Origin of the sequence: Curvibacter sp. PAE-UM (assembly GCF_001432305.1) — a bacterium.
GTDB lineage: Bacteria > Pseudomonadota > Gammaproteobacteria > Burkholderiales > Burkholderiaceae_C > Hylemonella.
The window spans coordinates 749,928-806,324 of sequence record NZ_KQ483358.1; the positions used below are offsets into that span (position 1 = coordinate 749,928).

Sequence of the window (56,397 nt, forward strand, 5' to 3'; positions counted from 1 at the left end):
AGGAGTGGTCATGAAGGTGCGTGTGTTGGGCTGCTCAGGCGCGATCGCCAGGGAATGCCGCACCACGTCCTTTCTTGTCGATGACGACGTTCTTGTAGATGCAGGGACTGGCGTCGGCGACCTGACTCTGGACGAGATGCTGCGTGTCGACCATGTGCTGTTGACGCATGCCCACCTGGACCATGTGGCCGCCTTGCCCCTGATGCTCGACGCGATTGCAACGCGTCGTGGCAGCCCGGTGCTGGTACATGCGCTGGCCGGCACCATTGAGGCACTGAAGGCGCACATTTTCAATGATGTCATCTGGCCGGATTTCACGCGTCTGCCCACGGTGAATACCCCATTCATCCGCTTCGAGGAAATCCGGGTGGGGCAGGTGCTGCGCATAGGGGACAAGCGTATCGAGGTGCTGCCGGCCGTGCACACAGTGCCGGCAGTGGGCTATGCCGTGCTGGCGCAGCAGGCCTGCTGGGTGTTCTCGGGTGACACGGGGCGTAACCCCGCTTTCTGGCGCAGGGTCAACCAGCTGGACGTCAGCATGCTCGTGATTGAAACGGCCTTCAGTAGCCGCGAGAGCCAGCTCGCAGAAACGAGTCAGCATCTGTCACCCGAAGTGCTCGCCCAGGAACTGGACTGCATTGCGGTCGACAAAAAATATCCGATCTACATCACGCATACCAAACCAGCAGAAACCGAGTTGATCATGTCTGAAATCCGCAAACTGGAAGGCCATCGTCCCAGTGCCAGACAGGCAGCGCATGACATCCGCTGGTTGCAGGCCGGGCAGGAGTTTGAACTATGAGTGCAGTCATGAAACCCCCAGGCGGAGGCACCCCCGCCGAGCAGGTCTTCCGCGATTCCCAGCATCCGGCATCGGACAAGCAGGACAAGTCCTTCGAGGCACTGTTTGTACGCCAGCTCAAGCAGGTGGTGTTGCGCATTCACGAAACTGAAAACGTCGAGCAGATCATGCTGGAGGTCAGCCCCGAGATCTGCAAGCTGTTCAACGCCGACCGGCTGACCCTGTATGCGATCGGCGATGACGAAACATCCATTGTTTCCAAGATCAAGACCGGCCTGACCAGCAGCCGCGAACTCAAGCTGCCCATCAGCCCGCAAAGCATTGCCGGTTACGTGGCGTTCAGCCGCAAGCTGCTGAACCTGGCGGATGTCTACGACGAGGAGGCGCTCAAGCAGATTCATCCCCAGCTGGCGTTCCTGAAAGAGGTCGACAAGCGTTCCGGCTACCGGACCAAGCAGATGCTGGTGTCGCCCATCATCGAGGGCGGCAACCTCTACGGCGTGCTGCAGGTCATCAACAACAAGAGCGACCAACCCTTCAGCGAACTGGATATCAAGGGCGTCATCCAGCTCTGCAAGACACTGGCGACGGCCATCCGCCAGCGCCTGCAGAAGGTGGATGAGCCTCAGCGCATCCGGGCGACAAAGTATGACGGCCTGGTCGCAGATGGCCTGCTGAGCGGTACCCAGCTGCAGGACTGCGTACAGGAGGCGCGCAACGAAGGCCAGCCGGTCGAGCATCTGCTGCTGAACAAGCACCAGATCACGTCGGCCCAGGTCGGCCCGTCGCTGGCAAGGTTTTTCGGCGTGCCTTACGAGCCCTTCAATGCGGGGCGGATCCGTTCCGAAATACTGCATGGTTCGCTCAAGCGTGAATTCGCCGAAGGCCAGGGCTGGATCCCGCTGGAAGAGTCGCCCGAAGGGCTGGTCATCATGTGCCTGGACCCCGAGGCCACACGCGGTGCCCGCGTCGTGCCGCAGGTGTTCTCGCGCATCAACAAGTTCTCCTACCGCGTCACCACGCAGACCGAATTCGAGCAGACGCTGGCGCAGCTGTTCGGCGCGATAGTTGATGGCACCACGATCGACCAGTTGCTGGCCGACATGGGCGGCCCGCTCGATGACGAGGGCGGCAACGACGATTCGCTGGAGTCGGCCGCAGCCGACAACGAACTGGTCAAGTTCGTCAACAAGATCATCATCGAGGCGTATCAGCAGAAGGCTTCGGACATCCACATCGAGCCCATGCCGGGCAAGCTCAAGACCGGCATCCGTTTCCGTATCGACGGCACCTTGGCGCCCTATATTGAGGTGCCGGCGCATTTCCGCCAGGCCATGGTCACGCGTCTGAAGATCATGTGCGACCTCGATATTTCAGAGCGTCGCAAGCCGCAGGACGGCAAGATCAAGTTCAAGAAATACGGTCCGCTGGATATCGAGTTGCGGGTGGCGACTATCCCCTCGGCCGGTGGTGTCGAAGACGTGGTGATGCGTATCCTCGCAGCTGGCGAACCCATTCCGCTGGAGAAGCTTGGGTTGACAACGCACAACCGTGAGCGGCTGGAGTCCACGGTCAGCAAGCCCTACGGCCTGTTCTACGTCTGCGGCCCGACCGGTTCCGGCAAGACCACCACGTTGCACTCCATCCTGAAGTTCCTCAACACGCCCGACACCAAGATCTGGACGGCCGAGGATCCGGTGGAAATCACGCAAAAGGGCCTGCGCCAGGTACAGATCAACAAGAAGGCCGGCATTGACTTCGCCCTGATCATGCGCGCCTTCCTGCGCGCCGACCCGGACATCATCATGGTCGGCGAGTCGCGCGACAAGGAAACCGTGTCCATGGGTGTGGAAGCCTCGCTGACCGGTCACCTCGTGTTCTCCACCCTGCATACCAACTCCGCGCCCGAGTCCATCACCCGACTGCTGGACATGGGCATGGACCCGTTCAATTTTGCCGATGCGCTGCTGGGCATTCTGGCCCAGCGCCTGGCCAAGAAGCTGTGCGACTGCAAGGAGCCCTATAACCCGGGCACATCGGAGGTCAACAGCTTCATCTCCGAGTACGCCCAGGAACTGCGCAACACCAAGGCCTGGAAGGCGGACTTCAGCGGTGAAGCCCAGAAACTCTATGAGGAATGGGTGGTCAACTACGGTGAAGACGGCAAGCTGCGCTTCTACAAGCCGGTGGGCTGCGACAAATGCAACAAGACCGGCTACAAAGGCCGGCTGGGTCTGCACGAATTGCTGATCGCTGATGACCATATCAAAAAGCTGGTGCAGGAACGTGCCCGCGTGGCTGAAATCTTCGCCGCCGCCGTGGAAAGCGGCATGCGGACCCTGAAAATGGACGGCATGGAGAAGATCATGCTGGGCGTGACTGACCTGAAGCAGGTGCGGCAGGTTTGCATCAAGTGACAAAGCTGGCCGTACAAAAATGTCAGACCAGGGCCGAGATGGGACAGAAATGAACCTCGAATTGGCGGTAATTCGGGGATTTCACCGTAAAGCAACAACTTATTTCACGGTTCTAGATTGGCACAGAAAGTGCTGAACTAGACCATACAGCCCAGCTGTATCCATTTCTTTAACCAAGGAGCTATACATGAAGCGTTCTCTGCAAAAGGGTTTCACCCTGATCGAACTGATGATCGTGGTTGCGATCATCGGCATTCTGGCCGCCGTCGCCCTGCCGGCCTATCAGGACTACACCAAGCGTGCCAAGATGTCGGAAGTGATTTTGGCGGCTTCCGCTTGCCGTACCACCATCACCGAGATGTACCAATCCGCCACCATGTCCACCGCTCCCAATAACTGGGGTTGCGAGGCCGGTCCGCTCGTCTCGACCAACACCGCCCAGCCCAGCAAGTACGTGGCTTCCATTTACACCGACGTCGATGGCAAGATCACCGTCGCCTCCCTGGTGGAAGGTGCGCAGGGTGATGTGACCCTGGTCCCGATGAGAACCGCCACTGTGCAGTTGAGGGCTGCCGACCTGGGCACGCCGGTATTCGGCTGGCGCTGTGGCTCCACGGCTGATGGCACGAACGTCAAGCCCAACTTCCTGCCCGGCTCCTGCCGCGGTTGATCTTGCCTAGCGCAAGCATCGCAAATAAAACGCCCCGCGAGGGGCGTTTTTCATGGCTCACGCTGATTCTGGCGTTGGGCCTTTTGGCGTATCTGGGCGCCTGGCTGACACCCAATCATTACCCGCCATGGCTAAGCTTTCATGGTGAGAGCCTGACCTTCGTGGCGCTGGTGGTGGTGGGTCTGGCGTGGGTGTCCAGAGCGCGGAAGTGGGTGCTGGATCGGGCCGCCTTGCTGCCTATGGTCTTGATCGGGCTGATCTGGCTGCAATGGGGGGCGGGGCAAATCGCCTACTCAGGTGAAGCCGTCATGAGCAGCCTCTATCTCGGGGGCTTTGCCTTGGCCTGGTTGCTGGGCAGTAACCTTGCCGATAAATCCGCCGCCGGTGACAAGATACTGAGCTGGCTGGCCGGGTTGTTGGTAGTCGCCGCTGCTATTTCAGTCTACGTGGCTGCTCTGCAGTGGCTTGATCTGGAGGCGAGTTACGCAAATCTGATCGTGGAGCGACCTCAGGGCGGGCGCCCCAACGGTAATCTGGCGCAGTCGAACCACTTGGCTACCCTGCTCCTGATGGGGCTGGTGATGAGTGTCTGGCTCTACCACCAGCACTACCTGAGGCGTTGGCAAGCATGGGCTTTGGTCACCTGGTTGTCCTTTGGCCTGGCGATGGCGCAATCCCGTGCCGGCTGGTTGTCTGCTGCTTTGCTGGGCCTGTTCCTGCTGTGGCGCGGCCAGACCACCTGGAGGATAGGGGGCCTGCGAGCCGTGCTGGGCTGGTGGTCCATGCTGCTGGCCATGTGGCTCGCCTGGAAGCCTGCCAACGTAACGTTGTTGGCAACGGGGGAGTCGCGCGCGCTTGCCAGTTTGACGCAGGATAACGCCCGCGTGGTCTTGTGGCGCCAGATACTGGCCGGAATTGAGCAGTCACCTTGGTGGGGTTATGGCTGGGGGCAGACGGTGGCGGGCCACAAAGCAGGTACCGCCCACATCAGCAACGGATTACTCACAGACTATGCGCATAGTCTGGTGCTGGATCTCACGTTGTGGCTGGGCATACCATTAGCGATTCTGTTGATGGCAACCATGGCCTGGTGGCTGTTGCGCGCCGTGTACCGCATCAATGATCCGCGTCAACTGCTGCTGATGGCAGCGGCACTGCCGGTTCTGGTCCACAGCCTGGTTGAGTTTCCATTCGCGTATGCTTATTTTCTCTTCACGGTGGCATTCCTGTTCGGTTCATTGAGCACCAGGCAAAGTGCTGAGAAATCAAGTGCGTGGATCATCGATCGCTTACCAGGAAGGTGGATAGGGATCAGTCTGGTGGTGGTCTTTGCCGTTTTGTCTGCACGGGTTGGATACGAGTATGTTCAGGTGGAGGAAGACTACCGGGTCATGCGCTTTGAGATGCGAAGCGTCGGTCGTACGCCGGAAAACTATGAAGCACCAGATCTGTGGATACTCAACCAGCTGGGTGCCGTTCTGAAACTGGGGCGGGTCCAGCCCCGTCCGGGGATGTCCAGCGCAGAGCTGGAGAGCATGAAAGTGCTCAATAAAAACTATAACTGGGCGACCCTGCAAATGCGCTATGCGGTGGCACTTGCATTGAATGGGCAAGTTGAGCAGGCATTGATCGAGATGAAATCCCTCAGAGCCCACTACGGTGAGATCAGCTACAGACAAGCCAAGCAGCTGATCCTGGAACAGCAAAACAATCAGTACCCACAGCTGAGAGAGCTGAAGCTGCCAGAGTAAGCATGGGATACCGAGACAGTGCGCTAGTCTTGCTGCTGGCGTTTCCGTGGCTTAACCCATGGGCATTCGGCCCCTCGCCCAGCGTGTTGTCGTGGCAAGTGAGCTTAGGCTGCGGCGTTCTGCTGTGGCTGTGCAGACATCAGCTTTCAGCGAACATCATCTTCATGGGCTGGGTGCTGGCTGCTGTTGTCAGTGCCGTCATTGGCTTGCTTCAGTATGCGGGGTGGGCACACGGCCTGGATCCGTGGTTCATCTACGCACCTGCAGGAGAGGCGTATGGCAATTTGCGCCAGAAAAACCAGTTCGCCACGCTGACCAACATTGGACTGGCCGCGGTGATCGGGCTGTCGATGAAGGTGACTACAGCCAACAAGATGCTGAAGACGGGGCTCATCCTCGCCACTCTTGTTCTGGCCGCAGCCAATGCAGCATCAGCATCGCGCACCGGTTTGCTGCAGTTGATCATGCTGGCCGGGATGGTCGCTGTCTGGGGACAGTGGCGCCAGGCAGAGCAAGGTCGGCTGCTGATCGGCGGATTGCTCGCGTATGTGGCCACAAGCATGCTACTGCCACTATTTGCAGGCAATGAGGCATCCACCCTGGGTGTGTGGTCGCGTTTGCGGACGGCAGAAGATGCATGCACCAGCCGACTCGCTCTCTGGAGCAACGTGATGCACCTGATTCCTGCCAGACCCTGGACCGGATGGGGCTGGGGTGAACTGGACTATGCGCATTTCATCACGCTCTATCCAGGCGTTCGGTTCTGCGAAATTCTGGATAACGCGCACAACCTGCCGATGCATCTCAGTGCGGAACTGGGGGTGCCGGTCGCATTGCTGCTCTGCGGGCTGGGCCTGTGGCTAGTCTGGCGCGCGCGTCCTTGGCGGGAAATGAATGCCGACCGACAGGTGGCCTGGTCCGTGCTCGGTCTGATCCTCCTGCACAGCATGTTGGAGTATCCACTGTGGTTTGGCCCCTTTCAGCTGGCGGCACTTCTCAGCGTCTGGGTGCTGGTCAGGAAGGCTGAGCTGTCATCAAATACGGCGGCCCGGCTTTCCTGGAAGATGCGGGATCTGGTCCTGGCGGCTGGTGCGCTGACGGGGCTTGGCTACTCGGCCTGGGACTACCACCGCGTCAGCCAGATTTTCTACCCTCCGGATTTCAGAGCGGCAGCTTACCGGGACAACACGTTAGAGAAGATACGTGGAACCTGGCTGTTTCAGGATCAGGTCCAGTTTGCAGAATTCACCCTGACACCGCTGACGCCAGGGAATGCAGAGCACCTGTATGAAATGGGGCAGCGGGTGCTGCACTATTCACCCGAAGCACGGGTGGTTGAAAAGCTGATCGAGTGCGCGGTCCTTTTGGGACGAGACGAGGCGGCGCATTTCTATCTGGCGCGCTATAAAGCTGCCTTTCCGAAAGAACATGCGCGTTGGGCGGCGAGACAGCTAGAGCCGGTAAAGCCTCATTAGCAAATCTTCAGGGAGCCAGATAACTGCCCGACTTGCCGCCATGCTTCTCCAGCAGATGGACGCCGGTCATGGTCATGCCGCGGTCCACCGCCTTGCACATGTCATAGATGGTCAGCAGGGCAACCTGCACGGCCGTCAGGGCTTCCATTTCAACCCCAGTCGGGCCGACGGTCTCCACTGTGGCCGTACAGACCACGTGGGCTGGTGTGGCAGTCGCGGCGGGATGCAGCGAGAAATCAAGGGCGACCCGCGTGAGCGCCAGCGGGTGGCATAAAGGGATCAGATCGCTGGTTTTTTTGGCAGCCTGGATGCCCGCGATGCGGGCGATCCCCAGGACATCCCCTTTTTTGGCCGTACCGGACTCGATAATCGCCAAGGTGGCCGGTAGCATCTCAATATGGCCGGCGGCCACGGCAATGCGGTGGGTGCTGGCCTTGGCGGCCACGTCCACCATATGGGCCTGGCCCTGGGCATCAAAGTGGGTCAGAGAACTCATGGAAAATCCCGGGTTTACGAAACCTCTACATAACTCAAGCATCATACGTCCATGACGCAGACGAGAGCATTCCACTGGCAAGACCGACTCAAAGCCAGCGCCATCCACCTGGGCCTCAGCCTGGTCATTGCCGCCCTGGCGGCACTGCTGGTGTTCGGGCTCTGGTATCCCTACCCCTACCGCGATACCTCGGGAGGGCGTGAGCTGTTCCTGATCGTGATCATGGTCGATGTGATTCTGGGGCCACTGATCACTCTGACCGTCTTCAATCGCAGCAAGCCACGCAGCGAACTGGTGCGGGATCTGACGGTCGTGGGCCTGATCCAGCTGGCTGCCCTGGGCTATGGGCTGTGGACAGTTTTCGTAGCCCGGCCAGTCCATCTGGTGTTCGAATACGACCGTTTTCGCGTGGTGCATGCCATCGAGGTGCCCGAGGAACTCCTGGGCCAGGCGCCGGGAGATGTGCGGAAGATGCCACTGACCGGGCCCACAATTCTGGCGCTGCGGCCCTTCCGCGATGTCAACGAAGAGAGTACGGCCACCCTGATGGCGTTGCAGGGGCTCCCCCTGAGTGCACGCCCCGATCTCTGGCAGGCCTATCCACAGGCACGGGTGCGCATCTTGGCGGCTGCCAGGCCGTTGGCTGAATTGAGCGCGCGTTTTCCGCAGCAGGCGGCGGCGATCAACGAGGGCGTGGCGCAAACGGGCAAGAGTGCGGGGGAACTGGTGTATCTACCCATGGTGGCTCGCAAGTCCTTCTGGACCGTGCTGCTCGATGCACAGAGCGCCGAGCTGCGCGGTTTTGTGCCGCTGGATTCATTTTGAAAAGAGCCCCGACTGATCGCGCTCGTGTAGTGCGGCAATTTCTGGCAGGACTGCTGGCGTTCTCGCAGATCCTGGCGCCTGTGGTCGCGCAGACCTCGCTGCCAGCATTGGGCGATGGCGTGGAGATGAGCAGCAGCGCCGAGCGCCGGCTGGGCGACCGGATCGCGCGCGAACTCTACCGCGATCCCGACTATCTCGACGATGCCATTCTGGGCGAATACGTCCAGGGCATCTGGCAGCGCCTGATGGATGGGGCACGCCAGCGCGGCGAGTTGCCGCCGGAACTGGAGGAGCGTTTTGCCTGGGATGTCGTTCTGGGACGGGACCGCAGCGTCAACGCCTTTGCGTTGCCTGGGGGCTATATGGGGGTGCACCTGGGCCTGATCGCCGTGGTGAGCAGCGAAGATGAGCTGGCCTCAGTGTTGGCGCACGAGCTCAGCCACGTGACGCAACGTCACATCGTGCGCATCATCAGCCGCCAGAGCAATCAGGCCCCCTGGTTGATCGGCGCGATGATCCTGGGGGCGCTGGCGGCTTCCAGCAATCCGGGGGCTGCAGGGGCGATGATCGTGGGCGGGCAGGCAGCAGCAGTGCAGGGGCAGCTCAACTTTTCGCGCGACATGGAGCGTGAAGCCGATCGGGTGGGTTATGGCGTGATGACGCAGGCCGGCTTCGACGCCCGGGGTTTCGTCGGTATGTTCGAAAAGCTGCAGCAAGCCAACCGATTCAACGACACGGGCGCCTTTCCTTACTTGCGCAGCCACCCGTTGACCACCGAGCGTATTGCCGACATGCAGGCACGCCAGCAGCTGCAAACGCACACCGCCGTACCCCAACTCACGGTGACGCATGCCATGCTGGCGGCGCGAGCGCGCATGCTGGCGAACCCGGAAGTTGACAGTCTGCGCGCGGCCCTGCTGCGGGCGCAGGGCGAAATGGCGGCGATATCACCTGCGGAGCAGGCCGGCGTGCTCTATGCGGCGGCTCTGGGCGCGGTGGGCCTGCGTGAATTCGAGCAGGCGCAGCGCTGGCAGGAGCGCTTGCAGGCCATGGTGCTCGATGATCCGCGGGCGGCCTACCAGGCACGCTTGCTGGGTGCCGAACTCGCTCTCGCAACCGGGGATCCGCGTCGCGCCAGCATGTTCCTGGAAGGAGCGACTCCCGGCGCAGGCAGTGCCGTGACCCGCCCCCTGCTGTTCCTGCGCGCCCGCGCCCAGACGCAGAGCGGGCAGCCGCGCAAGGCTGCCGAGCAACTGCAGGTCTGGCTGGCCAGCCGGCCACGGGATGCACAGGCTTGGCAGCTGTTGTCGGCGGCTTATGCTGCCCAGGGCCTGACCTTGCAGGCTGTGCGGGCCGAGGCCGAGGTGCATGCCGCCCGCCTGGACTATGCCGCAGCCCGCGACCGCCTGCGCGCGGCGCAGGAACTGGCGCGACAGGGGCCCGGCGTGGACCACGTCGAGGCGTCGATCATCGACACGCGTAGCCGACAGATCGATTTATTGTTGCGGGAACAGGCGCTCGAGCGCTGAGTCGATCACGAGGCTGAACATCGAATACAGCAGCGAACCGAGCAGGGCTGCAGCGAAGTCGCGCACCTGAAAATCGTCCAGCACACTCGCCGCAGCCCAGAACAGCAGGGCATTGATGACAAAGAGAAACAGGCCGAGCGTGAGCAGCGTGACAGGCAGTGTCAGCAGGACGAGGATGGGTCTCAGGAAGATGTTGAACAACCCGATGACGAAGGCCGCCAGCAGCGCGGCGGTGAAGCTTTGGAGTTCGACGCCACTGTAAAGATGCGCGACCGCCAGCAAGGCGGTCGCGCTCAGTAGCCACTTGATCAGGAGTTTCATGGCGGGCAAGCATAGCACCCGCGCATGAAGTCCTCCGCTGGTGCTATTCGCTGGCCAGAACCAGGAAGGCGCCCATGCCGGCGACCGCTCCGGGGACGGCCCAACGCGCCTCCTGGGTGGCGGGCTGGTCCGGCGTGACCGGGGCCAGATCCTGACCAAACTTCGGGCGGCGTGCGTCGAGGACGCGAGCGGTGCCATGCTTTTCCAGCAGCTCGCGGGTCATTTCGACCAGCGGACCGCGCGACAGAACCGGTGTGACCTTGTGGCCCTGGGCCTGCAGGTCCGGCGTGATCTGGGAGAACAGCTTTTCCGCCCATTTGTTGCGCCAGTTTTCGCGCGCCGTGTGATTGACCCATTTGCTGATATGGCGGGTCATCCGCGGCGGGCAGGCGACCACGATCCAGTGGGTTGCCTGCTGTTTGCCGGGCAACTTGCCTTCCATCGGCACCAGCTGATGCTGTGCGTACTCGACATCGTCCACATACACAATGATTTTGTCCATGATCTACTCCTTGTTGATTAAGGGACGGGGGGAACAGGGTTGTCGGACTCAGGCCGCCTGGCCGGAGTGATGACTTTGGTTTTGGCGGCGCGCATGCCACCAGCCGGCAGCCAGTACGCCAACGACAGCGACTGCGTAGGCGGCCCAGCGCGCGGCCGTGTGCGGGTCAAACACCTCATCCAGCAGCGGCTCGTTGACAATCATCTTGGCGGCTGTGAAGGCCAGCACGGCGGCGCCGAGCTGGATGATGATGGGGAAGCGCTGCACGAGCTTGAGCACCACCGAGCTGCCGAACACGACGATCGGCACGCTGATGAGCAGGCCCAGCACCACGAGGTCGAAGGCGCCGTGGGCGGCACCGGCGACGCCCAGCACGTTGTCCACGCCCATCAGTGCATCAGCGACGACGATGGTCTTCATGGCGCCCCAGAAGGTCTGGGCGCCCGCGCCATGCTGCTCGCCGCCTTCCTGGTCGGCCAGCAGCTTGTAGGCGATCCAGACCAGGCCGAGTCCACCGACGAGCATCAGCCCCGGGACCTTGAGCAGCCAGACCACTCCGATGGTCATGACGGAGCGCACGACGATGGCACCGACGGTGCCCCAGACGATGGCTTTTCTTTGCAAATGGGGTGGCAGGCTGCGGGCGGCCAGCGCGATCACGATGGCGTTGTCGCCGGCGAGCACGAGGTCGATGAGGATGATGGCCAGCAACGCCGACCACCAGGCGGCGGATAAAAACTCCATGACTAAGCTCCGAGTTGTTTCGATCAACAACCTGGAACAGGCAACGTCAATGGAGTCTTGGGGCCGAGATGGACCAAGACGTGCTTCGACGAAACCTGAAACAGGCTCCAATCGAAGGTCTTGCTCGGCATGGTGTCATGCAGATTTTTGCCCAACAAGCCGGAAGTGATACTTCGTAATGACGACTTGCTGATACCTGCTGCAACGATGGTCTTTTCGACCACCTCCCTGTGTCACAGCAAATGGGAGCTACTCCCCTTCGTGAGAGAGATTGAAGCACGGATGGCATCAACCATGCAAACGGTATGGTTTTGAGGCAGGTCAGTAAAACAACGAACCCGAGGATGCGACAGGGCCAGGCGCTATGATCCGGCTCCCCCTAGAAGCAACCATGGCAGGCATCCACATCACCGATATCGAAGCGGCCATCAACTACTGGCGCGATCGCGAACCCTCGCCCGATGGCATCACGCTGGCCAGGCCAGTGCGAGCCCTGGCCGAGGTCTACGCCCTGATGGTTTTTTACCGGGAGCAGGAGGCCGACGAGTTCAGCATGCCGGCGCCGGCGCTGCAGGCCTGGATGGGCTGGTATGAGAGTACGCCCGATACGCCCTGCATTGCGATTTGTTCCACCAGCCAGGGCGATCCCGAATGCAAGGGCTGCGGACGGACCTTCGATGAGGTGCAGCTGTGGACCGAGATGCGACCGGCACAAAAGCGGCAGACCTGGCGCCGCATCACGCTGCATGGCGGGGCCTGGCGTTTCAACCGGTATGCCGAGCGGGCGGCCGAGGGCCAGCTGATGATGCCAGTGGAAGCCTAGGGCCGTTTCGACTCACTTCCAGCGTTGCGCTTCGATGGTCACCTGATGCCGGCTGTTGCCCAGCATCAGCGCACCCTCCTGGATCGTGGCCTGCAGTTGCATGCTGCGCTCGGCCATCGCCGCCAGGGCCTGGGAGGCATCGGTCGGTACGCGCCAGACCTGCAGCTTGTCCAGCCGGGTGAGCTTGTTTTCGATGCCGCGCCACCAGACTTCCGCAGCGTGGGAAAAACAATAGACCACCACGGCATCCGATTTGCTGCAGGCCTTGGCCAGGGGTTTGTCCTCGGGCTGGCCGACCTCGATCCACAGGCGCGTCTGGCCGGTGTAGTCGCGCAGCCAGACATCGGGTTCGTCGGGGTCGGACAGGCCGGCGCCAAAGGCCAGCGTGCCGTCGCCACCGCACATCGTTTGCAACTGGTGAGCCTGCAGGGCCAGCGCGACCAGTCGCACCATCATGCGTTCGTCGGTCTCGCTCGGGTGGCGTGCCAGCGTCAGCGCATGATCGGCGTAATAGCCGTGATCGATGTCGGCAATCTGCAGATTGGCCTTGAAGACCGTGGATTTGATGGCCATCAGACCCGGCGCGCCAGTTCGGCGGCCTTGCCGGTGTAGCTGCCCGGGGTCATGGCCAGCAGGCGCTGCTTGTCGGCTTCGGGTATCTCCAGGCTGCGGATCAGCTTGTGCAGATCTTCGGGCGTGACCGTCTGTCCACGCGTGACTTCCTTGAGTTTCTCGTAGGCGCCCTGCACGCCGTAGCGGCGCATCACGGTCTGGATCGGCTCAGCCAACACTTCCCAGGAGGCGTCGAGGTCGGCGGCGAGCGCCTCGCTGTTGAGTTCGAGTTTGCCCAGGCCGATCGACAGGGACTGGTAGGCCAGCACGGCATAGCCGACGGCCACGCCCATATTGCGCAGCACGGTGGAGTCGGTCAGGTCGCGCTGCCAGCGGCTGACCGGCAGTTTTTCGCTCAGATGGCGCAGCAGGGCATTGGCCAGGCCCAGATTGCCCTCGGCGTTCTCGAAATCGATGGGGTTGACCTTGTGCGGCATGGTCGAGGACCCGATCTCGCCGGCCTTGAGTCGCTGCTTGAAGTAGCCCAGCGAGACATAACCCCAGACGTCGCGTGAGAAATCGATGAGGATGGTGTTGGTCCGCGCGATGGCATCGAACAACTCGGCCATGTAGTCGTGGGGTTCGATCTGGATGCTGTAAGGCTGGAAGTTCAGGCCCAGGCCCAGGGGTTCGGGTGTTTCCACCACGCGGCGGGCGAAAGCCTCCCAGTCAAAATCGGGCCAGGCGGCCAGGTGCGCGTTGTAATTGCCCACGGCGCCGTTCATCTTGCCGAGGATCTTGACGGCGGCAATGCGCTCGCAGGCGGTCTGCAGGCGCACCACCACGTTGGCGATTTCCTTGCCTACGGTGGTGGGGCTGGCGGTCTGGCCGTGGGTGCGACTGAGCATGGGCACTTCGGCATAGGCCTGGGCCATGTCGCGCAGCTTGAGCAGCAACTTGTCCAGCGCTGGCAGCACCACGGTGTCGCGTGCGCTGCGCAACTGCAGGGCGTGGCTGGTGTTGTTGATGTCCTCGCTGGTGCAGGCGAAGTGCACGAATTCACTGGATTTTTCCAGCTCGGGACGGGCTTCAAAGCGTGACTTGATCCAGTATTCGACCGCCTTGACGTCGTGGTTGGTGGTCTTCTCAATGTCCTTGATGGCATGGCCATCGGCCTCGGAGAAATTCTTCACCAGGTTGAGCAGGTAGGTGCGCGCGCCGGGCGACAGCGGCGGGAATTCCTTGAAACCGGCGTCGCTCAGGGCGACGAACCAGGCCACTTCGACCTGGACGCGCCGGTGCATATAGCCCTGTTCGCTCATCAGCGGGCGCAAGGCGGCGAGCTTGGCGGCATAGCGCCCGTCCAGCGGGGACAGCGCTGAAATGGTGGAGAAAGTCATGCCCGGATTGTAGTTTGACGGCCGCGCGGGGCGCCGGAAAAGCGCAGGGCCGGGCCTGAATCGATAGAATCCGCCCCCTGGACTACGAAAAGACCCATGAAACTGATCGGTTCCCATACCAGCCCCTACGTGCGCAAGGTGCGCGTCGTGATGGCCGAGAAAAAACTGGAATTTGCCTTCGTACTGGAGGATGTGTGGTCGGAGCAGACCCGCATCGTCGACGCCAATCCGCTGGGCAAGATTCCCTGCCTGATCATGGAAGGCGGCGAAGCCCTGTTTGATTCGCGGGTGATCGTCGAGTACCTGGACACCCTGTCGCCGGTGGGCAAGCTGATCCCGCCGGTCGGCCGCGAACGCGCCGAAGTCAAGACCTGGGAGGCCCTGGCCGACGGCGTCATGGACGCCGCCCTGCTGGCCCGCATGGAGGCCGTGTGGCCCCAGCGGACCGAGGCCCAGCGCAGCCCGGCCTGGATCGACCGCCAGCTCGGCAAGATCAATGCGAGCCTGGAGGCCATGAGCCGTGGCCTGGGCGACAAACCCTTCTGCGCAGGCACCCATTTCAGCCTGGCTGACGTGGCCGTGGGATCGGCCCTGGGCTACCTGGATTTCCGTTTCCCCCAGATCGGCTGGCGCGAAGCGCACCCCAGTCTGGTGCGTCTGCAGGACAAGCTCATGCAGCGCCACAGTTTTGCCGACACCGTGCCGCACTGAGGTCGTTAGCGCGGTATCCATTCCCCCGGGCGGTGTGCGGAAACGCCGGCCTGTCAGGCATTTGTCACCGTGCCGGCCTAGAATCCTTGCACCGTGAAGGAACGCCATGCTTTACCCTGAACTGTTCAAGCAGCTTGAGGCCGTGCGCTGGGACATGGAAAAGGACATCCCCTGGGACACGTTCGATGCCTCCCGACTCAGTGATGAGCAGGCCCAGACCATCAAGATGAACGCCATCACCGAGTGGGCGGCCCTGCCGGCCACCGAGATGTTCTTGCGCGACAACCGCGACGACAGCGATTTTTCCGCCTTCATGTCGATCTGGTTCTTCGAGGAGCAGAAGCACTCGCTGGTGCTGATGGAATACCTGCGCCGTTTCCGCCCCGAGCTGGTACCCACCGAGCAGGAGTTGCACGACATCCGTTTCGAGTTCGATCCGGCCCCGGCGCTGGAGACACTCATGCTGCATTTCTGCGGTGAGATTCGCCTCAACCACTGGTACCGCCGCGCGGCCGAGTGGCACACCGAGCCGGTGATCAAGCATATCTACACCACGCTCAGCCAGGACGAGGCCCGCCATGGGGGCGCCTATCTCCGGTACATGAAACGCGCCATCGGGCGCTTTGGCGCCGAGGCCAAGACCGCTTTTGCGAAGGTCGGCGTGCTCATGGCCAGTGCACGGCGCACCGCGCAGGCCCTGCACCCGACCAACCTGCACGTGAGCAAGGCCCTGTTCCCGAACGACACCATCCAGAGCCGCCTGCCCGATCCTGAATGGCTGGAACATTGGCTGGACAAGCAGATCAATTTCGACGCGACCTGGGAGAGCAAGGTGGTCGAACGCATCCTGCACAACCTCAGCCTGCTGTTCGGGCGCAGCTTCCAGTCGGTGCAGGAACTCAACCGCTTCCGCAAGGAGCAGATGGCGTCGCTGGCACCGCTGCCGGTTTCAGGCGCGGTCTGAGCCGCTCGCGGTGGTCAGGGCCAGCATACGCTGCAGGTTGAGCTGGACCTTGACCTCGCGGTGCGGCACGCTGGCCACGATGCGGTAGTCCCGCAGGGACGTGTCGCGTATCACCGGCTCGGCCACCGGCATGCCTTCGCGGTTGATCAGCACGGCCACCCGGGGTGTGGTGGTGTTGGCGCCACGCCGGATCACGGCAGCCACCTCATCGGTGTTGAGCCGCACGAAGGAGCCCGGCGAATAGATGCCTACCGCCTTGATCAGGGCGGCGCCGGCTTCGTCCACCTGCCGGTTTTCGTCGAAATAGCTGGCTTGCATGGCCGCAGCCGGTGCGGTGGGGGTGCGCGAAGCGCGTGGCGCCAGCCGTGCGCCAAACATGTCGGCGCGCTGGATCAGGCGGGCCATGCGCTGGCCCTCGGTCTTGGCGGACAGCGGCCCGGGGGGCACGCTGTGGTGGTGGCGCACGGCTTCCAGCCAGACCGCATCGTCGACCCCGATCTTCTGCAGCAGTGCCACCGAGCGCAGGGCGTGCTGGTCGATCTGCTGGCGCTGCTCCACGGTGGGCGGCGTCAGCTGCTGGGCCAGCTTGTCCTGCAGGTCGGTCATGCCGATGTTCATGGTCAGCGCCGCCAGGCACATGACCTGCTCTTTCTCCGCCGGCCAGTTGAGCACCTCGCGCGCCGCCAGGCCGCACATCACACTGACCAGCATGGCATGGGTGGCGCTGTACATCCTGATCTCGCTGGCCGAGAGGTGGAACAACGCGAACAAGGCGCCGTCCGGATTGCCGATTGAATGTTGGCGCAGTTGTTTTTGCAGGCGCACCAGGCGCTGCAGAAATTGCGGCGAGCCGCAGTCGCGCAGGATGCTGTTGGCCTGCACCTGGTAGTCCAGCCAGTCCGGCGGGCCGTCGGCCAGGTCCGGCTCATTGCGGCTGGCATCGACATCGGCACGCGATACCTGGACGCCGGCAATCTGCCCCAGGGTTTTTTCCTTGCGCACCAGGTCGTGCAGCATGCCCACGTAGGCACGGTGGTGGGCCTCGGAGTCAGCGACATCGATGTAGAGCGTGACGCCGCGGCCCACGAGCGATTGCAACTCGCTGCGCGACGCGATCACATAGCCCTTGTTGGCCAGCAGCGTCCCTTCGGCATCCATCAGCGGAAAAGGCAGAGGCTCACCGATCCGAAGCGAATCCAGGCTGACAGAGACGAGTTTGTTGGACATGAACTGAACAATTATGCCCGTGCAGGTCTGGTGGAGGGGCTGGATTGAGGGGTAATTTGCCACCGTTTTCCCGGATTGCAGCAGGTCGCCGCACCCGCCGGGGCCTGGCTGCTAGGATGCGGGCCATGACGCAAGCCTCCGTCCCGTTTCCGCTGCCGGCTTTTCTCGGCAAGCTCTGTGCGCGTGCCGAACTCGGCATGCGGCTGGCGGCCCTGCCCCGGCCGCTGGTCTTCACCAACGGCGTATTCGACGTCATGCATCGGGGGCACGCCATCTATCTGGCGCAGGCCCGGGCCCTGGGGGCCAGCCTGGTCGTGGCGCTCAACACCGACGCGTCCGCGCGCCGCCTGGGCAAGGGGCCGGAGCGGCCCCTGAACAACGAGCAGGACCGCGCAGCGATGATGGCGGCCCTGGGTGCGGTCGATCTGGTGACCTGGTTCGACGAGGATACGCCGCAGGCGCTGATCGCAGAAATTCGTCCCGACATCCTGGTCAAGGGCGGCGATTACGACATGTGCAAGCTGCCCGAGACGGTCCTGGTCGAATCCTGGGGTGGCCGGGCCCTGGCCCTGCCTTTTGTCGACGGCTATTCCACCACCGCACTGGTGCGCAAGATCCGCGGCACGCCCTGAGCCCGGGGGCGCTCAGGAGGCGTCGAACACGGCCTTCCACAGCGCCAGCACCGCGGCGCGTTCGCCGGCCATGGCCTCGGTCGGGACCTGGGTGGGCTCTTCGTTGAGGCGCGCGCGGTGCTGCACGCGCCGTAGTTCGCGATAGGCGTCGGCGGCTGCGCTGCCGACCCCGGTGGGCAGCAGGCCAGCCGCTTCGGCGGCGCGCAGCAGGGCGATGTTGCCGACATTGGCAACCAGCTCGGGGTGGCCCGCCGACTGTGACAGCACCAGGTACTGCACAGCGAACTCGGCATCGACCATGCCCCCGGGGCTGTGCTTGACGTCAAACTGCTCCCCGTGCACCGGGTGCGCCTGGCGCACCTTCTCGCGCATGGCGACGATTTCCAGGCGCAAGGCCTGTGCGTCACGCGGCGCGGAGATCACGGCCTGGCGCACGGTGTCGAAACGCTGCTGCAGGGCGGCACTGCCCAGCACGAAGCGCGCGCGCGTCATGGCCTGATGCTCCCAGGTCCAGGCGGTATTGCTGCCGCGCTGCTGCTGGTAATTGGCATAGGCATCGAAAGTGGTGATCAGCAGGCCCGAGTTGCCGTTGGGACGCAGCGCGGTATCGATCTCGTAGAGGTCGCCCTCACCGGTCTTGACGGTCAGCCAGTTGATCAGCTTGCGCACCAGCAGGGCGTAGACCTCGGGGGCATCCTCGTGCTCGTCCTCGTAGACAAAGACGATGTCCAGGTCGCTGCCGTAGCCGAGCTCCTTTCCGCCCAGCTTGCCGTAGCCGATGATGGCGAACTGGGGTTCCTCGCGGTGTTTCTTCTTCAGGCGCGCCCAGCACCAGCGCGTGGTGATGCGCAGCATGGCGTCGGCCAAGGCGGAGAGGTCGTCAGCCACCTGCTCCACCGTCAGCACGCTCTCGACGTCGCGCGCCAGGGTGCGAAACACCTCGGCGTGGTGGGCACGGCGCAGCAGGTTGAGCAGCGACTCCTCGTCGTCGTCGCCAGAAGCCTGCAAGGCCTTCTGGCGGGCATCGAGTTCGGCCTCGAAGGCGCTCGGGTCGAAGCGCTCGTCCATCATGGTGCGGCTGGCCAGCTCGTCGATCACGCCAGGATGCTGGAGCAGGTAACGCGCCGGCCAGCGTGCTGCACCGAGCAGACGCAGCAGGCGCTCATGCACCGCAGGACGCTCCAGCAGCATGGCCAGGTAACTTTCGCGGCGCAGCAGCGGCTCCATCCAGTCCACCAGCCGGCTGGCGGCCGCGTCGCTGGCGCGGCCCTCACGCAGCCAGTCGGCCGTGCGTGCCACCAGCCGGATGAGACGAGCGCGGGATTCCTCGCGCAAGGCCAGCACGCGCGGATGCGTGCGCCAGGCGCTGACCCGCTCGCGGAACAGCGGCGGCAACTGCTCGATCAGGCTGTCGAAGTCCGGCGTGACGGGGCCGGTGGATCCGCTCTTGCCATTGCCGTTGTTGCAGCCCTTGCATTCCTTCTGGCCGGACCCGCCAAGCAGGATGTCGAATTCCTGGGCGACGACCTCGCGGTGGGCGTCGAGCTGGGTCAGGAAGCGGCAGGCATCGGGGTAACCCATGCTGCGCGCGATCCAGTCCAGATCTTCATCGCGGGTGGGCAGCACATGGGTCTGCTGGTCGTCCAGGTACTGGATGCGGTGCTCGACCCGGCGCAGGAACTCGTAGGCCTGGGCCAGCGCCTCGGCCGTGGCCGCCGGCATGAGCCCGGCCTTGACCAGGCGTTGCAGGGCGTCGAGCGTGGGGCGCGTACGCAGTTCGGGGAACTGGCCGCCGCGCACCACCTGCAGCAGCTGCACGGTGAACTCGATCTCGCGTATGCCGCCGCGCGAGAGCTTGACGTCGTTGCTGCGCTCCGGGTGGCCGGCACTGCGCTTGGCCGCGTGCTCGCGGATCTGCCGGTGCAGTACGCGCAGCGAGTCGAAGACGTTGTAGTCCAGATAACGACGGAAGACAAAGGGGACGACGAGGTTGCGCAGCTGCATGACCGAGCCGTCCTGCAGCTGGCGTCGGGGCGCCACCGTGCGGCTCTTGAGCCAGGCAAAACGCTCCCACTCGCGGCCCTGCACCTGGAAATATTCTTCCAATGCGCCCAGCGAGACGGCCGGCGGACCCGAGTTCCCGTTGGGCCGCAGCGCCAGGTCGACACGGAACACAAAGCCGTGTTCCGTGGTGTCGCCCAGCAGGTTGTAGATGGCGCGCACCACCTTGGCGAAGTATTCGTGGTTGGAGATGCGGTTGCGCCCTTCGGCGTTGCCGGCGGTCTCGCCGTCCTGGTCGTAGATATAGATCAGGTCGATGTCGCTGGAGACATTGAGTTCGCGCGCGCCGAGCTTGCCCATGCCCAGCACCCAGAACAGGGCGCGCTTGCCCGAAGGCGTCAGCGGCATGCCATGGTTCTCGTCCAGGGTCTGCATGACCTCGGTGCAGGCGATGTCGAGCGCGAACTCGGCGAGTTCGGTCATGCTGGCGGTGATGTCGCGCAGCGGGGCCTGTTGTTCGCAGTCGAGCACGGCCAGGCGTTCCATGACCAGTTGGCGCAGCACGCGCAAGGCGGCGGCGCTATCGTGTCCGTTGTCGCGCAGGTGGGCGTAGAACTGCTGCAGGGCCTGCGGGTCGGGGCGGCCCGGGGGCAGTTGCGCCAGCAGCGTGGCATGACGGCGCCGTATGCGTTGGACAAAACGGGAGTGGTCGGCACAGACCGGGGACACCGCCGGCACGGTGGTCGCGCCCGGCATCGGGCCGCATGCATCGTTGCGGGTCATAATTCCTGTCGAGTTCTCGATCTGCAAAATGGTTACCCTGCCGCACCGCCCATCCCTGTCGCTCAAAGTCCTGACGATTTCGACGCGTGCTCTGCTGTGGCTGGTTCTCTTGGCCTGGCTGGTCTTCGGCGCCGCCTGGGCGGCGCTGCATCTGGTCATTGTGCCGCGAATCGGCGAGCTGCGCCCGGAGCTGGAAACCCGGGCCAGCCAGGCCCTGGGCGTGCCGGTGCGCATCGGCGCCATCGTGGCGCATGCGGACAGCCTGTTTCCCTCCTTCGAGCTGAGCAACGTGCAGTTGCTCGACCGCGAGGGGCGCGTGGCATTGCAACTGCCGCGCGTGACGGCCACGCTCTCGCCGCGTTCACTCTGGAACCTCGGGTTCGAGCAGCTGGCGATCGAGGGGCCCGAGCTGGACGTACGGCGCGCCACCGACGGGCGCATCTTCGTCGCCGGTATCGAGGTCCCGCAGCAGCAGGACGGCGACGGCCGTGCGGCCGACTGGGTGTTCTCGCAGACGGAATGGCTCATCCGCGGCGGCCGTGTGCAGTGGCGCGACGAACTGCGCGGTGCGCCGCTGTTGCAGCTGCAGGAGGTCGATCTGCGCATGCACAACGGCGCGCGCCTGCATGAACTGCGGCTGGATGCCACCCCACCGCCCGAACTGGGGGGGCGCTTCAGCTTGCGCGGACGCTTCCGTCAGCCGCTGCTTTTCACCCGGGCTGGCGAGTGGCAGCGCTGGCAGGGCCAGTTTTATGCCGTGTTCGAGCGCGTCGACATCGATCAGTTGCGCCGCCATGTGCCGCTGCAACTGGACGTAGCCGGCGGCAGTGGTGCCCTGCGCACCTGGATCGACGTGGACGCAGGCCGCGTCAGCGGGGTCACGGCGGATGTGGCGCTGTCGCAGATCGGCCTCAAGCTGGGTCCGGAACTGCCGGCGCTTGACCTGGCACGGCTCACCGGCCGGCTGGGCGGCCGTCGGCTGGGCGACGGTTTCGAGGCCTACACCCAGGGCCTGAAGTTCGACACGGTCGACGGCCTGCACTGGCCGGGGGGTGATGTGCGCGTCAGCCACCACGCCGGCGACACGCCGGCTGCGGCCGGCGGTGAAATCCGGGCCACCCGGCTGGACCTGGCCACGCTGGCCCAGCTGGCCCAGCGCCTGCCGCTGGAGCGGCGCATGCACGAGGCGCTGCTCCTCTATGGCCCCAGGGGCCTGATCGAGCAGCTGCAGGCCCGTTGGCAGGGGCCGTGGGAGGCGCCTACGCGCTTCGATGCGCGCGGCCGCCTGCAGCAACTCGAGGTGGCGGCGCGGCCACACCTGGACCCGCGGCTGCCCGACACGGAACCGGCCTCCCCCATCGGTTCGCCCGGCGTGCGCGGCCTGAACGTCGACTTCGAACTGACGCAGGATGGCGGGCGCGCCAGTGTGGTGGTGCAGCAGGGGCATCTGGAATTGCCGGGGGTGTTCGAGCAGCCGCGCATCGCGCTGGACCAGCTGGCCGCCGAACTGCAGTGGAAATTGCAGGGGGGGCAGACCAGCCTGCAGATCAGCAATGCGCGTTTTGCCAATGCAGATGCCCAGGGCGAATTCCAGCTCAAATGGCATACCGGCGCCGCAGCCGGTGCCCGCCTGCCCGGGGTGCTGGAACTGCAGGGCAGCATGAGCCGGGCCGAACTCGCGTCCCTGCACCGGTATCTGCCGCAGGCCATCAACGCCGGCGTGCGGGACTACCTGCGTCAGGCCCTGCCGCAGGGCCGGGCCGGCGGGGCGCGTTTCCAAGTCAAGGGGGATCTGCGCGATTTTCCCTTCAGCCAGCCCGGGCAGGGGGAGTTCCGTATCACGGCCAGCGTGTTCGACACACGCTTCGTCTATGTGCCGACCAGCCTGCAGCCTGCGCAGCAGTTGCCCTGGCCCGCCCTGACGGATCTGCGCGGTGAGTTGCTGATCGACCACGCCAGCCTGCAACTGCGCAACATCAACGCCAGGGTCCAGGGGGCGCCACAGCTGCGCATCAGCCAGGGCGAAGCCCGCATTCCGGACATGGGGCACGAGGCCCGCGTCCTCACCAGTCTGCAGCTGGGCGGGCCGCTGGACGATTTGCTGCGGGGCCTGATCAGCAGTTCCCCGCTCGATGCGATGCTGGGCGGGCTGCTGGGGCAGGCGCGGGCCGCCGGGAATGCCGACGTGCAACTCAAGCTGGATCTGCCGCTGCTGCACCTGGAGCGTTCCGCCGTGCTGGGGCAGATCAAGCTGGCCGGCAACGAACTGCAGCTCGCGCCCGAGCTGCCGCGCCTGACACGGACGCGCGGCCTGCTGCATTTCAGCGAGCGCGGTTTTGCCCTGGCCGGCGTGCAGGCGCGGCTGCTGGGTGGTGATGTGCGCGCCGAGGGGGGCACCATTGCGCTGCCGGGGACCACCGCCGATGCCCCGGCCCGCCTGCGTGTGCAGGGCACGCTCACGGCCCAGGGCTTGCGTCAGGAAACGCAGCTCGGTGTCGTGGCCCGCCTGGCGCAGCAGATGAGCGGCAGCACCGCTTACACGGCCGAATTCAATCTGCGCCAGGGCGTGCCTGAGTTCCAGCTCAATTCCACTTTGCAGGGCCTGGCCTTGAACTTGCCGGCGCCGCTGGCCAAGCCGGCCGAGGTGGCCCTGCCCCTGCGCCTGCAGGCCGCCCTGATGGGAGCCGAGGCCGGAGATGCCGCGCAAGGCGCACGCCGGGATCTGTTGCGCCTCGATCTCGGGCGCCTGGTCGCGCTGCGGTATGAACGCGAACACGCCCGGGGCACGACGCAGGTGCTGCGCGGCACCCTGGGTGTCGGCCTGCCGCCGGGTGAGAGCCTGCCCATGCCGGAGGCTGGGGTGGTGGCCAGCATCCAGTTCGATGAACTGGACCTTGATGCCTGGCGCAAGGTGGCCGCGGCACCCGTCACCGCTGGCGCCGTGCCGGCTGCCCCTGCCGGTGGTCCGCCGGTGCCGGCCGCGCTGCGGGACTATTTGCCCACCAGCCTCATGGTGCAGGGCGCAACCCTGCGGGTGGGCAGCCAGAAGTTCGGCCAGCTGGTGGCGGGTGGCACGCGCGAAGGCCAGGTCTGGCGCGTCAACCTGGACGCGCGCGAGCTCAGCGGTTATCTCGAATACCGCATGCCCACCGATGTCGGGGCTGGCAGCGTCTATGCGCGGCTGGCGCGCCTGGTGCTGGCGCAGGAGAATGCCAGCGGTGTGGAGCACCTGCTGGACGAGCAGCCGGTGAGCATTCCCGCGCTCGATGTGGTGATCAACAGCCTGGAGCTGCGCGGCAAGAACCTGGGCCGGGTGGAGGTCGAGGCCGTCAACCGCGGCCTGGCGCGGCGCGATGCGGGCGCGCGCGAATGGCGCTTGAGCAAGCTCAATATCAGCATGCCGGAGGCCGAGTTCACGGCCAGTGGCAACTGGGCCGTCTACCAGGAGGCCGGCGAGCCCCTGGGCCGGGTGACCGTGCCGCGTACGGGGGCCGGCGCCGCGCGTAACGAGCGGCGGCGAACCACCATGAATTTCCGGCTCGAGATCAGCGATGCCGGCGGATTGCTCAGCCGCCTGGGCATGCCCGGCCTGATCCGCGCGGGCAAGGGCCGCATGGAGGGCCAGGCCAGCTGGATCGGTTCGCCCATGGGCCTGGACTACCCGAGCCTGGGCGGCAGCTTCAATGTCAATGTCGAGACCGGCCAGTTTCTCAAGGCCGAACCCGGCATTGCCAAGCTCATGGGCGTGCTCAGCCTGCAGTCCCTGCCGCGGCGCCTGACGCTCGATTTCCGCGACGTGTTCACCGAAGGGTTTGCTTTTGACTTCGTGCGCGGCGACGTCCAGGTCGAGCAGGGCATTGCCAGGACCAACAACCTGCAGATGAAGGGCGTCAATGCTGCGGTGCTCATGGACGGCCAGGCCGACCTGGCGCGCGAGACGCAGGATCTGCGTGTCGTGGTGGTGCCCGAGATCAACGCCGGCACCGCTTCGCTGATCGCCACCTGGATCAACCCTGCGGTTGGCCTGGGCACCTTCCTCGCCCAGGTCTTGCTGCGCGGGCCGATGATCGCCGCGACCACGCAGGAGTTCCGCATCACCGGCAGCTGGAGCGACCCGCAGATGAGCAAGGTCGACACCCCGGCACCGGCGGCCAGCAACCCGACGGGCAACACGCCATGAAGATCGCGGCCATCCAGATGGTTTCCGGTGTCGACTGCGACGCCAACCTGTTGCGCGCACGCGTCCTGCTTGAAGACGCGGCGCGCCAGGGCGCCGAGCTGGCCGTGCTGCCCGAATACTTCTGTCTGCTGGGACGCCAGGACAGCGACAAGCTGGCCTTGCGCGAAACCCTGGGCCAGGGCCCGATCCAGGACTTTCTGGCGCGAGCTGCGCGCGAGCTGGGTCTGTGGGTCGTCGGGGGCACCCTGCCGCTGGACGGGGGGGCGCCGGCGGGCGACGGGTCCGCGCGCGCCTACAACAGCACGCTGGTCTATGCGCCTGGTGGAGAACGGGTGGCGCATTACGACAAGATCCACCTGTTCCGTTTCGACGACGGGCGCGAACGCTACGACGAGGCGCGCACCCTGCACCCCGGGCGCGCGCCAGTTACCTTCGAGCTGCCCTCGCGCGACGGCCACCGCTGGCGGGTGGGCCTGAGTATCTGCTACGACCTGCGCTTCCCCGAGCTCTACCGGGCGCATGCCCAGGCCGGCGCCGAACTGCTGCTGGTGCCCAGCGCGTTCACGCACACCACCGGCCAGGCGCACTGGGAGCTGTTGCTGCGCGCACGCGCCATTGAAAACCTGGCCTTCGTCGCGGCCGCAGCGCAAGGCGGGCTGCATGAGAACGGGCGACGCACCTGGGGGCACACCATGCTGGTTGATCCCTGGGGACGGGTGCTGGGTGTACAGCCGCAGGGTGAGGGTGTGGTGCTGGCCGAGTTCGATGCGGCGCAGCAGCAGCAGCGCCGTCAGCAGCTGCCGGCGTTGGAGCACCGCGTCCTGTGACCATGGCCCCGGTCGAATCCCGCAGGGAGCGCTGGCGCGCCCACGGGCGCCGCCGTGTGCTGTGGTCGGCGCTGGCGGCGCTGGTGGTGGCCCTGCTGGTCACGCTGGTGTGGCTGGCCGGACGCTACGAGGCCAGCCAGGTGCAGAGCCGGCTGGAGCGCGACGCCGCCGACGCGGTGGGTGATATCCGCTCGCGCCTGACGCGCAATCTGCAGAGCTTGCAGGCCCTGCAGTTCGGCGATCCCAAGCCGGTGGCCTGGACCGGCGAGGCCACGGCCTTGCTGCGCGAGCGACGCGAGTTGCTGCGCATCGAATGGCGCGACAGCCAGTTCGGGATCCTGGCCCAGGCCGGCACGCCCTACCGTCCGCCGGTGTTCGAACGACTGGGGCGCGACAGCGTGCAGTCCGAGGTGACGCAGGTCTGCAATGCCGCGCGCCGCATCAGCGGACCGGCCTATTCCACAAGCTATTTCGTGCCCCTGACCGACGGCCTGGGCATCGAGGTCATGGAGATGTGTCTGCCGCTGGCCAGTGCCGGTGTGGTCATGGGCTATCTGGTGGCCACCTATTCGCTGCAGGACCTGCTGGACGATCTGGCGCGCCAGCTCACCCGCAGCCAGGAGGTCGCCTTCACCGAAGGCGACGGCACCCGCCTGGCCATGCGCGGCACGGCACGCCGCACCAGCCGGGTGTTTTCGGCCCAGCATCTGCTGGACCTGCCCGGCACGACCCTGGTGCTGCGCATGGACAGCTGGCGTGGCGCGCCCGACCTCTTCCCCAATGTGCTGACGGCCCTGGTCACGGCGATGTCGATCGCGCTGGTCTCCATCCTGCTGCTGCTGGGCAAGGACATGCGCCGCCGTCTCAAGGCCGAGAGCGACCTGGCCGACGCGCTGGCCTTTCGCAAGGCCATGGAGGACTCGCTGGTGACCGGGCTGCGCGCCCGCGATCTGGAAGGCCGCATCACCTACGTCAACCCGGCCTTCTGCCAGATGGTGGGCTTCAGCGCCGAGGAGTTGATGGGACAGAGTGCCAATGCCCCCTATTGGCCCCCCGAACTGGCTGACGAGTACAAGAAACGCCAGGATATCCGGCTGGCCGGCAATGTGCCGCCGCGCGAAGGCTTCGAGTCGGTCTTCATGCACAAGGACGGCACGCGTTTTCCCGTGCTCATCATCGAGGCGCCGCTGATCAACGCCCATGGCGTGCAGACCGGCTGGATGAGTGCCTTCCTCGACATCCGCGAGCAGCGCCGCATCGAGGAGCTGTCGCGCGCCAGCCAGGACCGCCTGCAGGCCACCGCCCGCCTGGCCATGGTGGGCGAGATGGCGTCGCTGCTCAGCCACGAGCTCAACCAGCCGCTGGCGGCCATCGCGAGTTACGCCACGGGCACGCGCAACCTGCTTCAGCAGGGGGCGCATACCCTGGCCGACGTCGATCTGGCCATGCACCGTATTGCCGAGCAGGCCGAGCGTGCCGGCAAGGTCATCAAGAGCGTTCACGATTTCGTGCGCCGGCGCGACCAGGCGCGTGAGGTCGTCGCGCCCCAGGCCCTGTTCGACGCCATCCTGCCGCTGGTCAACCTGCAGGCGCGCAAGCTGGGCGTTCAGGTGCAGCTGCGCCTGGATCCCGGTCTGCCGCAGGTGCTGTGCGACCGCACCATGGTCGAGCAGGTGCTGCTCAACCTGGCGCGTAACGGCATGCAGGCCATGGACCGGCCCGAGATCCGCCGGCGTGTGCTGCAGCTCGGTGTGCAACGCGTGACGGCCGATCCGCGCTGGATCGAATTCTCGGTGACCGATGTCGGGCCGGGTATCGCGCCCGAAGTGGCGCAGCAGCTGTTCACACCCTTTTTCACCACCAAGGCCGAGGGCATGGGGCTGGGCCTGAGCCTGTGCCGCACCGTGATCGAGCAGCACGGCGGCACGCTCGCCTTCGGGCCGAACGCGCCGCAGGGCACGGTGTTCACTTTCACCCTGCCGGCGGGTCAGTCGCAGGCGCAACTACCGTAACATCACGCCATGCAACCTGTAATCGACGCCGCCGTATACATCGTGGACGATGACGCCAGCGTGCGCGAGGCGCTGGCCTGGCTGCTGCGCTCGCGGCGCCTGGGCAGCCAGGCCTTTGACAGTGCCGAGGCCTTTCTCGAGATCATCGAGGGCGCGCACCTGCCGCCGCGCCCGGCCTGCCTGCTGCTGGATGTGCGCATGCCCGGCATGAGCGGGCTGGCCCTGTTCGAGCGTCTGGTGGAGCGTGGCTTGCACCAGGCCCTGCCGGTGATCTTTCTCACCGGGCACGCCGACGTGCCCACGGCGGTGAGCGCCGTCAAGCGCGGTGCCTTCGACTTCTGTGAGAAGCCGTTTTCCGACAATGCGCTGGTGGACCGCGTCGAGCAGGCGCTGGCCCAGTCGGCCACCATCGTGCAGGCCCAGCAGGTGCGTGCGCGCCTGCGCCAGCGCCTGGGCGAGCTGACCGACCGCGAACGTGCCGTGATGCAGCTGGTGATCGAGGGCCTGCCCAACAAGCGCATCGCCGACCAGCTCGATATCAGCGTGCGCACGGTGGAAGTGCATCGCGCGCGCGTGTTCGACAAGATGGAAGTCAAGTCGGCCGTCGAACTGGCCAATCTGCTGCGCGAGTTCTGAACCCCCTTTTCAGGGGGGGCTTCAGTCCGGCCGTTCCGGCTCACGTGCCGGGGGCCGGGTGGGGTCTTCGCCGCCCTGTTCGGGCTGGGAGAGTTCGCCTTTTTTACGGCCCGAGAACATGGTCCACCACACGATCAGCACCAGCAAAAGCAGGGCCGCCAGGGCTTCGAGGAAAATCAGCAGCATGAAACGACTCCAACGACTTTATTTTGTCTTCAATTTTCTCATTGTAGGAACGCTGGCCGGCTGCGGCGGCGTTCCGGTTGGCGAGATGGCCCCGGAGTCGGGGAGCCCGCAGATCGCGGTGGAGCAGCCCACTACCCCAGCGTCGAAATTGTCCTTCCCCAGCCAGCCCGCCAGCAACGCCGTGCTGCAGCAGGCGCGCAGCCGCTGGATACCGGTGGGCTGGGCCGAGTTGCCCGGCCTGGGTGAGGATCCCCTGGGGGAAGCCTGGTCCGCCTGGGCGCGTAGCTGCGAGCGGCCTGGCCCTGCCTTCGCATCCCTGTGCGCCGATGTGCGGCGCCTGGGCCAGGGCAGTGACGAGGAGCGGCGCAGCTGGATGCTGGAGCGTCTGCAGCCCTACCGTGTCGAGACTTTCCAGAGCGAGCCGGTGGGTTTGCTGACCGGGTATTACGAGCCGGTGGTGGAGGCCTCGCGTCTGCCCACGGCCAGCCATACCGTGCCCCTTTACGGGACGCCGGCCCAGCTGCACCTGCGTAAGCCCTGGTACAGCCGCCAGGAGATCGACACCCTGCCCGAAGCCCAGGCCGCGCTCAAGGGCCGCGAGATCGCCTGGCTGGCCGACCCGGTCGCCGCGCTCAATCTCCAGATCCAGGGCTCCGGCCGTCTGCTGGTGACCGAACCAGACGGCCGCCAGCGCATGGTGCGTCTGGGTTATGCCGGCACCAATGATCAGCCATACCGCAGCGTGGGGGGCTGGCTGCTCTCGCGCCGCGAGGTGCGGGACGCTTCCTGGCCGTCCATCCGCAACTGGGTGGCGCAGAACCCGGGGCGTGTGCAGGAGATGCTGTGGAGCAACCCGCGTGTGACCTTCTTCCGCGAGCAGCCCCTGCCCGAGAGCGAGACCGCCGTGGGCCCGCGCGGCGCGCAGGGCGTGCCGCTGACAGCCGGCCGCTCCATCGCGGTGGATCCCGGCAGCATTCCCTATGGCACACCGGTCTGGCTGGCCTCGGCCGGTCCGCAGCTGCAGTTGCAGCGCCTGGTGCTGGCGCAGGACACGGGCAGCGCCATCACGGGCGCGGTGCGCGCCGACTACTTCGTGGGCACGGGCCCCGAGGCTTCCTTGATTGCCGGGCGGCTCAAGCAGCCCTTGCGTCTGTGGGTGCTCTGGCCGCGTTGAACGGCTTCAGCGCACGCTGACGCGCACCAGCACCCGCAGGGACTGGCGGCTGCTGCGGGTGTCGCGTCCGCCGCCGCCCAGGCCCGCGGCGCCTTGCCGGTTGTCCTGCACGTCCTCGCTGTCGGCCACCGTCATCCATTCATCGAGGGGCAGCAGCAGCGTGGTGGAGGTGCTGGCGCCCTGGGCAAAGGGCTGGCGGCCCTGGGTGGCGGCCAGCTCCAGATAGACCGAGTCGCCGCCTTCCCAGACCGGGGTGGCCGTGAAGCCGGTGCCCGCCTGCAGCCACACGGTACCGGGCACGCTCCTGCGCACGCCCCCCTGCGTGACGAGCTGGCGCAGGCGCAGCGGCACGTTCAGGCCCAGCACGATGGCCGCGGGCCGGCCGTTGAGCACCAGCACCTGCTGCTGCGCGCTGCCGCGTCGATCCTGCTGGCGACTCTGCGCATCAATGGACACCCGGGCCTCGGTGCTGCCGGGCTGGACGCGCGCAGCCACTTCGCCGGCCACGCGCTCGCGCGAGCTGCTTTCCCCATCGTCCTGGCGCACCTCGATCAGCAGATTGCGCAGCGGTAGCGGGGCGACCACCCCGGTGGTCTGGGCCTGCAGCAGGGCCGGCAGGCCCAGCAGGGCGAGGATCAAAAGGCGGCGGTGTTTCATCGGGATCTCCGGCGGGTCTTGACGGCAGGGGCTTGCGGTTTCGGTGGGGGTGCCTGCAGATGGCCCAGGGGCAGTGTAGGGCTGGCCTTGACTTCGCCCAGCGAGAAGCTGGTGTGCAGGTCTTTCACGTTGGGCAGGTTGATCAGGCGCTGCAAGGCGAAGCGCGAGAAGCTGTCCAGGTCCTGCGCCACCACCTGCAGCTCAAAGGTGCCGGTGCCGCTGATGTAGTGGCAGGCCACCACCTCGGGCAGGGCGCGCACCGCTTCTTCCAGCACGCGCGTGGCGTCGCCGGTGTTGCGCTCGGCGTCCAGGCGCACAAAGGCCAGCACGCCCAGGCCGATCTTGTGGCGGTCGATCTCGGCGTGGTAGCCCTTGATGTAACCCTGCTGCTCCAGCGTGCGCACGCGGCGCCAGCAGGGCGCCGGCGACAGGCCCACGCGGCTGGCCAGCTCGGCGTTGGTGAGACGGGCGTTGGCTTGCAATTCGCTCAGGATGGCCAGGTCAAACTTGTCGAGTGTTTCCATTTATGGGATTCTTGCGCAACATCCTTTCAAAAACCAGCATTTCAGTGGCAAAGAAAGCAAAGACCTATCCGGGCGACCGTCATACACTGACCCGCATACAAAAACAGGCCCAGCGCCCGGAGACAAGCCGCCCATGAATGCCCCCCTGCCCGAATCCATCCGCCAGGCGCTGGAGACCGTCACCCTGGACGACAAGTACACGCTGGACCACGGCCGCGCCTTCATGAGCGGGGTCCAGGCCCTGGTCAAGCTGCCCATGCTGCAGCGCCTGCGCGACCAGCAGGCCGGCAAGAACACGGCGGGTTTCATCAGCGGTTACCGCGGCTCGCCCCTGGGCAGCTACGACCAGGCCCTGTGGAAGGCCGCGCCGCACCTGAAGGCGCAGAACATCGTGTTCCAGCCCGGTGTCAACGAGGAACTGGCCGCCACGGCGCTGTGGGGCACACAGCAGCTGGGCTTTGCGCCGCCGGGCACCAACAAATTCGACGGCGTGTTCGGCATCTGGTACGGCAAGGGCCCGGGGGTGGACCGGACCTCCGACGTTTTCAAGCACGCCAACAACGCCGGCACCACGCCCTGGGGCGGTGTGATTGCGGTGGCCGGGGACGACCACGTGGCCAAGAGCTCCACGGCCGCGCACCAGAGCGACCACATCTTCAAGGCCTGCGGCCTGCCGGTGTTCTTCCCGGCCTCGGTGCAGGAGATCCTGGACCTCGGCATCCATGCCTTTGCCATGAGCCGTTACGCTGGCGTCTGGGCCGGCATGAAGACCATCCAGGAGATCGTCGAGTCCAGCGCCTCGGCCATGATCGACCCGGAGCGCGTGCAGATCCGGCTGCCCACCGATTTCCAGATGCCGCCCGGTGGCCTGCACATCCGCTGGCCCGACCACGCGCTGGAGCAGGAAGACCGGCTGTTCCACCACAAGTGGTACGCGGCCCTGGCCTATATTCGCGCCAACCGCCTGAACCACAACGTCATCGAAGGCCCGAACGACCGTTTCGGCCTGATCGCCAGCGGCAAGGCCTACAACGACACACGCCAGGCCCTGCTGGACCTGGGCCTGGACGACACCACCTGCCGCCAGCTGGGCATCCGCCTGCACAAGGTGGCCGTGGTCTGGCCACTGGAGGCGCAAAGCGCGCGCGACTTCGCCACCGGCCTGCAGGAAATCCTGGTGGTGGAAGAAAAGCGCCAGCTCATCGAGTACCAGCTCAAGGAAGAGCTTTACAACTGGCGCGACGATGTGCGCCCCAACATCCTGGGCAAGTTCAACGAGGGCGACCGCGCCGGGGGCGAATGGTCGCAGGCCAACCCGTCCAGCAACGAGCTGCTGCGTGCCAATGCCGACCTGACGCCGGCCATGATCGCGCGTGCCATCGCCGGGCGCTTGAAGAAGCAGGGCATCCTGCCTGCCAGCAGTGACATCGCAGCACGCGTCGACGCGCAACTCGCCGTGCTGGATGCCAAGGAGCGCGCCATGCAGGCCCTGGTGCTGGGGGGGCCGGCCGCCGAGCGCCAGCCCTGGTTCTGCTCGGGCTGCCCGCACAACACCAGCACACGCGTGCCCGAGGGTTCGCGGGCCCTGGCCGGCATCGGCTGCCATTTCATGGCCACCTGGATGGACCGCAACACCATCGGTTTCACGCAGATGGGCGGCGAGGGTGTGCCCTGGGTGGGTCAGCAGCCTTTCAGCACGGAAGGCCACGTGTTCGCCAACCTCGGCGACGGCACCTACTTTCACAGCGGCATCCTGGCCATCCGCCAGAGCATCGCGGCCGGCGTCAACATCACCTACAAGATCCTCTACAACGATGCCGTGGCCATGACGGGTGGTCAGCAGGTCGGTGAACGGCCCGAAGGCCATAGCGTGATCCAGATCGCGCAGAGCATGCGGGCCGAGGGCGCGCGCAAGATCACCATCGTCACCGATGAGCCGGAGAAATATGAAGGGGTGCAGGGCCGGCCGGCCGGCATCGCCATTGAGCACCGCGACGAGCTGGACCGCATCCAGCGCGAGTTCCGCGAGCTTCAGGGTTGCACGGTCATCATCTACGACCAGACCTGCGCCACCGAGAAGCGCCGCCGCCGCAAGCGCGGCACCCTGGTGACACCCGCCAAACGGGTCGTCATCAACGAACTGGTCTGCGAGGGTTGCGGCGACTGTGGCCAGCAGAGCAACTGCCTCTCGGTGGAGCCGCTGGAGACCGAGTTCGGCCGCAAGCGCACCATCAACCAGAGCACGTGCAACCAGGATTTTTCCTGTCTCAAGGGCTTTTGTCCCAGCTTCGTGACGGTCGAGGGTGGGCAGCTCAAGAAGAAGGCCAAGGGCCAGGCGAACTCCCCCTATGCTCTGGGCGCCCTGCCCGAGCCGGTGTTGCCTGTGGCTGCCACGGCCTATGGCATCGTGGTGGCGGGTGTGGGCGGCACGGGCGTCATCACCATCGGCCAGTTGCTGGGCATGGCTGCGCATATCGAAGGAAAAGGCATCGTGACGCAGGACGCGGCGGGCCTGGCGCAAAAGGGCGGTGCCACCTGGAGCCATGTGCTGATGGCCGACACGCCCGAGGAGATCCGCACCACCCGCGTGGGCATGGCGGCGGCCGACCTGATCCTGGGCTGCGACCCCATCGTGACGGCCAGCAAGGAGACCACCCTGCGCATGCGCGAGGGGCGCACGCGCGTGGCGCTCAATGGCCACAGCGCGCCGACTGCAGCTTTCGTGAAAAACGCCAACTGGCAGAACCCGGCCGAGCGCTGCGTGGCTGGCATCACCGCGGCCGTGGGCGTGGGCGGCCTGGGACTGTTCGACGCCGACGCCGTGGCCACCCGGCTCATGGGCGACTCGATTTTTGTGAACCCCATGCTGCTGGGATACGCCTGGCAGAAGGGCTGGATCCCGCTGGGGCATGAATCGCTGCTGCGTGCCATCGAACTCAATGCGGTGGCGGTGGAAGCGAACAAGGCGGCTTTTGCCTGGGGCCGCCAGGCGGCGCACGACTGGGCGCGCGTGCAAGCGCTGCTGACACCAGCGCAAACCCTGCAGTTCCAGCCGCGCGAGACGGTGGACGGCCTGGTGGCGCGGCGGGTCGAGTTCCTGCGTGCTTATCAAAACGAGGCCTACGCGCAAACCTACCGGGCCTTTGTGTCCCGGGTGCAGGCCGTCGAAAATCGGCTGGGCAAGACCGGGCTGAGCGAGGCTGTGGCCCGTTATCTGTTCAAACTCATGGCCTACAAGGACGAGTACGAGGTGGCGCGCCTGCACAGCGATACCGCTTTCCTCGCACGGGTCAATGGCATGTTCGAAGGTGAGTACAAGCTCCACTACCACCTGGCGCCACCGCTGCTGGCCAGGAAGAATGCCAGGGGCGAGCTGCTCAAACGGCCCTATGGGCCCGCGATGGGGATGGCTTTCCGCCTGCTGGCGCGCCTGAAGGGTTTGCGGGGCACGGCCCTCGATCCTTTTGGCCGGACCGAGGAGCGCCGCACCGAGCGGGCCCTGATCGTCGAATACCGTGCCTGCATCGAGGAACTGCTGGCCGGCCTGGGCGTGGCGAACCATGCGGCGGCCGTCGAGATCGCGCGTCTGCCCGAGCAGATCCGCGGCTACGGGCACGTCAAGGCGCTGCATCTGGCGGCCATCCGTCCCCTGTGGGATGAACGCATGGCAGCCTGGCGGGCCGCCTAATCCGGACAGCGTTGCGGGGCTTGAAATCCGCATACCCCGGCCCCGTACAATGGGCGGCCGCCTGTTCCGGGGTGCCTGCCGTGCACTCCTGGATGTCGGCGTGTCCCGATTTTTGAACCCCTGATGTGGAGTAAGCCGTGTTTATTTCTTCCGCTTTTGCCCAGACCGCCCCCGCAGCCGCTGCCGGTGGTGACATCCAGTCCTCGCTGATGAGCATGCTGCCCATCGTGCTGATGTTCGTGGTGCTGTACTTCATCATGATCCGTCCGCAGATGAAGAAGCAGAAAGAGCACCGTGCCATGGTCGAAGCCCTGGCCAAGGGTGACGAGGTGGTGACTGCCGGCGGCCTGCTGGGCCGGGTGAACAGCCTGAACGAGAACTTCGTCGGCGTGGAAATTGCTAACGGTGTGGAAGTGCAGCTGCAGCGCCAGGCCATCGTGCAGGTGCTGCCCAAGGGCACGATGAAGTAAGAGACTCTCCAGCCACGCAGACGCGAGCGAACAATGAACCGTTATCCGGTATGGAAGTACGCGATCATCGTGATCGCGCTGCTGGTGGGGGCGATCTACACCGCCCCGAATTTCTTTGGCGAGGCGCCCGCCGTCCAGATCTCGGCGGCCAAGACGGCTCTCAAGGTCGATCCCGCCACGCAGTCGCGGGTGGAAGCGGCGTTGCAGGAAGCCGGTATCCGCCCCGAGGCCATCAGCCTGGAGGTCGGGTCCCTGCGCGTGCGGCTGGATTCCACCGATACGCAGCTCAAGGCCAAGGACGCGATCCAGCGCGCGCTGGTCAGGGATGCAGCCGATCCCGACTACATCGTGGCGCTCAATCTGCTGCCGCGTACGCCGGGCTGGCTGTCCGCGCTGCATGCGGCACCCATGTACTTGGGCCTGGACCTGCGCGGCGGCGTGCATTTCATGTTGCAGGTCGACATGCAGGCCGCACTGAGCAAGAAGGCTGAATCACTGGCGGGCGACCTGCGCACCGTCTTGCGTGAGAAGAATGTGCGCCACGGCGGCATCAGCCGCAACGGCCAGGCCATCGAGTTGCGCCTGCGGGACGCGGCCACGCTGGCCGCCGCCAAGCGTGTGCTGCTGGAGCAGTTCGCCGACCTGCAGACCACGGAAACACAGGAAGGCAGCGACTTCAAACTGAGCGCCACCATCAAGCCCCAGGCCGCGCGCCTGGTGCAGGAGCAGGCCCTCAAGCAGAACATCACCACGCTGCACAACCGGATCAACGAACTCGGCGTGGCCGAGCCGGTGATCCAGCAGCAGGGCCTGGACCGCATCGTCGTGCAGCTGCCCGGCGTGCAGGACACGGCCAAGGCCAAGGACATCCTGGGCCGCACCGCCACGCTGGAAGTGCGCATGGTGGACGAAAGTGTCGAAGGTCGCTCTGCCGAGGCCGGCTCCGGCCCGGTGCCGTTTGGCACCGAGCGCTATCCGGACCGCAGCGGCCAGGCCGTGATCGTCAAGAAACAGGTGGTGCTGACCGGCGACAACCTGACCGACGCCCAGCCCGGCTTCGACAGCCAGACCCAGGAACCCACCGTCAACCTGTCGCTGGACGCCAAGGGCTCGCGCATCTTCAAGGATGTGACGCGCGAGAACGTCGGCAAACGCATGGCCATCATCCTGTTCGAAAAGGGCAAGGGCGAAGTGGTCACGGCGCCGGTGATCCGCACCGAAATCGGCGGTGGCCGGGTGCAGATCTCCGGCCGCATGACTTCCACGGAGGCGGCCGACACCGCCTTGCTGCTGCGCGCCGGCGCGCTCGCCGCACCCATGGAGATCATCGAGGAACGCACCATCGGCCCGAGCCTGGGGGCCGAGAACATCGACAAGGGTTTTGCCAGCGTGACCTGGGGCTTCCTGGCGGTGGCGACCTTCATGTGCGTCTATTACATGCTGTTCGGCGTGATCTCCAGCGTGGCGTTGGGCATCAACCTGCTGCTGCTGGTGGCCGTGCTGTCCATGCTACAGGCCACCCTGACGCTGCCGGGCATGGCGGCCATGGCCCTGGTGCTGGGCATGGCCATCGACGCCAACGTGCTGATCAACGAGCGGGTGCGCGAAGAGCTCAGAGGCGGCGCCTCGCCGCAGGCCGCCATCCATACCGGCTACGACCGTGCCTGGGCCACCATCCTGGACTCCAACGTCACCACCCTGATCGCCGGCCTGGCCCTGCTGGCTTTCGGCTCAGGGCCGGTGCGGGGGTTTGCCGTGGTGCACTGCCTGGGCATCCTGACCAGCATGTTCTCGGCGGTTTTCTTCTCCCGCGGCTTGGTGAATTTGTGGTACGGTAGCCGTAAAAAGCTCAGGACCGTTTCGATCGGGACGGTCTGGCGGCCCGACGGGCAAGTCCCGGCCAAAGTGGATTGAGGGAAGAAGAATATGGAGTTTTTTAAGATCCGGCGCGACATTCCGTTCATGCGGCACGCGCTGGTGCTCAACATCATCTCGCTGCTGACATTCCTGGCAGCCGTCTTCTTTCTCTTTTCGCGAGGCCTGCACCTGTCGGTGGAATTCACCGGGGGCACGCTGATGGAAGTCAGCTATTCCCAGCCGGCTGATCTGGAGGCCGTGCGCGGGGCCATTGCCAAGCTGGGTTACAGCGACGTGCAGGTGCAGAACTTCGGCACCGCCCGCGATGTGCTGATCCGCATGCCTGCGGCCAAGGGCGTGAGTTCGGGTCAGCAAAGCGAGCAGGTGCTGGCCACCCTCAAGACGCTGGACGCCAGTGCGACCTTGCGCCGCAGCGAGTTCGTCGGCCCGCAGGTGGGCGACGAACTCGCCGTGGACGGGTTGATGGCCCTGGCCTTCGTCGTGGGCGGCATCATGATCTATCTGGCGCTGCGCTTCGAGTGGAAGTTCGCGGTGGCGGCCATCATTGCCAATCTGCACGACGTCATCATCATCCTGGGCTTCTTCGCCTTCTTCCAGTGGGAGTTTTCGCTGCCCGTGCTGGCGGCCGTGCTGGCCGTGCTGGGGTATTCGGTCAACGAGTCGGTGGTGATCTTCGACCGCATCCGCGAAAACTTCCGCCGCCTGCGCAAGCTGGACACCGAGGCGATTATCGACAACGCCATCACCTCCACCATCAGCCGCACCATCATCACGCACGGCAGCACGCAATTGATGGTGCTGTCCATGCTGCTGTTCGGCGGCCCGACGTTGCACTACTTTGCGCTCGCGCTGACCATCGGCATCCTGTTCGGCATCTATTCCTCGGTCTTCGTGGCTGCCGCCATCGCCATGTGGTTGGGCGTGAAACGTGAAGACCTGATCAAGGGCGGCGGCGGCAAGCGCGGCGAGACCGATCCCAACGACCCCAACGCGGGCGCTGTCGTCTGAGCCAGAGGGAACAGCAAGATGGCGACCCAGCTCTCCTACATGCAGCGTATGCAGTTGGCGGAGAAGACGCGCCAGCGCTTTCTTGGCGACGTGGAGAAGATTCTGGTCGATTTGTCGGGGCTGGTCCAGGATCGGCTGACCACGCTGCTCAACGAAAAGGGCACGACCCGGGACATGCAGAACCGGCGTGACGCCTGGATGCTGTACCAGAAGCAGCGCGGGCCCTGGATCGACAGCACCATGAAGGTCTGGCAGGCGTCGCTCAAGTCCCCGGCCGGCAAGAAAACCGAGAAGAAAGAGGAACTCGGTCTGCCGGGTGACGGCGGACTGTCCCTGATGGGCACCGATGCGGTCGAGGACAAGATCATCTCCTCGCGCCTGGTGCTGGCGGTAGTGGAAAAGATGAGCGGCGAGCTCGATGATCTGCGCGTGCGCATCAAGACGCTGGAAAGCCGCGACGACCTCGAAGGCCACGACATTCTGCGTCCCGAAGTCCTGATCCTGCTGATGATCGAACAGTGGACCACCTGCGGCATGCCGCGCGAGTCCTGGGTCATGGTCAACGATGTGGTGCAGAAGCAGCTCATTGAAAAGCTCAAGGCTGCGTACGCCAATGGCAACGAATTCCTGATCCAGCAGGGCGTGATGCCCACGATCGATCTCAAGGACCGCGTCAAGCGCGCCGCGGTCGGACGGCGGCCACCATCGGCTGGCGGTGGCGGACCCGATTCGGTTCTGCCCGACTCGCAGTTCCATGGCGATGCGGGCGGTGGTGACGCGGCCTGGGGCGGTTCGACCGGGGCTTATGGACCGGCGTCCGGATATCCTGGACAGCCGGTGTCGGCGCCGACACCTTTGGGCGGCATGCCGATGGCGCGCGCACCTGGGGCGCCAGCGCCAGGGCCAGGGCCAGCAGCTTATCCCGGGCATCCCGGTCGCGTGGGGGGCATGCCCCCCGGCGCTCCGCAGGCAGGCTATCCGGGTCAGCCTGCGATGCCGCCGGGTAATGGGCCTGCCGGGCGCAGTGCGGGCAATCTTTTTGGCGGCCGTCTGGGTTGGGACGATGCACAGGGCCCGCTGACGCCGGGCCGGTTGGCACCCGTTCTGCCCGCCGGCGCTGCTGTTCCTCCGGGAATGGGGCAGACCCCGGCACAGATGCAGCATGCGCTGGCAGCGCAGGGCACACCCTCCAATTTCGGCGGCGCTCATGAAGAAACGCGTCTGATGACGCAGACCACCCCGCTGGCGCGCACGCGTAGCCGCGCCCAGGGTATGTTTGGTCAGCTCAAGCGCCTGCTCGTCGGGCAGGGCGGCGGTGATTTCACGGCGACTTCGGCACAGCCCCCTTCGCCGGCCCTGGCCGCAGCCATGGCCGAACGTCCGCAGTATTACGGCGGTGGCGGTGGTGGTGGCGGCACGGTCTACGAGGATTACAGCCCGGCCGGCGTGGTCAAGGTGGCCGACAAGCTGCGCGAAAAGACCGACGAGCTCAAGAAAAAAGCCGAGACCAAGAGCGAAAAGGCCATCATCGAAATGGTGGCGCTGATGTTCCAGGCGATCCTGGCCGAAGAGCGGATCCCTACAACGATCCGGGTCTGGTTCGCCCGGCTGCAGATGCCGGTGCTGCGTGTGGCGCTGGCCGAGCCCGAGTTCTTCGGCACGCTGAACCATCCGGCGCGCCAGCTGATCGACCGCATGGGATCCTGCGTCATGGGTTTCGAAGCGAGCAGCATCACAGGTGGCGCACTCGAAGCCGAGATCAAGCGCATCGTGCAGGTCATCGAGCAGTATCCCGAAACCGGCAAGCGTGTCTTCCAGATCGTCTATGACGAATTCCAGAAGTTCCTGGCCAAGTTCCTGACGGGCAAGGAAAAAACGCAGAAGGTCGTGAGCGTTGCGCAGCAGGTCGAGCAGAAGGAGACGCTGGCGATCCAGTACACCATCGAGCTGCGCAACATGCTCAAGGACATCCCGGTGCGCGACGAAATCCGCACTTTCCTGTACAAGGTCTGGGCCGAGGTGCTGGCGGTGTCCGCCGTGCGCAAGGGCCCCAAGGACACCGAGACCGTGGCCATGAAGAAGGCCGCCGCCGATCTGGTCTGGTCAGCCAGTGCCAAACCCAACCGCAATGACCGCGCGCGTGTCATCCAGGACCTGCCGCAGCTGCTGCAGCGCCTGCGCGCTGGCATGAGCCTGCTGGGCATGTCGCAGACCGACCAGGATGCGCACATCAAGATCGTCAGCGATACCATGGCCGACGCCTTCATGTCCAAGACCCAGGCCATCCCGCAGGCGCAGATCGATGCCATGACGCAGCGCCTGGCCAACCTGGAAGACTTCGTCAGCGAGGACGGGCTGGGCGACCTGCCGCTGGATGCCGAGAGCATCGAGATGATGCTGGGCATCGACGCCTCCACCATCGACGTGGTGACCAACGGCGGCTCCAAGCCGACCCCGGCCATGGTGGCCTGGGCGCAGGAGCTGCAACTGGGCGCGTGGTTCACACTGGACCACAACGGCAAGGTCAACCAGGTGCAGTTCGTCTGGCGCAGCGACCGCAAGCATCTGAACCTGTTTGCCTCCAGCGATGGCCACAGCTACCTGATCCAGGCCGGCCGCCTGGCGGCCTATCTGCAGGCCGGCCTGCTGCTGCCGCAGGAAGAGGAGACGCTGACCGTGCGTGCCACGCGCGAAGCGTTAACCCGGTTGGAAGCCCATCCGGAGCGACTGCTCACCTAAAACAAAAGGCCCCGCGCGGGGCCTTTTGTTTTGGCGATGACTGAGCCGGCGCTTGCCAGCGTCAGTGTGCGATGCGTTCGGCGCTGTCGTCGTAGAGCTCGTCGAGCACCAGCGTGTCGGGCTCCTCGCCGAAACTCCAGTAAACCATCAGGATGATGATCTTCAGATCGTCCAGGGCCATCGGCTCGCCCGACACCGCCATGGCGCGGTCAAGGATGACCTCGCGCATGGGCGGGGGCAGCACGCCGGCCGATTCGAGGAAGGTGATGAAGCCCAGGCATTCGGCGCCCAGATGGTTCTGCTCGGCGACCGAATACACGCGCATGCTGTCCGTTGCAGGGAAACTGGGCAGCGTGGTGTCGGGGCGGGTGGTCGGGGCCGCATCCAGCCAGAGGGTGCTCTGGGCGGCCAGGTTCAGGCCGTCGAGCCAGAGCAGCGCATCGCGGATCTCGTCGGCGTCGAAGCCGATGGCGTTGAGCTTGCGTTCGAGCTGGGGCAGTTCGGGACAGGCATCGCCGCGCCAGTAGTTTTCGTACACATACACAAGCACTTCGAACATGGCTTCAATATAGCGCAGAAAGCGCCGGGGCAAGCCTCGAATTTACGGGTGTTGCCGGTGCTGTTGCGTCTAAGAGTCTGTTCACGATCTGGAAGGGGCCGCGCAGGTGTCTTTTCGGGATGGGATGCAAGGCGCGGTGCGCAGCACATAGTCCACTATGGGCAAGCATCGCAACGCCGCAGACCGCCCGAAAAGACGCCTGCCCTGCGGGGTGGGGCGAAATCGGGCGATTTGCCCACCCAACCCCTTGCATGGGCCACCAGCCCATGCCGCGGGTCTGGTCGAGCAACTCATCCCGATTGCGTCCCAACGCGACCCCTTCCAGATCGTGAACAGACTCTCAGGCACGCACCAGGCGCTGCAGCAGGCCGCCGGGCAGGCGAGCCACCTGACCATCGAGTTCCAGCGCCATCAGGCGGGCTTGCAGGGGCGCAATGTCGAGGCCCGTGCGGGCCTGCAACGCATCCAGGCTGACCGGGTCCAGCCCCATGGCCTGCAAGACGCCATCCTCAGTCGCATCATGGTGGTGGGCTGCAAGTTCGGGCAGGGCAGACCCGCCAGGAAACTCCTCCAGGATGTCCTGCGCCGATTCGACCAGCTTGGCGCCCTGGCGGATCAGGGCATGGCAACCGTGCGATTGCGTGGCATGGATGGAGCCAGGTATGGCGAAGACGTCCTTGCCCTGCTCGGCGGCGAGCCGGGCTGTGATCAGCGAACCGGACTGCAGGGCCGCCTCCACCACCAGGGTGGCGCTGGAGAGGCCGGCGATCAGGCGGTTGCGGCGTGGGAAATTGGCCGCCAGCGGCGGTGTGCCCAGCGGATATTCACTGATCAGCAGGCCGTGTTCGCAGATGCGGTGTGCCAGGTCACGGTGGCCCTTGGGATAGACCCGGTCCAGGCCGGTGCCGACCACGGCCACGGTGGCTAGCCGATCCGGCGCCTGGGCATGGCCGGCCAACGCCCCTTCATGCGCCGCGCCATCGACGCCCAGCGCCAGCCCGGAGACGATGGTCAGGCCCGCCTGGCCCAGGGCCTGCGCGAACTGGCGGGCATTCAGGGCGCCCTGCGGCGTCGGGTTGCGGCTACCGACCATGGCCAGGCTGCGGCTGGTGTCCAAGGGCAGGTCCAGCCGGCCCATCAGGTAGAGCAGCAGGGGCGGGTCTTCGATGTTCAGCAGGGAGACCGGATACCGCGCATCACCCAGCGCTACGAGCGCGCGTGTCTGCGGCGCCTCCTGCAGCCAGGCCCAGGTGCTGTCGAGCAAGGCCGGCAGATCTTCGGGTGTTTCCTGCAGGGCCTGGGCCTGAGAGGGCCTGAGCAATTGCTGCAGCGCGGCCGGGTCTTGCTCGAAGATGAGGGCGGGCAGGCCCAAGGCTGCGAGCAAGCGGCGTGCGCTGTCGTTGCCGATGCCTGGCGTGAGGATCAGGCGCAGCCAGGCGCCCAGTTCATCACGCTCCATGGCTACACACGCCGCCGGTGTTCGTCGTCCTTATTGCGGCGAAGCCAGGCGGTCGCCGACCCGCACGCTGTCGGTGACGTCCAGGATCAGGGCGTAGGACAGCTTCTCGTAGGTGCGGAACACCATCATCAGGCCGTTGCGCTCGTTGGGCAGCTTGATCAGCGTACGGGCCGGGTCGGTCTTGTCGACCAACTGCTGGCCGTCCTTGAGGATGGCCAGCACATGGCCGCTTTCCATGCCGTCGCGCTTGCCGCGGTTGATGACCACCACCTGGTTCTGCGAGGCGTTGGCCACGGCGCTGCTGCCGTAGATCGAGACGATGCGGCCGCTGACAGCCGCCGCCGGGGCCCGCGGCGTGAAGCTGAGGAACTCGCGCTCGGGTTCGGGCGCCATGCGGTCGCCGACCAGCATCTCGCTTTTCGCCGACAGGATGTCGATGGTGGCCGGCACCAGGGCGGTGCTGGTCTTGCCGGTGGTCGAGGAGATCTCGGTGCTGCCTTCGCCGCGTGCCAGCGCCGCCTTGCCCAGGAACTCGGCCTCGTAGCCCAGGATTTCGCCGGTGTCCGGGTCCTTGAGCGGTTTGGCATTGCGGAAGATCCGGTACTGCTTGAGCTTCTGCTGGTCGTCCACCAGGGGCGCACTGGCGGGCCCGCGCGCGTAGACGCGGTCGCCGCGACCCATGATGACGCGATTCTCGCCGGCGGCCACGATGCGCGGCGCGGTCTGCAACTCGGATTCCTCGACGATCAAGGGCTCGGCCAGGAAGGCTTCGATATCACGCGTTTGCAGCGTGGTCAGGGGACTGCGCGCCTCTTCGGAGCGGATGCGCGGCGACAGGCGTACGGTCTCGATACCGCTGGCGCCATCGCGGCCAGTGCTCACGGCCACAGAACCACTGTCGCTGCCGGCGACGGCGACGCTGCCTTCGGTGCCAGGCGCGGTACCCGTCAGGCGGGCGCGGCCGTCGCGTTTGTCCAGGTAGAGGGTCTGTCCCGGATAGATCAGGTGCGGGTTGAGGATTTCCTCCAGGTTCATGCCCCAGAGTTCGGGCCAGCGCCAGGGACTGCGCAGGAACAGCTTGGAGATGGCCCACAGCGTGTCGCCGGACTTGATGACGTAGCTGTCAGGCGCGTCGGGCACCAGTTCGGACAGCGGTACGCCGGCCTCCGCCACTTTTTTCGCGGTCGCGGATTGCTCGGACGTGACCGGGTAGTTGGGGAATTTCTGGCTCCAGGCGGGCTGGGCCAGCAGGCCACACAGGCCCAGGGCCGTGATTGTGGAAATTCGGGCGCTGACCCCCATCCTGCTATGCGTCATGTCTTGCTGTTTCACGTTGCCCCCGGCTAGCTCCGGACGCGGGCTAACCGCCCGCTGCCCCCGGAAAACTTAATAAATCACGCACGATTCTGCGCCCAAGCCCTTGATTGGGCAATGTTTTCTGAACTTTGTTGCAAACTCGCCGGCCAAAAGTGGCGAAAATAGCGACATCGACGAGCTTTTTTATGGCACTGCTACCCATCCTTACTTTTCCCGATCCACGCCTGCACAAGGTGGCCAAGCCCGTACAGGTCGTGGACGCGCGCATCAGGCAATTGATCGCTGACATGTTCGAAACCATGCACGAAGCCAGCGGCATTGGCCTGGCCGCGACCCAGGTCGACGTGCATGAGCGGCTGATCGTGATCGACGCCTCCGAGGGGCGCGACCAGCCCCTTGTGCTGATCAATCCCGAGATCGTCTGGGCCAGTCCGGAAAAGAAGGTCAATGACGAGGGTTGCCTGTCCGTGCCTGGCATCTACGACGGCGTCGAGCGCCATGAGCGCGTGCACGTGCGCGCGCTCGACGGCGAAGGCAAGGAGCGCGTGATCGAGGCCGATGGCCTGCTGGCGGTGTGCATCCAGCACGAGATGGATCATTTGCTGGGCAAGGTCTTCGTGGAGTACCTGTCGCCGCTCAAGCGCAACCGCATCAAGACCAAGATGCTCAAGGCCCAGCGCGAGGAGCGGCATTGAGGCTGGTTTATGCGGGCACGCCCGAGTTCGCGCGGGTGGCGCTGGAGCGGCTGCACGCCGCCGGTTTCGAGATCCCGCTCGTCCTGACCCAGCCCGACCGGCCCGCTGGTCGCGGCATGAAACTGCAGGCCTCGCCGGTCAAGCAGTTCGCGTTGGCACATGGCATGGCCGTGGCCCAGCCGCACGGCTTGCGTCTGGAGGGCAAGTACCCCGAGGAAGCGGCTGCGGCGCGCGCGGCGATCGAGGCCGCCCGGGCGGACGTGATGGTCGTCGCGGCCTATGGCCTGATCCTGCCGCAGTGGCTGCTCGATGCCTTCCCGCACGGTTGTCTCAACATCCACGCCTCCCTGCTGCCGCGCTGGCGCGGCGCCGCGCCCATCCACCGCGCGATCGAGGCCGGAGACTCCGAGACCGGCGTCACCATCATGCAGATGGACGCGGGGCTGGACACGGGCGACATGCTGCTGGTGGAGAGTCTGCCCATCACGGCGAACGACACCACGGCCAGCCTGCATGACAAGCTGGCGGTTCTGGGCGGCCGTCTGATCGTCGAGACGCTGGAGCAGGCCGCCTGTGGCGGCCTGCATCCCGTGCCGCAGCCGGCCGAGGGCGTGACGTACGCGCACAAGATCGAGAAGCAGGAAGCCGCCGTCGACTGGCGCCTGCCCGCGACGGTCATCGAGCGCCGCATCCGCGCTTTCAATCCTTTCCCCGGTGCGGCAACGCTCTGGCACGGGGAGCCGATCAAGCTCTGGCAGGGCCATGTCGAGGAAGATCGAAGCAGTGATCAGACGCCGGGCTCGGTGCTGGCGGCCGGCCCAGACGGCATCACCGTGTTATGTGGCCAGGGCGTGCTGCGCCTGACGGAGTTGCAGCGCGCTGGCGGCAAGCGCCTGCCGGCGGCGGATTTCCTGCGTGGGTTTGATGTGCCTGTGGGCGCAGCGCTGGGCACCTGAGTCATGAGCAGCCTGCGCCAGGTCGTGCGCCATCCCGAATTCCGTCTGGGCATGCGCGACATGCTCTCGGTCGCGCCCGGCCTGGCGGCCTGGGGCATGATGACCGGCGTGGCGATGGTCAAGTCCGGCATGAGCCTGTTCGAGTCCATTGCCATGACCCTGCTGGTGTATGCCGGCAGTTCGCAGCTGGCGGCCATCCCGCTGATCGCAGCCGGCGCGCCCGTGCTCGTGATCTGGGCCACGGGCTTCTGCGTGAACCTGCGTTTCGTGGTGTTCAGTGCGCACATGCGGCCCTACCTCATGCACCTGCCGCGCCGCTGGCGCCTGCTGGCCGGTTACGTCACGGCCGACATCAGCTATGTGATGTTCACCAGGCGCTTCCACCAGCCGCCGCAGACCGCCGCGGAGCGCCAGACCCAGCTGGCCTACCTGATGGGCGGCTGCGCGACCAACTGGAGCAGCTGGCAGGTCGCCAGCCTGCTGGGCATCTTTCTGGCGCACTCCGTGCCCGCACACTGGGGCCTGGGTTTCGCCGGCATCCTGGCGCTGCTGGGCGTGGGCTGTTCGCTGGCCAGCAGCCGGCTGCGCATCGTTTCTGCCGGCGTGGCGGGTGCGGCGGCCGTGGCGGCTTTTGCCATGCCCTTCAAGCTCAACATCGTGGTGGCCATTGCCGCCGCCGTGGCCCTGTGTCTGCTGCTGGAGAAGACCTCGCCGTTCCGACGGGAGGCGACCCGATGAAGGAGACCGATCTCTGGACCCTGGGTGTCATCGTCGGTCTGGCTGCGGTGACGGTCCTCACGCGTTCCTTCTTTTTCATCTCCAGCAAGCCCTGGAGCCTGCCGCACTGGGCCCAGCGCGGCCTGCAGTACGCGCCCATCGCGGCGCTTTCGGCCGTGATCGTGCCCGAGATCGTGATGACACAGGGCCATCTGGTCCAGACTTGGCAGGATGCGCGCCTGTTTGCCGTGGCGGCCGGCGCCGCCTGGTATTTCTGGCGCAAGAAGAGCGCCTGGGCCATGCTGGGCACCATCGTGGTGGGCATGGCCGTCTATCTGCCGCTGCACCTGGGCCTGGGCTGGTAAGCCGGCTGACAGGCGCAGCCGCCTAAAATTGCGGGTTACATGCCGGTTTCATGATCGGCGCTCCGTTTTTTACTTCAGCCTCGATCCTCATGAACTTCCTCCGATTCCAGACCCTGTGCGAGCAGGGCAAAGCCAAGGGCCAGCGCGTCTTCATCCGCGCCGACCTCAACGTCCCGCAGGACGACCGTGGCGCCATCACCGAAGACACCCGCATCCGCGCCAGCCTGCCCTGCATCCGCATGGCCCTGGACGCCGGTGCTGCCGTTTTGGTCACCTCCCACCTAGGCCGCCCGGTGGAGGGCGAATTCAAACCCGAAGACAGCCTGGCCCCCGTGGCCCGGCGCATGGCCGAACTGCTGGGTCGCGAGGTGCCCCTGGTGGCCAACTGGGTCGACGGCGTCAGCGTGGCCCCCGGCCAGCTCGTCCTGCTGGAGAACTGCCGCCTGAACAAGGGCGAGAAAAAGAACAGCGAAGAACTGAGCAAAAAGATGGCCGCCCTGTGCGACATCTTCGTGCACGACGCCTTTGGCACCGCCCACCGCGCCGAAGCCAGTACTTACGGCATCGCCCAGTACGCCAAGACCGCCTGCGCCGGCCCCCTGTTGGCGGCCGAGATGGACGCCATCGGCAAGGCCCTGAGCGCCCCCAAACGCCCCCTGGTGGCGATTGTTGCCGGCTCCAAGGTCAGCACCAAACTCACCATCCTGAAGTCCCTGGCTGACAAGGTCGACCAGCTCATCGTGGGCGGCGGCATTGCCAACACCTTCATGCTGGCCGCCGGCCTGAAGATCGGCAAGAGCCTGGCCGAGCCCGACCTGCTGGCGGAAGCCCGGGCCGTGATCGAAGCCATGAAAGCCCGGGGCGCCGAAGTGCCGATCCCCGTGGACGTCGTCACGGCCAAGGAATTCAAGGCCGATGCCAAAGCCACCATCAAGAAAGCCACTGAAGTCGAAGCCGATGACCTGATCCTGGACATCGGGCCCGAGACCGCGAAGAAATTGGCCGAACAACTCAAAGCCGCCGGCACCATCGTCTGGAACGGCCCGGTGGGCGTGTTCGAGTTCGCGGCCTTCGAGAACGGCACGAAAGAGATCGCCAAGGCGATTGCCCAGTCCAGCGCCTTCAGCATCGCCGGCGGTGGCGACACCCTGGCGGCGATTGCCAAGTACGGCATCGAGAAGAACGTGGGCTACATCTCCACGGGCGGGGGCGCCTTCCTGGAGGTGCTGGAGGGCAAGACCCTGCCGGCTTTTGAGATCCTGGAGCGCCGGGCACAGGCTTGAACAGCTCGACCGCATGCACAACGGCCCCGACGGGGCCGTTTCATCTTGTTGTTCCGCTGTAACTAATTTCATGCCAAAATAGAAACTAAGTTACAAAGGAGACTGATACATGACGCGTCGTGAGACCAAGATTGTGGCCACCCTCGGCCCCGCTTCCAGCGATCCGGCCCTGCTCGAACAGATGATCCGTGCCGGGGTCAACATGGTCCGGCTCAATTTCAGCCACGGCAAGGCCCAGGACCACATCGACCGCGCCCGACTGGTGCGCGAGGCCGCCAAGCGCGCCGGCCGCGAGGTGGGCATCATGGCCGACCTGCAGGGTCCCAAGATCCGGGTCGGCAAGTTTGCCGATGGCAAGGCGCAGCTCAAGACCGGCCAGAAATTCGTGCTCGACGCCACCCGCACCGAACTGGGTGACGTCAACGCTGTCGGCCTGGATTACAAGGAACTGCCGCGCGACGTCAAGGCCGGCGACGTTCTCCTGCTCAACGACGGCCTGATCACCATGAAGGTCGATGCCGTCAAGGGCGAGGCCGTGCATTGCACGGTGACCATGGGCGGCGAGCTGTCCAACAACAAGGGCATCAACAAAAAGGGCGGCGGCCTGACGGCCCCGGCCCTGACCGCCAAGGACATGGAGGACATCAAGACCGCCATGAGCTTCCAGGCCGATTACGTCGCCGTGAGCTTTCCCCAGAACGCCACCGACATGGAAATGGCGCGCCAGCTCTGCAACGTGGCCGCCGCCGAGTACAACCACAAGCCCTTTCTGATCGCCAAGATCGAGCGCGCCGAGGCGATTCCGAAGCTCGAGGAAATCCTGCGCGCCAGCGACAGCATCATGGTGGCGCGCGGCGACCTGGCCATCGAGGTGGGCAATGCCGCCGTGCCGGCGCTGCAGAAGCGCATGATCAAGATGGCGCACGAGATGGACAAGACGGTGATCACCGCGACCCACATGATGGAGTCCATGATCAACAACCCCATGCCCACCCGTGCCGAGGTGAGCGACGTGGCCAACGCCGTGCTCGACGGTAGTGATGCCGTGATGACCTCGGCCGAGACCGCGGCCGGCAAGTTCCCGCTGGAGACGGTGGTCGAAATGGCCGCCATCTGCGTGGCCGCCGAAGCCGCCGAAGAGGTGAAGCTGGACGCCGACTTCAGCGGCAAGCGTTTTACGCGGATCGACCAGTCCATCGCCATGGGCGCGCTGTTCACCGCCTACCACCTGGGCGCCAAGGCCATCGTGGCGCTGACGGATTCCGGCTCGACCGCCCTGTGGATGAGCCGCCACCGCATCCACATCCCCATCTACGCCCTGACGCCCAAGGTGTCGAGCCAGCGCAAGATGACGCTGTACCGCAACGTCAGCCCCTTGCTGATGGACACCAGCGCCGACCGCGACACCGCGCTGGCCCAGGCCGAAAAGCACCTGAAGGACCGGGGCATCGTGAAAAGCGGCGACATCTACGTGATCACCTGCGGCGAACCCATGGGCTCCCCGGGCGGCACCAATATGCTGCAGATCTGCAAGGTCAGTTAAGGACCCTCGCGCCTTGGGGCGGCGCCGGCGGTGTTCACTCCAGCGGGGGAGCGGGTAAAATTGGCGGCAGTTACCGACCAGTTACCAACTTCCCTGGGGATATCACATGGCACTCGTCTCGATGCGCGAGCTGCTGGACCATGCAGCAGCCAATGGCTACGGCATTCCGGCTTTCAACGTCAACAACCTGGAGCAGGTCCAGGCCGTGATGGCCGCCGCCGACGAAGTCGGCGCGCCGGTCATCCTGCAGGCCAGTGCCGGCGCCCGCAAATACGCTGGCGAGCCCTTCATCAAGCACCTGATCCAGGCGGCGATGGAGGCCTATCCCCACATCCCCCTGGTCATGCACCAGGACCACGGCACCAGCCCCAAGGTCTGCGAGGGCGCCATCGGCCTGGGCTTCGGCTCGGTCATGATGGACGGCTCGCTCAGGGAAGACGGCAAGACCCCGGCCGACTTCGCCTACAACGTGGACGTGACGCGCAAGGTCGTCGACATGGCGCACAAGGTCGGCGTGACGGTGGAGGGTGAGCTCGGCTGCCTGGGCAACCTGGAAACGGGCGACGCCGGCGAGGAAGACGGCATCGGCGCCGAAGGCAAGCTGGACCACAGCCAGATGCTGACCGATCCCGAGGAAGCCGCCCAGTTCGTCAAGGCCACCCAGCTCGACGCGTTGGCGATTGCCATCGGCACCAGCCACGGCGCCTACAAGTTCAGCCGCCCGCCCACCGGCGACATTCTGGCCATCAGCCGCGTCAAGGAAATCCACAAGCGCATCCCCAACACCCACCTGGTGATGCACGGTTCCTCCTCGGTGCCGCAGGAACTGCTGGCCATCATCAACCAGTACGGCGGCAAGATGAAGGAAACCTACGGCGTGCCCGTCAAGGAGATCCAGGAAGCCATCAAGCACGGCGTGCGCAAGATCAACATCGACACCGACATCCGCCTGGCCATGACGGGCGCGGTGCGCAAGTTCCTGGCCGAGAACCCGGACAAGTTCGACGCCCGCGAATGGCTCAAGCCCGCGCGCGAAGCCGCCAGGCTGGTCTGCAAGGCGCGCTACCTGGAGTTCGGCTGCGAAGGCCAGGGCGCCAAGATCAAGGGCCAGGGCCTGCAGATCATGGCGACCAAGTACGCCCGTGGCGAGCTGGCCCAGCTGGTGAACTAAGACAGCGATCCCATTCTTGCGATAATTGCAGGCCCGGCGTTCCAGCGCCGGGCTTTTCTTTTTCAGGCCCCAACATGACCTCTGCCCTGCACACTTCCAGTCTCACCTCCCTGCCCCTGCTCGCGCGCGGCAAGGTGCGCGACAACTACGCCGTGGGCGAAGACCGCATCCTCATGGTGGCGTCCGACCGCATCAGCGCCTTCGACGTCATCATGGGTGAGCCCATCCCCGGCAAGGGCGAGCTGCTCACGCAGATGGCGCTGTTCTGGTTCGGCCAGCTCGGCCACATCTGCCCCAACCACCTGACCGGCGAGAACCCCGAGAGCGTGGTGACCCCGGCCGAGGTTGCGCAGGTCAAAGGCCGTGCCATGCTGGTGCAGCGCCTCAAGCCCATCCCGGTGGAAGCCGTGGTGCGCGGTTACCTGGCCGGCAGCGGCTGGACCGAATACCAGGCCAGCCAGTCGGTCTGCGGCGTCAAGCTGCCCGCCGGCCTGAAGAACGCTTCTCGGTTGCCCGAGCCCATCTACACGCCCGCGGCCAAGGCCGAGGTGGGCGAGCACGACGAGAACATCACCTACGAGAAGACCGTGCAGATGATCGGCCCCGAACTGGCCGCGAAGATCCGCGACATCTCGATCGCCATCTACAAAGCCGCCAGCGAGATCGCGCTCAAGAAGGGCATCATCATTGCCGACACCAAGTTCGAGTTCGGCCTGACCCCGGACGGCAAGCTGGTGCTGATGGACGAGGTGCTCACGCCGGACTCCTCGCGCTACTGGCCGGTCGAAGGCTACAAGGAGGGCGCCAACCCGCCCAGTTACGACAAGCAGTTCCTGCGCGACTGGCTGGAGACGGCCAAGGTCGATGGCCAGCCCTGGGGCAAGAAGGCGCCGGCGCCGAAATTGCCGCCGGAGGTCATCGAGAAGACTGCGGCCAAGTACCGCGAAGCGCTGACCCGGCTGACGACCTGATTTCAGGACGCAGCGATAAAAAAACGGCACTCGCGGGTGCCGTTTTGCATGGGTGGCGTATTTTCAGTTCAGCGCCATGCTGAGCTTGCGCCGATAGGACGACACCAGCGCCGCCTGCTCGTCCTGTTCCACGCTGGCGGGGCCAGCCAGTTCGATGCCACCAGCGCTTTTGCCGCTGGTTTCGGGGCCCGCGTTCTTGGGCTTGGGCGGCGTCAGCAGCTCCAGGATGCCGACAAAGGTCTTGCGCGGGGCTTCCCCGTCCCACTTCTTGTCGCGCATGATGATTTCCAGCAGCTCGTCCAGCGCAGCCACCCACTCGTTGGCCACCATCAGCACGCGGGCCTTGGCGAAGCGCGCCTCGAAGTCACGCTTGTTGGCGGTGATCAGCTGCTCGAACTTTGGCAGCGGCCATTGGCCGCGTGGGTCGGTGCTGACGAACTCCAGTGCGTTGAGCCATTGCTGCAAGGCCTCGAAACGCAGCGCCACCGGGATCTGCGCCAGCGCCGGGGCCAGTGCGCCGGCCGCCTCGGCCAGGTGACCCGTGCCGATGAGCAGCTTGACGTAGTCGTAACGCAGTTCGTCGTTGCCGGGTTCGGCCCGCAGGGCCTCGTCCATGCGGGCAATGGCGCTGGCGATGTCGCCCGAGGCCAGGGCTTCCTGCGCCTCGTTGATCTCTTCCGGCACTGTCTCCTGCGCGCCCTCACCCGGCAGGTGCTTGTCGAGGAATTCGCGCAGCTTGCCTTCGGGCAGGGCGCCCATGAAACCGTCCACGGGCTTGCCGCCCATCATGAGCACGCAGGTCGGGATGCTGCGGATGCCGAAGGCTGCGGCCAGTTCCTGCTGCTGGTCCGAGTCGATCTTGGCCAGCACGAAGCGCCCCTCATAGGCCGTTTCCAGCTTTTCCAGGATGGGGCCCAGGGACTTGCAGGGGCCACACCACGGGGCCCAGAAATCGACCAGCACGGGCACGGACATGGAGGCCTGGATGACCTCGGTTTCGAAGTTTTCGGTGGTGATATCGATCATTTGGGGCTGCCGGGGGCAAAAAAGTAAAATTCAGTCCTGATCATTTGCGGGACAGACCGCAGGCGCGCCGCGGCTAGTTCTGTCCTCAACATTATGAAAACTATTATTGGTGTAGTCATGGGCTCCAGTTCGGACTGGGACACCATGCAACAGGCAGTCCAGATTCTCCACCACTTTGGCATTGGCCACGAAGCCAAGGTGGTGTCGGCGCACCGCATGCCCGATGACATGTTTGCCTATGCCGAGTCGGCCGCCGGCCGCGGGCTGAAAGCCATCATCGCCGGTGCCGGCGGCGCGGCGCATCTGCCGGGCATGCTGGCTGCCAAGACCACGGTGCCCGTGCTGGGTGTGCCGGTGCCCAGCAAGCACCTGCAGGGCGTGGATTCGCTGCACAGCATCGTGCAGATGCCCAAGGGCATCCCGGTGGCCACCTTCGCCATCGGCGCCGCCGGGGCCGCCAATGCCGCGCTGTTTGCCGTGGCCATGCTGGCCAACGACGACCCGGCCCTGCGTGCCAAGCTGGAAGCCTTCCGCGCCGAGCAGACCGCCACCGCGCGCGGCATGAGCCTGCCGCCCGCGATATGAGCACAACCCCACTTTCCGGCCGCATCCTCCCCGGCACCCTGGTCAACGGCCAGCCCGCCACCCTGGGCGTGATGGGCGGCGGCCAGCTCGGCCGCATGTTCGTGCATGCCGCGCAGCGCATGGGTTATTTCACCGCCGTGCTCGACCCCGACGCGGCCAGCCCGGCCGGCCTGGTCAGCCACCACCATATCCAGACCGCCTACCTCGACGAGCAGGGCCTGGCGCAGCTGATGCAGCGCTGTGCCGCCATCACCACCGAGTTCGAGAACGTGCCGGCGCCCGCCCTGGTGACATTGGGTGCACACCGCCCGGTGGCGCCCGGCGCCGACGCCGTGGCCATCGCGCAGGACCGCGCCCAGGAGAAGGCGCATTTCACGCGCTGCGGCGTGCCGGTGGCACCGAACGCGGTGATCGAAACCGCGGCGCAGCTGGCGACGGTGCCCGATGCGCTGCTGCCTGGCATCCTCAAAACCGCCCGCATGGGTTACGACGGCAAGGGCCAGATGCGTGTGAAGACGCGCGCCGAGCTGGCCGCCGCCTGGGACGAACTCAAGCACGTGCCCTGCGTGCTGGAGAAGATGCTGCCGCTGGCGGCCGAGTGTTCGGTCATCGTCGCGCGCGGCTGGGACGGCCAGATCGTCAACTTTCCCGTGCAGCGCAACCTGCATCGCGAGGGCATCCTGGCCGTCACCGAGGTTTTTGAGGGCAATGTGCCGGCCGCGCTGGCGGCGCAGGCCATCGCCGCCACGAAGTCGATCGCCGAGGGCCTGCGTTATGTGGGCGTGCTCTGCGTGGAGTTCTTCATCCTGCAGGACGGCTCTCTGGTGGTCAACGAGATGGCCCCGCGCCCGCACAACAGCGGCCACTACAGTGTCGACGCCTGCGACCACTCGCAGTTCGACCTGCAGGTGCGTACCCTGACCGGCCTGCCCCTGGTGCAGCCGCGCCTGCACAGCCCCAGCACCATGCTCAACCTGCTGGGCGACATCTGGCTGGCCTTCCAGGACGCACCGCCCTGGGACCAGGTGCTGGCCCTGCCTGGCACGCACCTGCATCTCTACGGCAAGCTCAAGGCCAGCAAGGGCCGCAAGATGGGCCATCTCAACATCACCGGCCCCACCGTGGACGAGGTGCGTGCCACCGCGCTTGCGGCGGCCAGGATCCTGGGCATCGAGCCCTTCTGAGCAGGAGCGCAGCGTGATCCTCGACGGACGGGATCCGGCCTCGGTCGCTGCCGCGGCGCAGGCCTTGCGGGCCGGCGAACTGGTCGGTCTGCCGACCGAGACCGTCTACGGCCTGGGGGCCGACGCGGCCAGCGACAGCGCGGTGGCGAAGATATTCACCGCCAAGGGCCGGCCCAGCGACCACCCGTTGATCGTGCACGTAGCCGACGCCAGCGGTGTGGAGCATTTCGCACGCGAGGTGCCGGCCTTCGCCCACAAACTCATGCAGTCCTTCTGGCCCGGCCCGCTCACGCTGATCCTGCCGCGCCGTCCCGAGGTGGGCGCGGCGGCCGCAGGTGGCCAGGGCTCGATCGGCCTGCGCTGCCCCGCGCACCCCGTGGCGCATGCCCTGCTGCTGGCGGCCCGCGCGCTGGGTGTGCACGGCGTGGCCGCACCCAGCGCCAACCAGTTCGGACGCGTCAGCCCGACCACCGCCGCACATGTGCAGGGCGAGTTTGGCGACAGCCTGCTGGTTCTCGACGGCGGCGCCTGTTCCGTGGGCATCGAATCCACCATCATCGACTGCACGCGCGGCGTTCCGGTGCTGCTGCGCCCGGGTCGCATCACACGCGAACAGGTGCAGTCGGCCTGCGGCCTGCGCCTGCTGGACAAAGAGGATGTTGCCTCGCCCGCGCCGCGCGCCTCGGGCACGCTGGAAGCGCATTACGCACCGAACGCCAAGCTGCGCCTGATGGAGGGTCGCGCGCTGCAGACGGCGCTGGACGTGCTGGGCAAGGATTTCGACGGCGCCACCATTGCCGTCTACGCACGCAGCCTGCTGCGTGTGCCTTCCGCGAAAGTGCTGTACCGGCGCATGCCGGACGATGCGGGCGCCGCTGCGCAACAGCTGTTCGCCGTGCTGCGTGACTTCGATGCACAGCGTGCCCATCTGATCTGGGTCGAGACGCCGCCCGGGACACCGGACTGGGAAGGCGTGAGCGACCGTCTGCAGCGCGCCGCCGCCAGCTGAGTTCAGCGGTAACGCAGCTTCATCACCAGGATGGCCAGGGCCAGCGCCAGCGTGACGGCGTTGGCCACCATCAGCGGCCAGGCCGACAGCAAGACGCCATAGACCAGCCAGAGCGCCACACCCGCGGCAAACATGGAATACATGCCCAGCGAGATGCCGCTGACGTCACGCGTGCGAAAGGTGTGCAGGGCCTGGGGCAGGAAACTCAGGGTGGTCAGGCTGGCGGCGATGTAGCCGATGACGTCGTTCATGTGCGGTCTGCCGGTGGGTCGAGGTTCAATCGGGTTTTTTCTTCCGGCCCGGTGCCGGTTGCTGCGCCACCCATTCGACCAGGGCTTCCATGGCCGGGCGCGTGGCGCCGGCATTGGGGTGGTTCACCATGGCGACCAGCACGTAGCGCCGGCCACCGTCGGCATGCACGATGCCGGCGACGGATGCCACATCACGCAGGCTGCCGGTTTTCAGATGGGCGTTGCCCCTGGCGCGCCAGCGGCTGGGCCGCAGCGTGCCGTCCTGGCCGCTGATGGGCAGCGAGCTCATGAGTTCGGGCATCAGCGGCGAGGCCCAGGCGTATTGCAGCAGGCGCGCCAGTGCGCCAGCCGTCATGCGGTCTTCGCGCGACAGCCCCGAGCCGTTGGCGATCTGCGGCACTTCCTCGCTGCCAAAGCGCTGGCGCCACCATTCGCGCAGCAGTTCGCGCGAACCCATCAGCGTGCCGCGGCCCTGCTGTTGCAGGCTCAGCGTGAGGAAGAGCTGTTGCGTCATCACGTTGTTGCTGTACTTGTTGATGTCGCGCACCACCTCGGCCAGCGGCGGCGATTCCAGCGCGAAGGCCGGCGCCAGGCCCTCGGGCACAGCGCCGTAGCGCACCTTGCCCTGCAGCTGGCCGCCGATGGCGCGCCACATGCCCTCGATGGCGCGCACGCCATAGCTGGCCGGGTCCGCATAGGCCA

At 65.6% G+C, this 56,397-nt stretch carries 49 protein-coding genes (1 of these 49 cut by a window edge); 32 read left to right on the forward strand and 17 right to left on the reverse strand.

What is annotated here, in order from left to right:
- Nucleotides 1–10: 10 nt before the first annotated feature.
- The 5 genes from AO057_RS03740 (at nt 11) to AO057_RS03760 (ending at nt 7,115) form a co-directional block, all read left to right on the forward strand.
- Nucleotides 11–802 carry a 3',5'-cyclic-nucleotide phosphodiesterase gene (locus AO057_RS03740; RefSeq protein WP_057674369.1) on the forward strand — a complete coding sequence of 264 codons (792 nt, stop codon included), beginning with the start codon at nt 11–13 and terminating at the stop codon, nt 800–802.
- Complete coding sequence (locus AO057_RS03745) at nt 799–3,219, forward strand: GspE/PulE family protein (RefSeq protein WP_057674370.1); 2,421 nt, start codon at nt 799–801, stop codon at nt 3,217–3,219. Before AO057_RS03740 ends, AO057_RS03745 begins: the two co-directional genes overlap by 4 nt.
- 187 nt (nt 3,220–3,406) lie before the next feature.
- Nucleotides 3,407–3,889 (forward strand): pilin, encoded by a 483-nt coding sequence (locus AO057_RS03750; protein WP_057674371.1) that lies wholly within the window; start codon nt 3,407–3,409, stop codon nt 3,887–3,889.
- Nucleotides 3,886–5,640 (forward strand): PglL family O-oligosaccharyltransferase, encoded by a 1,755-nt coding sequence (locus AO057_RS03755; RefSeq protein WP_205629994.1) that lies wholly within the window; start codon nt 3,886–3,888, stop codon nt 5,638–5,640. The genes AO057_RS03750 and AO057_RS03755 overlap by 4 nt, the downstream gene beginning before the upstream one ends.
- Nucleotides 5,641–5,669: 29 nt before the next feature.
- Complete coding sequence (locus AO057_RS03760; protein WP_240480730.1) at nt 5,670–7,115, forward strand: PglL family O-oligosaccharyltransferase; 1,446 nt, start codon at nt 5,670–5,672, stop codon at nt 7,113–7,115.
- Nucleotides 7,116–7,122: 7 nt separating this feature from the next.
- Here AO057_RS03760 and moaC read toward each other — a convergent pair whose 3' ends face one another.
- The gene (gene moaC, locus AO057_RS03765; RefSeq protein WP_057674374.1) at nt 7,123–7,611 is read right to left on the reverse strand and encodes a cyclic pyranopterin monophosphate synthase MoaC; all 489 of its coding nucleotides are present in this window, start codon (nt 7,609–7,611) and stop codon (nt 7,123–7,125) included.
- A 51-nt stretch (nt 7,612–7,662) separates the two neighbouring features.
- Between moaC and tfpZ the strand changes: the two genes are divergently transcribed.
- Nucleotides 7,663–8,436, forward strand: coding sequence for a TfpX/TfpZ family type IV pilin accessory protein (gene tfpZ, locus AO057_RS03770; RefSeq protein ID WP_057674375.1), 774 nt, complete (start codon nt 7,663–7,665; stop codon nt 8,434–8,436).
- A 125-nt stretch (nt 8,437–8,561) separates the two neighbouring features.
- Nucleotides 8,562–9,965, forward strand: a complete 1,404-nt coding sequence (locus AO057_RS03775) for a M48 family metalloprotease (protein ID WP_082605622.1) — start codon at nt 8,562–8,564, stop codon at nt 9,963–9,965.
- Here the strand turns inward: AO057_RS03775 and AO057_RS03780 are convergent.
- From AO057_RS03780 to AO057_RS03790, 3 genes are read right to left on the reverse strand one after another with little or no spacing between them, the layout of a single operon-like run.
- Nucleotides 9,933–10,286, reverse strand: coding sequence for a phage holin family protein (locus tag AO057_RS03780; RefSeq protein ID WP_057674377.1), 354 nt, complete (start codon nt 10,284–10,286; stop codon nt 9,933–9,935). The genes AO057_RS03775 and AO057_RS03780 overlap by 33 nt on opposite strands.
- A gap of 43 nt (nt 10,287–10,329) precedes the next feature.
- A complete protein-coding gene (locus AO057_RS03785; RefSeq protein ID WP_057674378.1) occupies nt 10,330–10,788 on the reverse strand; it encodes a hypothetical protein in 459 nt (152 codons plus the stop codon).
- A gap of 48 nt (nt 10,789–10,836) precedes the next feature.
- A complete protein-coding gene (locus AO057_RS03790) occupies nt 10,837–11,532 on the reverse strand; it encodes a TerC family protein (RefSeq protein WP_057674379.1) in 696 nt (231 codons plus the stop codon).
- 391 nt (nt 11,533–11,923) lie between these two features.
- Between AO057_RS03790 and AO057_RS03795 the strand changes: the two genes are divergently transcribed.
- Nucleotides 11,924–12,355 carry a DUF3717 domain-containing protein gene (locus tag AO057_RS03795; protein WP_057674380.1) on the forward strand — a complete coding sequence of 144 codons (432 nt, stop codon included), beginning with the start codon at nt 11,924–11,926 and terminating at the stop codon, nt 12,353–12,355.
- 12 nt (nt 12,356–12,367) lie between these two features.
- Here AO057_RS03795 and AO057_RS03800 read toward each other — a convergent pair whose 3' ends face one another.
- Entirely contained in the window at nt 12,368–12,928 is a 561-nt protein-coding gene (locus AO057_RS03800; protein WP_057674381.1) for a YaeQ family protein, read from the reverse strand.
- Nucleotides 12,928–14,307, reverse strand: a complete 1,380-nt coding sequence (gene purB, locus AO057_RS03805) for an adenylosuccinate lyase (RefSeq protein ID WP_057674382.1) — start codon at nt 14,305–14,307, stop codon at nt 12,928–12,930. The genes AO057_RS03800 and purB overlap by 1 nt, the downstream gene beginning before the upstream one ends.
- 96 nt (nt 14,308–14,403) lie before the next feature.
- On the opposite strand from purB, the gene AO057_RS03810 reads away from it, so the two are divergent.
- Nucleotides 14,404–15,018: a glutathione S-transferase C-terminal domain-containing protein gene (locus AO057_RS03810; RefSeq protein ID WP_057674383.1), complete on the forward strand. Its 615-nt coding sequence runs from the start codon at nt 14,404–14,406 to the stop codon at nt 15,016–15,018.
- Between the two features lie 106 nt (nt 15,019–15,124).
- On the forward strand, nt 15,125–15,982 hold the full coding sequence (locus AO057_RS03815; RefSeq protein ID WP_057674384.1) for a ferritin family protein: 858 nt from the start codon (nt 15,125–15,127) through the stop codon (nt 15,980–15,982).
- On the opposite strand, the gene AO057_RS03820 is transcribed toward AO057_RS03815, so the two are convergent.
- Nucleotides 15,968–17,209 (reverse strand): HD-GYP domain-containing protein, encoded by a 1,242-nt coding sequence (locus tag AO057_RS03820; RefSeq protein WP_057674385.1) that lies wholly within the window; start codon nt 17,207–17,209, stop codon nt 15,968–15,970. The two genes, AO057_RS03815 and AO057_RS03820, sit on opposite strands and share 15 nt — an antisense overlap.
- Nucleotides 17,210–17,334: 125 nt before the next feature.
- On the opposite strand from AO057_RS03820, the gene rfaE2 reads away from it, so the two are divergent.
- Nucleotides 17,335–17,841, forward strand: coding sequence for a D-glycero-beta-D-manno-heptose 1-phosphate adenylyltransferase (gene rfaE2 / locus AO057_RS03825; RefSeq protein ID WP_057674386.1), 507 nt, complete (start codon nt 17,335–17,337; stop codon nt 17,839–17,841).
- A 12-nt stretch (nt 17,842–17,853) separates the two neighbouring features.
- Here rfaE2 and glnE read toward each other — a convergent pair whose 3' ends face one another.
- Nucleotides 17,854–20,625, reverse strand: coding sequence for a bifunctional [glutamate--ammonia ligase]-adenylyl-L-tyrosine phosphorylase/[glutamate--ammonia-ligase] adenylyltransferase (glnE, locus tag AO057_RS03830; RefSeq protein WP_371258261.1), 2,772 nt, complete (start codon nt 20,623–20,625; stop codon nt 17,854–17,856).
- A gap of 28 nt (nt 20,626–20,653) precedes the next feature.
- On the opposite strand from glnE, the gene AO057_RS03835 reads away from it, so the two are divergent.
- The 4 genes from AO057_RS03835 to AO057_RS03850 are packed head-to-tail and all read left to right on the forward strand — an operon-like array spanning nt 20,654 to nt 28,280.
- Nucleotides 20,654–24,805 carry a YhdP family protein gene (locus tag AO057_RS03835; RefSeq protein ID WP_057674388.1) on the forward strand — a complete coding sequence of 1,384 codons (4,152 nt, stop codon included), beginning with the start codon at nt 20,654–20,656 and terminating at the stop codon, nt 24,803–24,805.
- Entirely contained in the window at nt 24,802–25,632 is an 831-nt protein-coding gene (locus tag AO057_RS03840) for a carbon-nitrogen hydrolase family protein (RefSeq protein ID WP_057674389.1), read from the forward strand. Before AO057_RS03835 ends, AO057_RS03840 begins: the two co-directional genes overlap by 4 nt.
- A gap of 2 nt (nt 25,633–25,634) precedes the next feature.
- On the forward strand, nt 25,635–27,644 hold the full coding sequence (locus AO057_RS03845) for a two-component system sensor histidine kinase NtrB (protein WP_057674390.1): 2,010 nt from the start codon (nt 25,635–25,637) through the stop codon (nt 27,642–27,644).
- Nucleotides 27,645–27,653: 9 nt separating this feature from the next.
- Nucleotides 27,654–28,280, forward strand: a complete 627-nt coding sequence (locus AO057_RS03850) for a response regulator transcription factor (RefSeq protein ID WP_057674391.1) — start codon at nt 27,654–27,656, stop codon at nt 28,278–28,280.
- A gap of 21 nt (nt 28,281–28,301) precedes the next feature.
- Here AO057_RS03850 and AO057_RS18000 read toward each other — a convergent pair whose 3' ends face one another.
- Nucleotides 28,302–28,466: a hypothetical protein gene (locus tag AO057_RS18000; RefSeq protein WP_168163342.1), complete on the reverse strand. Its 165-nt coding sequence runs from the start codon at nt 28,464–28,466 to the stop codon at nt 28,302–28,304.
- On the opposite strand from AO057_RS18000, the gene AO057_RS03855 reads away from it, so the two are divergent.
- Complete coding sequence (locus tag AO057_RS03855) at nt 28,399–29,640, forward strand: murein transglycosylase A (RefSeq protein ID WP_156404462.1); 1,242 nt, start codon at nt 28,399–28,401, stop codon at nt 29,638–29,640. The genes AO057_RS18000 and AO057_RS03855 overlap by 68 nt on opposite strands.
- A gap of 6 nt (nt 29,641–29,646) precedes the next feature.
- Here the strand turns inward: AO057_RS03855 and AO057_RS03860 are convergent, their stop codons facing one another.
- Nucleotides 29,647–30,297, reverse strand: a complete 651-nt coding sequence (locus AO057_RS03860) for a hypothetical protein (RefSeq protein WP_057674393.1) — start codon at nt 30,295–30,297, stop codon at nt 29,647–29,649.
- Entirely contained in the window at nt 30,294–30,821 is a 528-nt protein-coding gene (locus AO057_RS03865) for an Lrp/AsnC family transcriptional regulator (RefSeq protein WP_057674394.1), read from the reverse strand. The genes AO057_RS03860 and AO057_RS03865 overlap by 4 nt, the downstream gene beginning before the upstream one ends.
- A 133-nt stretch (nt 30,822–30,954) precedes the next feature.
- On the opposite strand from AO057_RS03865, the gene AO057_RS03870 reads away from it, so the two are divergent.
- The 5 genes from AO057_RS03870 (at nt 30,955) to AO057_RS03890 (ending at nt 40,604) form a co-directional block, all read left to right on the forward strand.
- Complete coding sequence (locus AO057_RS03870; RefSeq protein ID WP_057674395.1) at nt 30,955–34,509, forward strand: indolepyruvate ferredoxin oxidoreductase family protein; 3,555 nt, start codon at nt 30,955–30,957, stop codon at nt 34,507–34,509.
- A 137-nt stretch (nt 34,510–34,646) separates the two neighbouring features.
- Complete coding sequence (yajC, locus tag AO057_RS03875; protein ID WP_057674396.1) at nt 34,647–34,979, forward strand: preprotein translocase subunit YajC; 333 nt, start codon at nt 34,647–34,649, stop codon at nt 34,977–34,979.
- Between the two features lie 33 nt (nt 34,980–35,012).
- Nucleotides 35,013–36,893 (forward strand): protein translocase subunit SecD, encoded by a 1,881-nt coding sequence (secD, locus tag AO057_RS03880; protein WP_057674397.1) that lies wholly within the window; start codon nt 35,013–35,015, stop codon nt 36,891–36,893.
- Nucleotides 36,894–36,905: 12 nt separating this feature from the next.
- Nucleotides 36,906–37,865 carry a protein translocase subunit SecF gene (gene secF / locus AO057_RS03885; protein WP_057674398.1) on the forward strand — a complete coding sequence of 320 codons (960 nt, stop codon included), beginning with the start codon at nt 36,906–36,908 and terminating at the stop codon, nt 37,863–37,865.
- Between the two features lie 18 nt (nt 37,866–37,883).
- On the forward strand, nt 37,884–40,604 hold the full coding sequence (locus AO057_RS03890) for a DUF1631 family protein (RefSeq protein WP_057674399.1): 2,721 nt from the start codon (nt 37,884–37,886) through the stop codon (nt 40,602–40,604).
- 61 nt (nt 40,605–40,665) lie between these two features.
- Here the strand turns inward: AO057_RS03890 and AO057_RS03895 are convergent, their stop codons facing one another.
- The 3 genes from AO057_RS03895 to AO057_RS03905 all read right to left on the reverse strand — a co-directional run bounded on the left by AO057_RS03895 (nt 40,666) and on the right by AO057_RS03905 (nt 43,939).
- Nucleotides 40,666–41,163: a Smg family protein gene (locus AO057_RS03895; RefSeq protein WP_057674400.1), complete on the reverse strand. Its 498-nt coding sequence runs from the start codon at nt 41,161–41,163 to the stop codon at nt 40,666–40,668.
- 340 nt (nt 41,164–41,503) lie between these two features.
- Nucleotides 41,504–42,622 (reverse strand): DNA-processing protein DprA, encoded by a 1,119-nt coding sequence (gene dprA, locus AO057_RS03900; protein ID WP_057674401.1) that lies wholly within the window; start codon nt 42,620–42,622, stop codon nt 41,504–41,506.
- Nucleotides 42,623–42,652: 30 nt separating this feature from the next.
- Nucleotides 42,653–43,939 (reverse strand): LysM peptidoglycan-binding domain-containing protein, encoded by a 1,287-nt coding sequence (locus tag AO057_RS03905; protein ID WP_057674402.1) that lies wholly within the window; start codon nt 43,937–43,939, stop codon nt 42,653–42,655.
- 185 nt (nt 43,940–44,124) lie between these two features.
- Between AO057_RS03905 and def the strand changes: the two genes are divergently transcribed.
- From def to AO057_RS03945, 8 genes are all read left to right on the forward strand, one after another.
- Entirely contained in the window at nt 44,125–44,634 is a 510-nt protein-coding gene (gene def, locus AO057_RS03910; protein ID WP_057674403.1) for a peptide deformylase, read from the forward strand.
- Nucleotides 44,631–45,590 carry a methionyl-tRNA formyltransferase gene (fmt, locus tag AO057_RS03915; protein ID WP_057674404.1) on the forward strand — a complete coding sequence of 320 codons (960 nt, stop codon included), beginning with the start codon at nt 44,631–44,633 and terminating at the stop codon, nt 45,588–45,590. The genes def and fmt overlap by 4 nt, the downstream gene beginning before the upstream one ends.
- A gap of 3 nt (nt 45,591–45,593) precedes the next feature.
- A complete protein-coding gene (locus tag AO057_RS03920) occupies nt 45,594–46,328 on the forward strand; it encodes an AzlC family ABC transporter permease (RefSeq protein ID WP_057674405.1) in 735 nt (244 codons plus the stop codon).
- The gene (locus AO057_RS03925) at nt 46,325–46,672 is read left to right on the forward strand and encodes an AzlD domain-containing protein (RefSeq protein WP_057674406.1); all 348 of its coding nucleotides are present in this window, start codon (nt 46,325–46,327) and stop codon (nt 46,670–46,672) included. Before AO057_RS03920 ends, AO057_RS03925 begins: the two co-directional genes overlap by 4 nt.
- Nucleotides 46,673–46,761: 89 nt before the next feature.
- Nucleotides 46,762–47,955, forward strand: coding sequence for a phosphoglycerate kinase (locus AO057_RS03930; RefSeq protein WP_057674407.1), 1,194 nt, complete (start codon nt 46,762–46,764; stop codon nt 47,953–47,955).
- A 109-nt stretch (nt 47,956–48,064) separates the two neighbouring features.
- Nucleotides 48,065–49,498 carry a pyruvate kinase gene (pyk, locus tag AO057_RS03935; RefSeq protein ID WP_057674408.1) on the forward strand — a complete coding sequence of 478 codons (1,434 nt, stop codon included), beginning with the start codon at nt 48,065–48,067 and terminating at the stop codon, nt 49,496–49,498.
- 106 nt (nt 49,499–49,604) lie between these two features.
- Entirely contained in the window at nt 49,605–50,669 is a 1,065-nt protein-coding gene (gene fba, locus AO057_RS03940; RefSeq protein ID WP_057674409.1) for a class II fructose-bisphosphate aldolase, read from the forward strand.
- Nucleotides 50,670–50,743: 74 nt separating this feature from the next.
- The gene (locus tag AO057_RS03945; RefSeq protein WP_057674410.1) at nt 50,744–51,640 is read left to right on the forward strand and encodes a phosphoribosylaminoimidazolesuccinocarboxamide synthase; all 897 of its coding nucleotides are present in this window, start codon (nt 50,744–50,746) and stop codon (nt 51,638–51,640) included.
- Nucleotides 51,641–51,703: 63 nt separating this feature from the next.
- On the opposite strand, the gene trxA is transcribed toward AO057_RS03945, so the two are convergent.
- Nucleotides 51,704–52,666, reverse strand: a complete 963-nt coding sequence (trxA, locus tag AO057_RS03950; RefSeq protein WP_057674411.1) for a thioredoxin — start codon at nt 52,664–52,666, stop codon at nt 51,704–51,706.
- A 93-nt stretch (nt 52,667–52,759) separates the two neighbouring features.
- Between trxA and purE the strand changes: the two genes are divergently transcribed.
- The 3 genes from purE to AO057_RS03965 are packed head-to-tail and all read left to right on the forward strand — an operon-like array spanning nt 52,760 to nt 55,444.
- Nucleotides 52,760–53,251: a 5-(carboxyamino)imidazole ribonucleotide mutase gene (gene purE / locus AO057_RS03955; RefSeq protein ID WP_057674412.1), complete on the forward strand. Its 492-nt coding sequence runs from the start codon at nt 52,760–52,762 to the stop codon at nt 53,249–53,251.
- On the forward strand, nt 53,248–54,435 hold the full coding sequence (locus tag AO057_RS03960; protein WP_057674413.1) for a 5-(carboxyamino)imidazole ribonucleotide synthase: 1,188 nt from the start codon (nt 53,248–53,250) through the stop codon (nt 54,433–54,435). Before purE ends, AO057_RS03960 begins: the two co-directional genes overlap by 4 nt.
- A 13-nt stretch (nt 54,436–54,448) precedes the next feature.
- On the forward strand, nt 54,449–55,444 hold the full coding sequence (locus AO057_RS03965) for an L-threonylcarbamoyladenylate synthase (RefSeq protein ID WP_057674414.1): 996 nt from the start codon (nt 54,449–54,451) through the stop codon (nt 55,442–55,444).
- A 2-nt stretch (nt 55,445–55,446) separates the two neighbouring features.
- Here AO057_RS03965 and AO057_RS03970 read toward each other — a convergent pair whose 3' ends face one another.
- Nucleotides 55,447–55,695, reverse strand: a complete 249-nt coding sequence (locus tag AO057_RS03970; protein ID WP_057674415.1) for a SemiSWEET transporter — start codon at nt 55,693–55,695, stop codon at nt 55,447–55,449.
- A 25-nt stretch (nt 55,696–55,720) separates the two neighbouring features.
- Nucleotides 55,721–56,397, reverse strand: the final stretch of a protein-coding gene (gene dacB, locus AO057_RS03975) for a D-alanyl-D-alanine carboxypeptidase/D-alanyl-D-alanine endopeptidase (protein WP_156404463.1). Its footprint extends 766 nt past the window's final position; 677 of the gene's 1,443 nt are visible here — the last part of the coding sequence; its start codon lies beyond the right edge, outside the window; the stop codon is at nt 55,721–55,723.

Excerpts from the sequence above, each read along its gene's own strand:
- AO057_RS03740 (WP_057674369.1), top strand. The coding sequence starts at position 11 with ATGAAGGTGCGTGTGTTGGGCTGCTCAGGCGCGATCGCCAGGGAATGC.
- AO057_RS03745 (WP_057674370.1), top strand. The coding sequence starts at position 799 with ATGAGTGCAGTCATGAAACCCCCAGGCGGAGGCACCCCCGCCGAGCAG.
- AO057_RS03750 (WP_057674371.1), top strand. The coding sequence starts at position 3,407 with ATGAAGCGTTCTCTGCAAAAGGGTTTCACCCTGATCGAACTGATGATC.
- moaC (WP_057674374.1), bottom strand. The coding sequence starts at position 7,611 with ATGAGTTCTCTGACCCACTTTGATGCCCAGGGCCAGGCCCATATGGTG.
- tfpZ (WP_057674375.1), top strand. The coding sequence starts at position 7,663 with ATGACGCAGACGAGAGCATTCCACTGGCAAGACCGACTCAAAGCCAGC.
- AO057_RS03775 (WP_082605622.1), top strand. The coding sequence starts at position 8,562 with ATGAGCAGCAGCGCCGAGCGCCGGCTGGGCGACCGGATCGCGCGCGAA.
- AO057_RS03780 (WP_057674377.1), bottom strand. The coding sequence starts at position 10,286 with ATGAAACTCCTGATCAAGTGGCTACTGAGCGCGACCGCCTTGCTGGCG.
- AO057_RS03785 (WP_057674378.1), bottom strand. The coding sequence starts at position 10,788 with ATGGACAAAATCATTGTGTATGTGGACGATGTCGAGTACGCACAGCAT.
- AO057_RS03790 (WP_057674379.1), bottom strand. The coding sequence starts at position 11,532 with ATGGAGTTTTTATCCGCCGCCTGGTGGTCGGCGTTGCTGGCCATCATC.
- AO057_RS03795 (WP_057674380.1), top strand. The coding sequence starts at position 11,924 with ATGGCAGGCATCCACATCACCGATATCGAAGCGGCCATCAACTACTGG.
- AO057_RS03800 (WP_057674381.1), bottom strand. The coding sequence starts at position 12,928 with ATGGCCATCAAATCCACGGTCTTCAAGGCCAATCTGCAGATTGCCGAC.
- purB (WP_057674382.1), bottom strand. The coding sequence starts at position 14,307 with ATGACTTTCTCCACCATTTCAGCGCTGTCCCCGCTGGACGGGCGCTAT.
- AO057_RS03810 (WP_057674383.1), top strand. The coding sequence starts at position 14,404 with ATGAAACTGATCGGTTCCCATACCAGCCCCTACGTGCGCAAGGTGCGC.
- AO057_RS03815 (WP_057674384.1), top strand. The coding sequence starts at position 15,125 with ATGCTTTACCCTGAACTGTTCAAGCAGCTTGAGGCCGTGCGCTGGGAC.
- AO057_RS03820 (WP_057674385.1), bottom strand. The coding sequence starts at position 17,209 with ATGTCCAACAAACTCGTCTCTGTCAGCCTGGATTCGCTTCGGATCGGT.
- rfaE2 (WP_057674386.1), top strand. The coding sequence starts at position 17,335 with ATGACGCAAGCCTCCGTCCCGTTTCCGCTGCCGGCTTTTCTCGGCAAG.
- glnE (WP_371258261.1), bottom strand. The coding sequence starts at position 20,625 with ATGACCCGCAACGATGCATGCGGCCCGATGCCGGGCGCGACCACCGTG.
- AO057_RS03835 (WP_057674388.1), top strand. The coding sequence starts at position 20,654 with ATGGTTACCCTGCCGCACCGCCCATCCCTGTCGCTCAAAGTCCTGACG.
- AO057_RS03840 (WP_057674389.1), top strand. The coding sequence starts at position 24,802 with ATGAAGATCGCGGCCATCCAGATGGTTTCCGGTGTCGACTGCGACGCC.
- AO057_RS03845 (WP_057674390.1), top strand. The coding sequence starts at position 25,635 with ATGGCCCCGGTCGAATCCCGCAGGGAGCGCTGGCGCGCCCACGGGCGC.
- AO057_RS03850 (WP_057674391.1), top strand. The coding sequence starts at position 27,654 with ATGCAACCTGTAATCGACGCCGCCGTATACATCGTGGACGATGACGCC.
- AO057_RS03855 (WP_156404462.1), top strand. The coding sequence starts at position 28,399 with ATGGTCCACCACACGATCAGCACCAGCAAAAGCAGGGCCGCCAGGGCT.
- AO057_RS18000 (WP_168163342.1), bottom strand. The coding sequence starts at position 28,466 with ATGCTGCTGATTTTCCTCGAAGCCCTGGCGGCCCTGCTTTTGCTGGTG.
- AO057_RS03860 (WP_057674393.1), bottom strand. The coding sequence starts at position 30,297 with ATGAAACACCGCCGCCTTTTGATCCTCGCCCTGCTGGGCCTGCCGGCC.
- AO057_RS03865 (WP_057674394.1), bottom strand. The coding sequence starts at position 30,821 with ATGGAAACACTCGACAAGTTTGACCTGGCCATCCTGAGCGAATTGCAA.
- AO057_RS03870 (WP_057674395.1), top strand. The coding sequence starts at position 30,955 with ATGAATGCCCCCCTGCCCGAATCCATCCGCCAGGCGCTGGAGACCGTC.
- secD (WP_057674397.1), top strand. The coding sequence starts at position 35,013 with ATGAACCGTTATCCGGTATGGAAGTACGCGATCATCGTGATCGCGCTG.
- secF (WP_057674398.1), top strand. The coding sequence starts at position 36,906 with ATGGAGTTTTTTAAGATCCGGCGCGACATTCCGTTCATGCGGCACGCG.
- AO057_RS03890 (WP_057674399.1), top strand. The coding sequence starts at position 37,884 with ATGGCGACCCAGCTCTCCTACATGCAGCGTATGCAGTTGGCGGAGAAG.
- AO057_RS03895 (WP_057674400.1), bottom strand. The coding sequence starts at position 41,163 with ATGTTCGAAGTGCTTGTGTATGTGTACGAAAACTACTGGCGCGGCGAT.
- dprA (WP_057674401.1), bottom strand. The coding sequence starts at position 42,622 with ATGGAGCGTGATGAACTGGGCGCCTGGCTGCGCCTGATCCTCACGCCA.
- AO057_RS03905 (WP_057674402.1), bottom strand. The coding sequence starts at position 43,939 with ATGACGCATAGCAGGATGGGGGTCAGCGCCCGAATTTCCACAATCACG.
- def (WP_057674403.1), top strand. The coding sequence starts at position 44,125 with ATGGCACTGCTACCCATCCTTACTTTTCCCGATCCACGCCTGCACAAG.
- AO057_RS03920 (WP_057674405.1), top strand. The coding sequence starts at position 45,594 with ATGAGCAGCCTGCGCCAGGTCGTGCGCCATCCCGAATTCCGTCTGGGC.
- AO057_RS03925 (WP_057674406.1), top strand. The coding sequence starts at position 46,325 with ATGAAGGAGACCGATCTCTGGACCCTGGGTGTCATCGTCGGTCTGGCT.
- AO057_RS03930 (WP_057674407.1), top strand. The coding sequence starts at position 46,762 with ATGAACTTCCTCCGATTCCAGACCCTGTGCGAGCAGGGCAAAGCCAAG.
- pyk (WP_057674408.1), top strand. The coding sequence starts at position 48,065 with ATGACGCGTCGTGAGACCAAGATTGTGGCCACCCTCGGCCCCGCTTCC.
- fba (WP_057674409.1), top strand. The coding sequence starts at position 49,605 with ATGGCACTCGTCTCGATGCGCGAGCTGCTGGACCATGCAGCAGCCAAT.
- AO057_RS03945 (WP_057674410.1), top strand. The coding sequence starts at position 50,744 with ATGACCTCTGCCCTGCACACTTCCAGTCTCACCTCCCTGCCCCTGCTC.
- trxA (WP_057674411.1), bottom strand. The coding sequence starts at position 52,666 with ATGATCGATATCACCACCGAAAACTTCGAAACCGAGGTCATCCAGGCC.
- purE (WP_057674412.1), top strand. The coding sequence starts at position 52,760 with ATGAAAACTATTATTGGTGTAGTCATGGGCTCCAGTTCGGACTGGGAC.
- AO057_RS03960 (WP_057674413.1), top strand. The coding sequence starts at position 53,248 with ATGAGCACAACCCCACTTTCCGGCCGCATCCTCCCCGGCACCCTGGTC.
- AO057_RS03970 (WP_057674415.1), bottom strand. The coding sequence starts at position 55,695 with ATGAACGACGTCATCGGCTACATCGCCGCCAGCCTGACCACCCTGAGT.